Annotated in this window: 57 protein-coding genes and 1 pseudogene (1 of these 58 cut by a window edge); 30 read left to right on the top strand and 28 right to left on the bottom strand. The window is 66.4% G+C overall.

Annotation, left to right across the window (positions count from 1 at the left end):
* Positions 1 to 675, top strand: partial view of an amidase family protein gene (locus GLP40_RS23200; protein ID WP_196054761.1) — the 3' portion only. It extends 462 nt beyond the left edge of the window; the window shows 675 of its 1,137 coding nt (coding positions 463–1,137); its start codon lies beyond the left edge, outside the window; its stop codon occupies positions 673 to 675.
* Here the strand turns inward: GLP40_RS23200 and GLP40_RS23195 are convergent.
* Positions 672 to 1,565: a LysR family transcriptional regulator gene (locus GLP40_RS23195; RefSeq protein ID WP_154790111.1), complete on the bottom strand. Its 894-nt coding sequence runs from the start codon at positions 1,563 to 1,565 to the stop codon at positions 672 to 674. The two genes, GLP40_RS23200 and GLP40_RS23195, sit on opposite strands and share 4 nt — an antisense overlap.
* An 85-nt stretch (positions 1,566 to 1,650) precedes the next feature.
* Between GLP40_RS23195 and GLP40_RS23190 the strand changes: the two genes are divergently transcribed.
* Complete coding sequence (locus GLP40_RS23190; protein WP_154790110.1) at positions 1,651 to 3,093, top strand: MFS transporter; 1,443 nt, start codon at positions 1,651 to 1,653, stop codon at positions 3,091 to 3,093.
* On the top strand, positions 3,090 to 4,331 hold the full coding sequence (locus GLP40_RS23185) for an AMP-binding protein (protein ID WP_154790109.1): 1,242 nt from the start codon (positions 3,090 to 3,092) through the stop codon (positions 4,329 to 4,331). Before GLP40_RS23190 ends, GLP40_RS23185 begins: the two co-directional genes overlap by 4 nt.
* A 59-nt stretch (positions 4,332 to 4,390) precedes the next feature.
* On the opposite strand, the gene GLP40_RS23180 is transcribed toward GLP40_RS23185, so the two are convergent.
* The 8 genes and pseudogenes from GLP40_RS23180 to GLP40_RS34030 all read right to left on the bottom strand — a co-directional run.
* Positions 4,391 to 5,158: an SDR family NAD(P)-dependent oxidoreductase gene (locus GLP40_RS23180; RefSeq protein WP_154790108.1), complete on the bottom strand. Its 768-nt coding sequence runs from the start codon at positions 5,156 to 5,158 to the stop codon at positions 4,391 to 4,393.
* Positions 5,155 to 6,699, bottom strand: a complete 1,545-nt coding sequence (locus tag GLP40_RS23175; RefSeq protein ID WP_196054759.1) for an aromatic amino acid ammonia-lyase — start codon at positions 6,697 to 6,699, stop codon at positions 5,155 to 5,157. Before GLP40_RS23175 ends, GLP40_RS23180 begins: the two co-directional genes overlap by 4 nt.
* Positions 6,674 to 7,717: a class I adenylate-forming enzyme family protein gene (locus GLP40_RS23170; protein ID WP_196054758.1), complete on the bottom strand. Its 1,044-nt coding sequence runs from the start codon at positions 7,715 to 7,717 to the stop codon at positions 6,674 to 6,676. Before GLP40_RS23170 ends, GLP40_RS23175 begins: the two co-directional genes overlap by 26 nt.
* Positions 7,707 to 8,018 (bottom strand): acyl carrier protein, encoded by a 312-nt coding sequence (locus GLP40_RS23165; RefSeq protein WP_154790105.1) that lies wholly within the window; start codon positions 8,016 to 8,018, stop codon positions 7,707 to 7,709. Before GLP40_RS23165 ends, GLP40_RS23170 begins: the two co-directional genes overlap by 11 nt.
* A gap of 21 nt (positions 8,019 to 8,039) precedes the next feature.
* On the bottom strand, positions 8,040 to 8,432 hold the full coding sequence (locus tag GLP40_RS23160) for a hypothetical protein (RefSeq protein ID WP_154790104.1): 393 nt from the start codon (positions 8,430 to 8,432) through the stop codon (positions 8,040 to 8,042).
* Positions 8,433 to 8,441: 9 nt separating this feature from the next.
* Positions 8,442 to 10,157: a prenyltransferase/squalene oxidase repeat-containing protein gene (locus tag GLP40_RS23155; protein ID WP_328290554.1), complete on the bottom strand. Its 1,716-nt coding sequence runs from the start codon at positions 10,155 to 10,157 to the stop codon at positions 8,442 to 8,444.
* Between the two features lie 8 nt (positions 10,158 to 10,165).
* The gene (locus GLP40_RS23150; RefSeq protein WP_154790103.1) at positions 10,166 to 11,476 is read right to left on the bottom strand and encodes a phenylacetate--CoA ligase family protein; all 1,311 of its coding nucleotides are present in this window, start codon (positions 11,474 to 11,476) and stop codon (positions 10,166 to 10,168) included.
* Positions 11,477 to 11,841: 365 nt separating this feature from the next.
* Positions 11,842 to 12,012 (bottom strand): annotated as a pseudogene (locus tag GLP40_RS34030) (IS3 family transposase); the annotation flags it as partial.
* Between the two features lie 348 nt (positions 12,013 to 12,360).
* On the opposite strand from GLP40_RS34030, the gene GLP40_RS23145 reads away from it, so the two are divergent.
* The 3 genes from GLP40_RS23145 (at position 12,361) to GLP40_RS23135 (ending at position 14,074) form a co-directional block, all read left to right on the top strand.
* Positions 12,361 to 13,098, top strand: a complete 738-nt coding sequence (locus GLP40_RS23145; protein WP_154790102.1) for a tyrosine-type recombinase/integrase — start codon at positions 12,361 to 12,363, stop codon at positions 13,096 to 13,098.
* A gap of 28 nt (positions 13,099 to 13,126) precedes the next feature.
* Complete coding sequence (locus tag GLP40_RS23140; RefSeq protein ID WP_154790101.1) at positions 13,127 to 13,369, top strand: hypothetical protein; 243 nt, start codon at positions 13,127 to 13,129, stop codon at positions 13,367 to 13,369.
* 114 nt (positions 13,370 to 13,483) lie between these two features.
* The gene (locus GLP40_RS23135; protein WP_456094006.1) at positions 13,484 to 14,074 is read left to right on the top strand and encodes an Rv1733c family protein; all 591 of its coding nucleotides are present in this window, start codon (positions 13,484 to 13,486) and stop codon (positions 14,072 to 14,074) included.
* A 14-nt stretch (positions 14,075 to 14,088) separates the two neighbouring features.
* Here the strand turns inward: GLP40_RS23135 and GLP40_RS23130 are convergent, their stop codons facing one another.
* From GLP40_RS23130 to GLP40_RS23120, 3 genes are read right to left on the bottom strand one after another with little or no spacing between them, the layout of a single operon-like run.
* Entirely contained in the window at positions 14,089 to 15,006 is a 918-nt protein-coding gene (locus tag GLP40_RS23130) for a 2-hydroxyacid dehydrogenase (protein ID WP_154790099.1), read from the bottom strand.
* Between the two features lie 43 nt (positions 15,007 to 15,049).
* Complete coding sequence (locus GLP40_RS23125) at positions 15,050 to 15,202, bottom strand: hypothetical protein (protein WP_154790098.1); 153 nt, start codon at positions 15,200 to 15,202, stop codon at positions 15,050 to 15,052.
* 26 nt (positions 15,203 to 15,228) lie between these two features.
* Complete coding sequence (locus tag GLP40_RS23120) at positions 15,229 to 15,690, bottom strand: hypothetical protein (protein ID WP_154790097.1); 462 nt, start codon at positions 15,688 to 15,690, stop codon at positions 15,229 to 15,231.
* Between the two features lie 483 nt (positions 15,691 to 16,173).
* On the opposite strand from GLP40_RS23120, the gene ligD reads away from it, so the two are divergent.
* From ligD to GLP40_RS23100, 4 genes are all read left to right on the top strand, one after another.
* On the top strand, positions 16,174 to 17,112 hold the full coding sequence (ligD, locus tag GLP40_RS23115) for a non-homologous end-joining DNA ligase (protein WP_154790288.1): 939 nt from the start codon (positions 16,174 to 16,176) through the stop codon (positions 17,110 to 17,112).
* Positions 17,113 to 17,183: 71 nt separating this feature from the next.
* Positions 17,184 to 17,597 (top strand): pyridoxamine 5'-phosphate oxidase family protein, encoded by a 414-nt coding sequence (locus GLP40_RS23110; protein ID WP_154790096.1) that lies wholly within the window; start codon positions 17,184 to 17,186, stop codon positions 17,595 to 17,597.
* A gap of 162 nt (positions 17,598 to 17,759) precedes the next feature.
* Positions 17,760 to 19,163, top strand: coding sequence for an amino acid permease (locus GLP40_RS23105; protein ID WP_154790095.1), 1,404 nt, complete (start codon positions 17,760 to 17,762; stop codon positions 19,161 to 19,163).
* A 345-nt stretch (positions 19,164 to 19,508) separates the two neighbouring features.
* On the top strand, positions 19,509 to 19,730 hold the full coding sequence (locus tag GLP40_RS23100) for a three-helix bundle dimerization domain-containing protein (RefSeq protein WP_154790094.1): 222 nt from the start codon (positions 19,509 to 19,511) through the stop codon (positions 19,728 to 19,730).
* Here the strand turns inward: GLP40_RS23100 and GLP40_RS23095 are convergent.
* The 3 genes from GLP40_RS23095 to GLP40_RS23085 all read right to left on the bottom strand — a co-directional run bounded on the left by GLP40_RS23095 (position 19,721) and on the right by GLP40_RS23085 (position 21,988).
* Positions 19,721 to 20,071 (bottom strand): hypothetical protein, encoded by a 351-nt coding sequence (locus GLP40_RS23095; protein WP_196054757.1) that lies wholly within the window; start codon positions 20,069 to 20,071, stop codon positions 19,721 to 19,723. The two genes, GLP40_RS23100 and GLP40_RS23095, sit on opposite strands and share 10 nt — an antisense overlap.
* Before the next feature lie 362 nt (positions 20,072 to 20,433).
* On the bottom strand, positions 20,434 to 21,075 hold the full coding sequence (locus tag GLP40_RS23090; protein ID WP_154790092.1) for a LysE family translocator: 642 nt from the start codon (positions 21,073 to 21,075) through the stop codon (positions 20,434 to 20,436).
* A gap of 145 nt (positions 21,076 to 21,220) precedes the next feature.
* Positions 21,221 to 21,988: an SDR family oxidoreductase gene (locus GLP40_RS23085; RefSeq protein ID WP_154790091.1), complete on the bottom strand. Its 768-nt coding sequence runs from the start codon at positions 21,986 to 21,988 to the stop codon at positions 21,221 to 21,223.
* 59 nt (positions 21,989 to 22,047) lie between these two features.
* Between GLP40_RS23085 and GLP40_RS23080 the strand changes: the two genes are divergently transcribed.
* Together GLP40_RS23080 and GLP40_RS23075 are read left to right on the top strand one after the other, a co-directional pair.
* Positions 22,048 to 22,407, top strand: a complete 360-nt coding sequence (locus GLP40_RS23080) for a winged helix-turn-helix transcriptional regulator (RefSeq protein ID WP_230329849.1) — start codon at positions 22,048 to 22,050, stop codon at positions 22,405 to 22,407.
* 7 nt (positions 22,408 to 22,414) lie between these two features.
* Positions 22,415 to 23,119, top strand: coding sequence for a polysaccharide deacetylase family protein (locus GLP40_RS23075; RefSeq protein ID WP_154790090.1), 705 nt, complete (start codon positions 22,415 to 22,417; stop codon positions 23,117 to 23,119).
* A gap of 3 nt (positions 23,120 to 23,122) precedes the next feature.
* Here the strand turns inward: GLP40_RS23075 and GLP40_RS23070 are convergent, their stop codons facing one another.
* Complete coding sequence (locus GLP40_RS23070; RefSeq protein ID WP_328290553.1) at positions 23,123 to 25,129, bottom strand: APC family permease; 2,007 nt, start codon at positions 25,127 to 25,129, stop codon at positions 23,123 to 23,125.
* Between the two features lie 170 nt (positions 25,130 to 25,299).
* Between GLP40_RS23070 and GLP40_RS23065 the strand changes: the two genes are divergently transcribed.
* Positions 25,300 to 26,076, top strand: coding sequence for a GntR family transcriptional regulator (locus tag GLP40_RS23065; protein ID WP_154790089.1), 777 nt, complete (start codon positions 25,300 to 25,302; stop codon positions 26,074 to 26,076).
* A gap of 76 nt (positions 26,077 to 26,152) precedes the next feature.
* Here GLP40_RS23065 and GLP40_RS23060 read toward each other — a convergent pair whose 3' ends face one another.
* Together GLP40_RS23060 and GLP40_RS23055 are read right to left on the bottom strand one after the other, a co-directional pair.
* Positions 26,153 to 26,446, bottom strand: coding sequence for a hypothetical protein (locus tag GLP40_RS23060; protein ID WP_154790088.1), 294 nt, complete (start codon positions 26,444 to 26,446; stop codon positions 26,153 to 26,155).
* A gap of 133 nt (positions 26,447 to 26,579) precedes the next feature.
* Positions 26,580 to 26,771: a hypothetical protein gene (locus GLP40_RS23055; RefSeq protein ID WP_230329848.1), complete on the bottom strand. Its 192-nt coding sequence runs from the start codon at positions 26,769 to 26,771 to the stop codon at positions 26,580 to 26,582.
* Between the two features lie 430 nt (positions 26,772 to 27,201).
* Between GLP40_RS23055 and GLP40_RS23050 the strand changes: the two genes are divergently transcribed.
* A complete protein-coding gene (locus GLP40_RS23050; RefSeq protein WP_154790087.1) occupies positions 27,202 to 27,432 on the top strand; it encodes a DUF397 domain-containing protein in 231 nt (76 codons plus the stop codon).
* Positions 27,433 to 27,517: 85 nt separating this feature from the next.
* Complete coding sequence (locus GLP40_RS23045) at positions 27,518 to 28,405, top strand: helix-turn-helix domain-containing protein (protein ID WP_154790086.1); 888 nt, start codon at positions 27,518 to 27,520, stop codon at positions 28,403 to 28,405.
* A 131-nt stretch (positions 28,406 to 28,536) separates the two neighbouring features.
* On the opposite strand, the gene GLP40_RS23040 is transcribed toward GLP40_RS23045, so the two are convergent.
* Together GLP40_RS23040 and GLP40_RS34025 are read right to left on the bottom strand one after the other, a co-directional pair.
* Positions 28,537 to 28,785, bottom strand: coding sequence for a hypothetical protein (locus GLP40_RS23040; RefSeq protein ID WP_154790085.1), 249 nt, complete (start codon positions 28,783 to 28,785; stop codon positions 28,537 to 28,539).
* Between the two features lie 331 nt (positions 28,786 to 29,116).
* Positions 29,117 to 30,043: a hypothetical protein gene (locus tag GLP40_RS34025; RefSeq protein WP_230329847.1), complete on the bottom strand. Its 927-nt coding sequence runs from the start codon at positions 30,041 to 30,043 to the stop codon at positions 29,117 to 29,119.
* 136 nt (positions 30,044 to 30,179) lie between these two features.
* Here GLP40_RS34025 and GLP40_RS23025 point away from each other — a divergent pair, with 136 nt between their 5' ends.
* Together GLP40_RS23025 and GLP40_RS23020 are read left to right on the top strand one after the other, a co-directional pair.
* The gene (locus tag GLP40_RS23025) at positions 30,180 to 31,031 is read left to right on the top strand and encodes an acyl-CoA thioesterase domain-containing protein (RefSeq protein ID WP_328290552.1); all 852 of its coding nucleotides are present in this window, start codon (positions 30,180 to 30,182) and stop codon (positions 31,029 to 31,031) included.
* Positions 31,032 to 31,167: 136 nt separating this feature from the next.
* Positions 31,168 to 32,595, top strand: a complete 1,428-nt coding sequence (locus GLP40_RS23020) for a lipase family protein (protein ID WP_328290551.1) — start codon at positions 31,168 to 31,170, stop codon at positions 32,593 to 32,595.
* 173 nt (positions 32,596 to 32,768) lie between these two features.
* On the opposite strand, the gene GLP40_RS23015 is transcribed toward GLP40_RS23020, so the two are convergent.
* A complete protein-coding gene (locus GLP40_RS23015) occupies positions 32,769 to 34,319 on the bottom strand; it encodes an acyl-CoA carboxylase subunit beta (protein WP_154790083.1) in 1,551 nt (516 codons plus the stop codon).
* Between the two features lie 156 nt (positions 34,320 to 34,475).
* Here GLP40_RS23015 and GLP40_RS23010 point away from each other — a divergent pair, with 156 nt between their 5' ends.
* The 4 genes from GLP40_RS23010 to GLP40_RS22995 all read left to right on the top strand — a co-directional run bounded on the left by GLP40_RS23010 (position 34,476) and on the right by GLP40_RS22995 (position 37,679).
* Positions 34,476 to 35,876: an ABC1 kinase family protein gene (locus GLP40_RS23010; protein WP_154790082.1), complete on the top strand. Its 1,401-nt coding sequence runs from the start codon at positions 34,476 to 34,478 to the stop codon at positions 35,874 to 35,876.
* Positions 35,877 to 35,980: 104 nt separating this feature from the next.
* Entirely contained in the window at positions 35,981 to 36,172 is a 192-nt protein-coding gene (locus GLP40_RS23005) for a hypothetical protein (RefSeq protein WP_154790081.1), read from the top strand.
* Between the two features lie 127 nt (positions 36,173 to 36,299).
* Positions 36,300 to 36,650: a hypothetical protein gene (locus tag GLP40_RS23000; RefSeq protein WP_154790080.1), complete on the top strand. Its 351-nt coding sequence runs from the start codon at positions 36,300 to 36,302 to the stop codon at positions 36,648 to 36,650.
* 597 nt (positions 36,651 to 37,247) lie between these two features.
* Positions 37,248 to 37,679 carry a hypothetical protein gene (locus GLP40_RS22995; RefSeq protein ID WP_154790079.1) on the top strand — a complete coding sequence of 144 codons (432 nt, stop codon included), beginning with the start codon at positions 37,248 to 37,250 and terminating at the stop codon, positions 37,677 to 37,679.
* Positions 37,680 to 37,934: 255 nt separating this feature from the next.
* On the opposite strand, the gene GLP40_RS22990 is transcribed toward GLP40_RS22995, so the two are convergent.
* On the bottom strand, positions 37,935 to 38,234 hold the full coding sequence (locus GLP40_RS22990) for a pyridoxamine 5'-phosphate oxidase family protein (RefSeq protein ID WP_328290549.1): 300 nt from the start codon (positions 38,232 to 38,234) through the stop codon (positions 37,935 to 37,937).
* Between the two features lie 124 nt (positions 38,235 to 38,358).
* On the opposite strand from GLP40_RS22990, the gene GLP40_RS22985 reads away from it, so the two are divergent.
* Positions 38,359 to 40,308: a GMC family oxidoreductase gene (locus GLP40_RS22985; protein ID WP_154790077.1), complete on the top strand. Its 1,950-nt coding sequence runs from the start codon at positions 38,359 to 38,361 to the stop codon at positions 40,306 to 40,308.
* A gap of 22 nt (positions 40,309 to 40,330) precedes the next feature.
* Here GLP40_RS22985 and GLP40_RS22980 read toward each other — a convergent pair whose 3' ends face one another.
* Positions 40,331 to 40,939 (bottom strand): TetR family transcriptional regulator, encoded by a 609-nt coding sequence (locus GLP40_RS22980; protein WP_328290548.1) that lies wholly within the window; start codon positions 40,937 to 40,939, stop codon positions 40,331 to 40,333.
* Between the two features lie 108 nt (positions 40,940 to 41,047).
* On the opposite strand from GLP40_RS22980, the gene GLP40_RS22975 reads away from it, so the two are divergent.
* The 5 genes from GLP40_RS22975 to GLP40_RS22955 all read left to right on the top strand — a co-directional run bounded on the left by GLP40_RS22975 (position 41,048) and on the right by GLP40_RS22955 (position 45,469).
* Complete coding sequence (locus GLP40_RS22975; protein ID WP_154790076.1) at positions 41,048 to 42,271, top strand: alkane 1-monooxygenase; 1,224 nt, start codon at positions 41,048 to 41,050, stop codon at positions 42,269 to 42,271.
* Positions 42,272 to 42,273: 2 nt separating this feature from the next.
* Entirely contained in the window at positions 42,274 to 42,459 is a 186-nt protein-coding gene (locus GLP40_RS22970) for a rubredoxin (protein ID WP_154790075.1), read from the top strand.
* Positions 42,456 to 42,638 carry a rubredoxin gene (locus tag GLP40_RS22965; RefSeq protein WP_154790074.1) on the top strand — a complete coding sequence of 61 codons (183 nt, stop codon included), beginning with the start codon at positions 42,456 to 42,458 and terminating at the stop codon, positions 42,636 to 42,638. Before GLP40_RS22970 ends, GLP40_RS22965 begins: the two co-directional genes overlap by 4 nt.
* A complete protein-coding gene (locus tag GLP40_RS22960) occupies positions 42,635 to 43,870 on the top strand; it encodes an NAD(P)/FAD-dependent oxidoreductase (RefSeq protein ID WP_328290547.1) in 1,236 nt (411 codons plus the stop codon). The genes GLP40_RS22965 and GLP40_RS22960 overlap by 4 nt, the downstream gene beginning before the upstream one ends.
* 585 nt (positions 43,871 to 44,455) lie before the next feature.
* A complete protein-coding gene (locus GLP40_RS22955) occupies positions 44,456 to 45,469 on the top strand; it encodes a zinc-binding alcohol dehydrogenase family protein (RefSeq protein ID WP_154790281.1) in 1,014 nt (337 codons plus the stop codon).
* On the opposite strand, the gene GLP40_RS22950 is transcribed toward GLP40_RS22955, so the two are convergent.
* Positions 45,453 to 46,310, bottom strand: coding sequence for a cyclopropane mycolic acid synthase family methyltransferase (locus GLP40_RS22950; RefSeq protein WP_154790073.1), 858 nt, complete (start codon positions 46,308 to 46,310; stop codon positions 45,453 to 45,455). The two genes, GLP40_RS22955 and GLP40_RS22950, sit on opposite strands and share 17 nt — an antisense overlap.
* Positions 46,311 to 46,528: 218 nt before the next feature.
* On the opposite strand from GLP40_RS22950, the gene GLP40_RS22945 reads away from it, so the two are divergent.
* Positions 46,529 to 47,431: an expansin EXLX1 family cellulose-binding protein gene (locus GLP40_RS22945; protein WP_154790072.1), complete on the top strand. Its 903-nt coding sequence runs from the start codon at positions 46,529 to 46,531 to the stop codon at positions 47,429 to 47,431.
* Between the two features lie 84 nt (positions 47,432 to 47,515).
* Positions 47,516 to 48,436: an alpha/beta fold hydrolase gene (locus GLP40_RS22940; protein WP_154790071.1), complete on the top strand. Its 921-nt coding sequence runs from the start codon at positions 47,516 to 47,518 to the stop codon at positions 48,434 to 48,436.
* Positions 48,437 to 48,458: 22 nt separating this feature from the next.
* On the opposite strand, the gene GLP40_RS22935 is transcribed toward GLP40_RS22940, so the two are convergent.
* The gene (locus GLP40_RS22935; RefSeq protein WP_154790070.1) at positions 48,459 to 49,859 is read right to left on the bottom strand and encodes a WS/DGAT/MGAT family O-acyltransferase; all 1,401 of its coding nucleotides are present in this window, start codon (positions 49,857 to 49,859) and stop codon (positions 48,459 to 48,461) included.
* 394 nt (positions 49,860 to 50,253) lie between these two features.
* On the opposite strand from GLP40_RS22935, the gene GLP40_RS22930 reads away from it, so the two are divergent.
* Complete coding sequence (locus GLP40_RS22930; protein ID WP_328290546.1) at positions 50,254 to 50,778, top strand: cutinase family protein; 525 nt, start codon at positions 50,254 to 50,256, stop codon at positions 50,776 to 50,778.
* Positions 50,779 to 50,987: 209 nt separating this feature from the next.
* Here GLP40_RS22930 and GLP40_RS22925 read toward each other — a convergent pair whose 3' ends face one another.
* From GLP40_RS22925 to GLP40_RS22915, 3 genes are all read right to left on the bottom strand, one after another.
* On the bottom strand, positions 50,988 to 53,015 hold the full coding sequence (locus tag GLP40_RS22925) for an SDR family oxidoreductase (protein ID WP_154790068.1): 2,028 nt from the start codon (positions 53,013 to 53,015) through the stop codon (positions 50,988 to 50,990).
* Between the two features lie 529 nt (positions 53,016 to 53,544).
* Positions 53,545 to 53,787, bottom strand: a complete 243-nt coding sequence (locus tag GLP40_RS22920) for a hypothetical protein (RefSeq protein WP_154790067.1) — start codon at positions 53,785 to 53,787, stop codon at positions 53,545 to 53,547.
* Positions 53,788 to 54,383: 596 nt separating this feature from the next.
* The coding region (locus tag GLP40_RS22915; RefSeq protein ID WP_456094004.1) for a DNA-directed RNA polymerase subunit beta at positions 54,384 to 55,225 on the bottom strand (842 nt) is incomplete at its 5' end.

Genomic DNA, 55,225 nt, shown 5'->3' with positions numbered 1-55,225 from the left:
CTGCCGTCCGGCAACGAGCAGCCACCGCGCGAAGGAGTGATCGGTGTCGTCGCCGAGGTAGCTGGGGAGGATTGCGACGACGACGTGTTCGCCGCTTTGACAGCGGCCCAAGCCGAGGTCGCAGCGGCCGGGCTGGGTTTGAAACCGGTTGAGCTGTCGACAGTCTGGCATGTACGTGCGGACGCATGGCGTCTGTGCGCCTTCGACACGTACCGTCTCGGCAGGCGCTGGCGTGACCTCGTCGACAGCGAGTTCGACGACGCGACACGTGCCGCGTTCGACCTTCTGGATGACGTCACCGACGAGGAGTACGACTCGACGGTGACCGCGCTGCAGCGGGTCCGGTCGGTGATCGCTGACCTGTTCGCCGCGCAGGGCGTCGATGCGTGGCTGTTGCCGCTGGGCCAGCGGTTGCCAGTTGCGCTGGGCGCGATCCCGGCGGGTACCCCCACCATCCTGAATCCCAGAGACAGCCGATTCGGCGATCGGCTCGGGTTCACGTCCCTGGCCAGCGCAGCCGGTCTTCCCGCGATCTGCTTCCCGATCGGAGTTCACCCGCACCGGCACACACCGGTCCCCGTCCAACTGGTCGGCCCGCCCGGCAGCGAGGCGCACCTGATCGAACTCGCCGTGCGGATCGGCGGACCGGGCGCGCTGGATCTGTTGCCGCGCTAGCCATCTGCCGCAACCAGCATGCTGGCGACCTCCACGAAGTCACGTACCGTCGGGTGCGCGTAGTCGCGCAACCACGCGATCCCGAGTCCGACACTGGGCTGCGGGTCTTCGAATCGCCGCAGGACTACTCCCGGCACCTCCAGGATCTCGGCAACCGACTCGAGGACGAGGGTTACTCCGGTACCCAGCGCTACCGTGGCGAGCATGTACGCCTCCTCGGGTTCGACGGCCACCGGAACCGGGGGCCCCTCGGGATATACCTGGCGCAGAATTTCACTCCACAACCCGGGGCTCTTGGCTCGATCGAAATACACCAGTGGCTCGTCGATCAGGCTGTGCCGGTCGACTCGCTCGACTCCAGCCAGACGGTGCCCGGCCGGCACTGCCAAGACCACATTGTCGTGGCCGAGCATCAATACCTCGAGGTCGTCGGCGTGATCTATTGGCAGTCGGACGAAACCGACATCGATGAGGCGTCTACGCAGCCTGACCAGGTTCAAACTGGTATGCGCGACACTGGTGTTCACACGCACCGCAGGAAACTGCTCGCGATAGCTACGCACCAGTCGCGCGCCTGTTCCTCCGACCGCAGACCTCGAATATCCCAGGCGCAGGCCCGGTCCCACCCCCCGAGACAGCTCGCCGGCCAGCGCGGTGACTCGATCGGCTTGATCGAGCAATCGTTGTATCTCCGGCACGAGTGCGTCGGCGGCCGCTGTGAGCGTGACACCACGGGGGCTGCGCTCGAAAAGTTTGACGCCCAAATCGCGTTCGAGGGCTCTGATCCGCTGCGACAAGCCCGACTGCGCGATATGCAAGCCCTGAGCGGCCTGGCCGAGGCTGCCGCTTCGTGCCACCGCAAGGAAATATCGAAGGTGTCTCAGCTCCATAGCCGCCTTCCTCGGAACGAATAGTTCTGACGCCAGCGCAAATCGGGGTCTACGCCGGTCGTCACGGGATTGTTAGGTTCGTGCGGTGTACACGGCCACCGAATCTGTTCAGTCATATCGGTCGTCGAGGCACCGGAATATGGCACTCGGCGCTCTGCTGCTCGCCTCATTTCTCGGCACCGCCGACGTATTCATCATCATCGCCGCGCTCCCGTCCATCGAAAAGGCATTCGGTGCCGAATTCGCCGACACCCAGTTCGTCGCCACGGCCTACACCCTGGCCTATGCGTGTACCCTGGTGACCGGTGGACGACTCGGAGACATGCTGGGGCGCAAGCGGGTATTCCTCACCGGAGCAACCGCTTTCGCTGTCGCCGCACTCGGGTGCGCTACGGCGGGCTCGGTGGGAGTTCTCGTAGCAATTCGCGTCGTCCAGGGCATCGCGGCGGGTTTAATGCTGCCGCAAGTGCTTTCAATCATCAGAACAACGTTTCCCTTACCGACGCAGGCTCGCGCGGTGAGCCTCTACGGTGCGGCGCTGGGCGTGGCCACAGTGTGCGGACAGGCCCTCGCGGGTCTGCTGTTGAGAGCGGATCCGCTGCGACTCGGCTGGCGCACGGTGTTTCTCGTCGATTTGCTGCCCGTGGTCGTGATCGTCGCGGCCACTATGCGCCTGGTGCCAGATAGCAAGGCCGCGGTGGCTGCCCGGCTGCCTCGGCTGAGCCCGCTGTTGCTGGCGGCGGGGCTGGCGGCGGTGCTCGTGCCGCTGGCCAACGGTGCTGCGCGAGGCTGGACACGGGAGTATGTGGCGAGCGTGGTAGTCGGATCGATCGTGTTGACGGCGTTCATTTTTCGTGAATTTCGAGTAGCCGATCGCGGTTCCGCAACGCTGTTGCCGGCCACGGCCCTGCGAGACCGCACCTTCGGGCTGGGCATCTTGACGGTGTTCATCTATTACTCCGGTACCGCGGCGTTGAACATGTTGCTGTCGTATTTTCTGCAGTCAGGGCTCCATCGTGACCCGCTGACCGCGGGCCTGCAGTTCGCGCCACTGGGTATAGGTTTCATGGTCGGCTCCCTTTTGGCCGGGCGAGTAACAAATGTTCGGCGGGTACCGCTGCCGGTGATCGGCTGCTCGATCATGGCACTCACCCGGCTTTTGATGCTGTTCGCGGTGACGCACACGGGGTTCGCGCAGCTCGCGGTACTCGAAGCCGCGTTACTCATCACCGGCGTCGCACAGGGGTTCGTGGTCGCACCGATGATCGCGGCAACCCTGGGGCGGGCTGGTGTCGACGAGGCCGGCGCTGCTTCGGGCACCGTCATGACCATCTCCAATATCGCGGTGGCGTTCGGCGTCGCAGGACTGGGCGGGGTCTTTCTCGCCACGACTACACGCTGGGGCAGCGTCATCGGTTTCTCCACGGTGTTGCTGGTCATGGCAGCACTGGCCGTGGCCGCCGCTGTCTCGAGCTTCACGGTGACCCGCCCCGGTACCGCTGCCGCACAACAGAAAGGATCCCAATGACGTCTCTGGCTGGCCCTTCCACCGAGTTCGGCGACAGCGCGAGTGAGTCCGCGGCTGCTGTCGGCCGACTGCTGCACCGGCTTGCACGCCTGCCTGCGGTGGCCGATCGCTATCTGCCCCTGCTCGACGTGGAATCGATCGACACGACGGCGCTGCCGTTGCTGTCCAAGAGCGATCTCGAATCGGTGTTTCCCGCGCTCCTGCAACAGCATCGCGAATCCGACGCTGGCGCCTACCTCTATGCCAGCGGGGGAACGACCTCGGCACCCAAACTGAGTTTGATTCCCACAGACATGTTCGTGCCCGATATCCTCCCGCACTGGCGTCCCCTCGACCGAAGAGACGTCATCGCCAACATCTACAGTCCGGGCAGGCTGTGGTCCTCGCACAATTTCTTCAACGCGGTCGCGGCCGCCTCCGGGGCAGTGTGCCTGGCCTTCGGCGCCCTCGACGATGACGAAGTGCCGCGCTGGTTGGACTTCTTCGAACACCGCGGAGTCACCGCTCTCGACGGCACCGCCAGCCAGATTGCGCGGCTGCTGGAAGCCAGTGTGCGCGCCGGTCACCGCCCACCTCGGTTTCTGCGCAAATTGCTGTGGACCGGCGAACCCTACGACGAGCACACCGATCGGCTGGTCTGTGAGCTGCTTCCCGACGCCGGCCGCTACGGCGTGTACGGGTCGACCGAAACCTGGGTGATCGGCCACAACGGTCCCGCCTGCGACGCCACCGTCTTTCACACGCTGCCATATCAACGAATCGAGCTGGTCGATGGGGAAATCGTGGTCACCAACACGCATCCGCAGACGATCAACCCCCTGCTGCGGTATCGGATCGGCGACCTCGGCGAGTTCGTCGAATGCCGCTGCGGCGCAGCCACGCCAGGACTGCGGGTGCTCGGACGGGCCGACACCCAGATCAAGTTCCGCTCGATCCTGTTGACAGTCGAGGAGCTTCTGGGCACCGCGGCCACGGTCGCTGGCGTGCGGCGATCGCAGGCCGTGCTGCTCGACCATGGCGCCGCGCACGAACGGCTCGTGCTCAAAGTCGTCGCCGACGACGGCGTACCCGACGATTTCGCCGAGAACCTCCGCACGCGGATCCTCGGTGAGATCTACCGTTTGAACAGCGCGATCGCGCCCGACCTCTCTGCGTTCACAGTCGAAGTCGTGGCGCAGTTGGAGCTCAACCCCCGCACTCTCAAAACGCCGTCGCTGGTGACGCGCGCAACGATCTAGCGTGCGGCCGGTGGGCTCCCGTCCCAGGGGATGGGAGCCCACGGCGTCGAACGCGTGGGTCATCGCCCGTAGAGCGCGCCGCCGTTGACCTGCACGATCTGTCCGCTCAGGTGCGCGGCCGCGGGCGAGCTCAACCAATGGATGGTTTCGGCGATATCGTCGGGAGTGCCGGCGCGGCCGGTCACGGTCTGAGCGACGAGGGCCTTCTCGCGTGTGTCGCTGAGTCTTCCGTGAAAGAACTCGGTACCCGACACGTATCCGGGGGCCACTACATTGACGGTGGTGCCCCGGCGGCCGAGGCGGGCGGCCAGGTCGAAAGCGTACGGGTGCAGGGCAGCCTTGGCTGCCGCATAGGAGCCGGTGCCCGACCCGCGGTAGGCGGCGATCGAGCTGAGGAACACGAGGCGCGCGTGATCAGACAGCAACGGCCCCACCGCCTCCGACAGCAGCACCGCGGATAGTACATTGCTGGCGTAGTTGCCGTTCCAGCGCCGCGCTACAGCGTGCAGAGACGAGTCGCTGGGCGCGGAGTCGGCGAATTCGACGTTTCCGCCGGCGGCGTGGACCACCACGTCGATGGCTCCGAAACGCCGCTTCACCTCGCCGACGACGCGCTCCACCTCGTCGGGATCGCTCAGATCACCTTGTACGACAGCTGGTTTCGTGGCCTGGTCGTGCGCGTCTGCGATCTCGGTCGCAGCAGCGGTCAACGGCTCGAGCCGGCGGCCGATCAGAACTGTTCGATCACCGTCTCGCGCGAATCGTTCGGCGCTCGCGCGGCCGATTCCGGTGCCGCCACCGGTGACGAGGACGACTCGTGAGCTCATGCGGTACTCCTTGGTGTCGTGAGGTGATCGACCGGCGCTGCGCCGATCGTGGGGAGAAATCTCGCGCGGACCAGCTCGGCCACGCGCACGATGTCGGCGTGCATCGGGCGGTCGGCCACGATCGGCGGAACTGCGTCAGCCAGCCCGTCCCACCAGGTGTCGCGCCGAGCCCGGTCCGAAAGATGCTGGTACTGAACGATTCCTACGTGGAGGGAACCGACGATCCACCACGCTCTCGCAAGGCTGTCGGTGACTGCGTTGGCGCTGTTGAGAGCCAGCGGAACGCAGTCCTGGTTGCCCAGATTGGTCGGGAGCGCGGTCAGCGACGCCGGGTAGCCGTGCTGACGGATCGCCGCGAGGTGAGAGCTGGCGGCGATCTGGACACCGGCAAGCCCGCTGCTGCGTCCTGGGGTGGGCGTCAGCAGCGGCGGCAGGCCGCCGTTGCGGGCGGGATCGACCAGCAGCGCCAGCTGCCGCTCGGCCAGGAACGCCACCTGATGGACACAACCGGCGTACTGTTCGCTGGCCAATCCCACAGCGGCAGCGTGGAAATTGCCACCGTGCAGGACGGTGTCGTCGACGATCACAGGATTGTCGGTGGTGCCGTCGGCTTCGGCGAGCAGGATCTCGCCTTGCAGACGGAGCTGATCGAGTACTGCCCCGAGGATCTGCGGGGCACATCGCAGCGAATACGGTTCCTGCAGTGGCCTGTTCTGGGAGCCGGGCGTGGTCGGATCGATGTTCGAGCGGATGACCGCTGCGATCCGCTGCTGCCCGCGCTGATTGCGTACCCGCGACAGCGCATCCCGATAGGGCTCGACGTTGCTGCCCAGCAACGTCACCAGCCGGCCGGTCGCGGTGGCCATCGCGACGACCAAGCAGGCGAGCTCGACGTGATTGTGCAGTGTCGCCGCGAGGGCGGCGCTGGTCCCGTTGACGAACGCCAGCGCCGACCGCGCATCCCAGCGCACCGCTGTCACCGACGTACGGGCCAGCGCGTCGTCGGCGTCGAGGGCATGAAGGCATCCTTGGTCGTGCCACCAGAGCTTGCCGCGTCCGGCCAGGGCCGCCGCAGCATGCGCGAGTGGCACGAGATCACCACTGGCCGAGAGACTTCCGTCGCGCGGTACCACCGGTGTGATGCCGTGGTTCCACTGTGCGACGAGGGTTTCCCAGACAGGGACCGAGACTGCGGAATAGCCTTTGGCCATGCTCGACAGCCGCAACCAGATCATCGTGCGCACCACCTCGGGAGTGAGCGGATCACCTTGACCCACTGTCAGATGATCGATGAGCCCAGATCCGCTGCGGTGTGTATCAGTGTGCGCATCGAAGTCGACCAGCGGCCCGAACCCCCGTGTCAGTCCGTACACGGGCGTGCGGGCGGCAACCCGGTCGAGTACACGTCGACTGTGAACCAGCCGGGTGAGGGTGTCGGGGTCGACGGGAAAGCGGACCTGCCGGCCGGTCCGGGCCAGCCATCGGGCGATGGGGTCGAGCGCGGATGTGCTGGGGTCAGAGTCGAACACGCTGCCGTGCACGGCTGGTCGTCTCCTGTCTGTGGGTTTCGGGCCGATTCCGCTCGTACAGTTGATCCGCCAGCACTTTTCCGGTCGCCGAACGCCGCAGTGTCTCGACGCGGTGAATTCTCCGAGGAAGTGGGCTCGACCCGAGCACCTGCTGGAAGCTCGACCAGATCTCCCGCGTCCCCGGTCCTGAGGGCGGCGAGCTGTAGTAGAGGTCGTAGTGCTCTCCCCGCAGCTCGTCGGTGGCAGCGACACAAGCGAATTCGCTGTCAGAATGCAAACGGTGCAGGCTGGCCTCGATCTGGTCGAGGTTGCAGCGAACTCCGTTCACCTTGATCAGTCTCGATACCCGGCCGAGATGGCGAAACCGTCGATGCGGAAGGGGTTCGACCAGGTCGTCGAGGTGTAGTGCCTGCGGGTAGTGCGGCGTCGTTTCGTGCCGGGCCAGCCGGGGGCTGCGTACATGCAATGGTTGAGGCCCATCGTTGCGGTCGGTTATCAACTGCACATCGGGCAACAGCGTCCATGGCTGGTTGTCTTCGGCGGCTATCGTTCGGGTGGCGATCGCGCCGGTCTCGGTCGAGCCGAAGATCTCGACCGGATGAAAGCGCGGCGAGGCCAGTCGTTCGGCCGTCGTGCGGGCCGCCGCAGTCACCGGACCGGTCCCGTGGAGGGCGGTCACCGACGGCAACCCCGCCAGCATCGCTGCCATGCTGCGCACGATCGGCCAACTCGATGGCAGGCATACCAGCAGGGTGGGAGTGCCGGTCCTGATATTCGGGACCGCTGCGGGGTGGCGCCATCCGTGATGGACCGGGACGTCAATCAATTCGGGCAGCACCGTGCCGTAGAGGTGCCCGTAGAGGTGGCCGGTCGGCGCGAAGTTGACGATTTGGCCGACCGCTCCGAGTTCGGCGGCGACGAGCGCGACTTCCGCGCGGATCTGGACGACGGTCCGCCACCAGCGGGCCGGTGATCCGGTCGATCCGGAGGTTGCAAAGGCGATCTCCTCACCGCGTGTGTCAGCTGTCATGGGCCGTAACCCCGTTGATCGCGGCCAGATCCTGCAGCTGCCACTGCACGAAACGCACGATGCGTTCGGGGGTTGCGAACTCGTAGCGCACGTCATGGCCGACGTAGTCCACCTCGATACCGAACTCCTCCTCGATGCGGGTGATGCACTCGACTGCTCGCAGGCTGTCGTAGAGGTCACCGAGCTTGTCGCGCAGCTCGTCGGAGTCGGCGACCGTATCGAGGTCGGGTCCCAGCACGGCCCGCAACGCGCCCCGGACGCGCTGGGTGAGCTGTTCGGGTGTAGGAATTTGGGTGGTCATGGCTTCCTCGGAATCTGGGTGTCAGGGCGTGTCGGCGCGCGTGAGCGCACCATCACGGGCGATGTAGACCTGAGCTGGTGCCGTGGTCCGAAATTCGATGTAGACGAAGGGGACCGGACCGTGGGTGTGCAATTGCGTCGTCAACTGCCGGGCCAATTCGGCGCGGAAGTGGTCGTCGCGGTCTGGTCCGATGCGGCACAGCGCCAGTGCGTAGTGCGGTCGGTGGTCACCGGCGACCAGCGCGTCCAACGCGATACCGCCGCTGAAGGTGGAGTGCGGTTCGAGCTGGTGGAAGGTGACGATCACGTTGCGCGGCGACGTTTCTCGGTCGGCAAGCCATCGGGTCAGTGCCACGGCGATCGATTTCTTGTGTGCCAGCGGCAGGACGGTCGTGAACAGGTCGATGGTCGGCATCGTGTTCGGCTACGACAGGGTCAGCGCAGGCAGTCGCGCCGTGCGGTCGGATAGACGTTTGCGCAGCAGGGAGCCCAGGCAATGGGCTAGCGCGCCACCGGAATTCGCCGCGAGCGGACTCCACCGGAATCCGGACGCGGCGCTGATCCGATCGACGAACCGATGCACATGTTCTGTGTCGAGGGCGATCCCCAACCGGTCGGCGGTCACGACCGCCTCATACGTCGACAACAGGTCGGGGACACGATTGCCGTCGTTGGCCCAGCCGCCGCCTCGAACCCGGTGCGTTTGCAGCAACCGCTCTGCATCGCCGGCTCGCGAGTCGCCCAAGGCCAGAAAGATCCGCGACGCTTGAAGGCCCGCACGCGCGCTCGCCTGACTTCCCGGGGCCGATCCGTATTCGCCTGCCGAAGTGCGGCATTCGCCCACGAAACCAGCCAAGGCCGCGATGTCGATGACCGATCCGATCGGCTCGCTCAGCGAGACTGCGATCTCGACAGCGGCCGCGGTCGACACCAGATCCGATCCCCGGCCTTCCCAATAGCCGAATCCGCCGTCGGGATTCTGGATCGATGTCAGCCAGGCACCGATGCGTCGACGAGCCCGCTCGTCGCGCTCGAACGCACCGGCGCTCAGCGCCCACAGCGTCGAGCGGACCTCCGCGCCGCGGCCCGGCATGTACATGACCCCGCCCTCGTTCGGGAGCAGGCACCGGGGAATCCATGCGCGCAGCCGATCGGCCTCCGCGCTGTCGGGTGCCGCCAGAATCGCTGCCGCGGACGTCAGTACGTCGGCAGCCGATCCTGTCTCCCGGTAGGTGAAGCCTCCGGAAGGCACCGCCATCGTGGCGATCAGGGCGGCGATCGCATCGCTGGCCGGTGAGTGCTCACCTGACGCCCGCAATGCGCCTACTGCACAGAATGAGGCCCAGACATCCTCGACGTCGTATCCATCCCATCGAACGTAGGCACCGGTACTGCCTCGATGGCGTGCGATCCACGTCCCGACCGGCTCGGCTGGCGCGGCATCGAGCCAGGCCAGGGCAGCTGTCGCGCGGAAGGTTGCCCACATGCATGCCTCGGTCGCCGATTCCGCGAACCGGAATCCACCATCGGGCAGCTGTTGATGTTGAATCCAGTCGATCAAATCGTCTGTGCGCCAAGGCAATGCGATCGCGCTGTGCTGACCGGCCAATGTGTGAAACGTCGTCGTAGCGTAGTGGCAGGCCCGAACATCCGCGATGCCACGCACCGCGTGCTCAGGAGTCCAGCTCACACCGCCGGCGGGACTCTGTAATCGGCGCAGCCAGTCGATCAGCCGATCCCGGTCGGGAACGTCGACACCACAGATTTCGATCGCGGTGCGGGTAGAGAAATGCGTCGCCCACACATCGGGTGCCTGACCCGGCGTCATCGCATACGCTTCACCCGACCAGGTCAGCGACAGCCACTCGGCGGTCCGTTCGATGTCGGGGACCAGATGGCCCAGATCTCGCAGTGCCTGCGTGCAATAGAACGTGGCCCATGCATCCGAGGTCATTCCTCGGCTCCAGGCGTAGCCGCCGTCGGTATTGCGTTTGCTGAGCAGGAAATCCACGGTGTCGGCGCGATTCGGAATTTCGTCGAGCCTGCCTAGCCACGACAGTGTCCGGATCGCGGCGTAGGTGCACCACAGGTCGCCTTCGTCGGTGCCCAGGCCGGTGATCGTCCCCGAAAGCAGGGCCACTGAATTGCTCACAGGCCCTCCACCACTCGGATATTGGATCGCTTCCAACTCTTCTGTGATCCACCGCTTTTTGTGGTGATCGGCAGGGTGTTGACAAACAGCGCTTCGCTCCAGGCGATTCCGAGTGCGTGCTTGCTGCGTCGGTGCAGTTCAGTTAGTTGTTCCGCGTCGTCATGACTGTCTGCCGACCGGCGACGTTCCAGCAGAATTCTCGCCTTGCTTCCGTCGGCGGCGACTTCGATCAGATAACCGGTCGCAGCGGTCGCGCCGTAGACGATGTTCTCCACTGACCGGATATCCAGCGCGTGACCGGCGACCGCGATCGCATCGGACTTCCTACCGTGGACGGTCACCGTCGGAGCGAGATTGCCGCAGAGACAACCGCGATCGACGCTCACCTCATCTCCCGTGTCCAATCGCAGCAGCGGTCTCGCGAACAGATTCAGGGGAGTCACGACCAACGTTCCTGAGCTCACACTGTCGAGAGCTGAAACTCCAGCTTCGGTAGCCAGCTCGAAGTAGTTGGTTGCGGTCATCAGATGCTGCTGTCCCTGACCGCACGCAACCGCCAGGGTGCCTGTCTCGGTACTGCCGTAGCTGGCGTCGAAGACTGCAGCCTCCCACCAGCTACCGAGACGCTCACGCAGCGCGGGCGTGCTTACCTCGCCCAGCAACATGATGGCCCTGATCTGTTCCGAGACCGATTGCAGGACACCACGGTTCTGCAGCAGCCTGCTCAATTGCAGCACCACGCCGGGTGCCGCGAACAGGACGGTCGGGCGGAACGCATCCCAAAGGCCGAGCAGCCGGTCCCAATCGGAAATTCCCGTAGTGAACGGGTAATTGCGCGTGTGGGGAATACCCCTATATTCACACACGCCGGCAATCAGATCCGCAACCGGCACGACATCCGAAGGCAGCAGTATCGCAACACGGTCATCGTCGCGCAGGACTTCGCGCCAGGCCTCGGCCACGGCAACGGTGTTCCAGATTATGTCGTCGGCAGTGCGCGGGGTCGGCGTGACACGGCCTGTGGTCCCAGTTGTTTCATAATATTTGGCGACGTTGGCCGGGTCGGCGACGATGAAGTCCCAGGGCGTCTCCTTGATATCCTCTTTCGCGGTCAGCGGTTGCTCGCCGAACGTGACGAATTCGTATTCGGGCAGGTGGCGGTATGCTTTTGCTTCTCGTGCCCGATCCCAGACCACACCCAATCGCCGATCGTAGTATTCCGAGGAATACTCTCGTCCCAGATGGGCTTTCACGGAATCTCTCGCGTCCAGAAGAGTCGCGAGAAGATTGGCATTGCTGATCAGCAAGATTCCCCCCAACAGATCAGATGAACTGCGTCCCTGGTCTCGGCAACAGTTCACATCGAATCAATAGAACCAGTACTGAATATCCTTGTCCGCGCATAGATGTGCCTCAAGAATTCGGATCACCATGAGGGTAAAGGCTCGCGAATCGGCCACGAAGGTGTGCGAAGAGGTTGCAGAACAACAGGTTTCATGCTTGCCACGTGCGAACAAGTCACTTCCTCTCGACCGTCTTCAGCAGGCGTTCGGAGGTCTTCGGTGCGGCAACAGAATTGATGACACCGCAGGGTAGCTGATCGAACTTGACAGCCGAGGAATGATGCCTCGGGACTGCCCCGAGTTCGGTTGACTCGCGGGGTGTGGTGTTTTCAGGCCGCGAGTGCGGGCTGATTGATTGTCTCAAATTCGATCGGCGTCAGTCGGCCGAGTCGACGTTGCCGTCGACGGCGGTGGTAGGTCCGTTCGATCCAGATGACGATCGCCAGGCGCAGCTCCTCACGGGTCGCCCAGTGCCGGCGGTCGAGGACGTCGGCTCGCAGGTGGGCGAGTCCGGTATCCCAGCGAGGACTACTTCGCGTGGGAGAGGACGCAAATCGATCCGTAGGCGCAGAGAGGGGTTTTCATGCCCAGGGAGAGGATGGTGCCGGGCGAACTACCGGCGAAAGGCAATTGGAGCCTGTGAAGGGTGCCGATGGTGTCTGGCGTTTGTACCGCGTCAAGCATCGAACCTTCAGCGGCGCGTACACGCGCACCAGCGCCACTAGGCGTACACGGAAGGAGTGTGCCTGGCCGAATGGGACCGGAAGTTCGAGGTCAATCGGTACAAAGGTTCGGTTCGTAAGAGGCGTACTCAGATTGCGTCGAGGCGGTTCACCACCGAGGACAAGATGATCGACGTCTTCGACTGGTTCATGGAGGTCACTCGGAAGCGTGTGACGAGAGGGGAGATCAAGCAGCAGACCCTCGCGATCTACGAGCGGATGATCTACGTCTCCGAGGGGCCGAAGTCGAGAGACGACGCGGTGAAGCTGCTGGGACACCTCACTCTCGGCGAGGTCGGGGATCCGGGGTTCCTCGCCGACTATCTGGACGACATCGCGGAGTTGGTGCCTGGCATTGCGCACCAGCACTATTCGATCCTCACCGCGATCTTCAAACGCTTGGTCCTGGTAGGTCCGTTCAAGTACAGCCCGATGCTGCCGGTGAGGAACCCCAGCGCTCGTGGAGGCAAACAGAAGGCGCTGCGGCTGGCTGACCATGAAGCGTTGTACGACCTGTTCGTCTCTCGTGCCCAGGGTACGAAGTATCGGATCATCCTGTTCTTGATCCTGCTGGGAACCGGTCTACGGATCGGTGAAGCTCTCGCGCTGCGATGGATGGACGTGGATCTGCGGGGCGGCGACGAGTGTGCGGTCATACACGTGTGCGGGACGGTGGTGAAGGGCAAGGACGGTGCGTTCCGGCAGGACAAGCGCAAGAACAACGCTCGCTTCTACTACCTGACTTTGCCGATGTGGCCGACGGTCGAACTGCGCGAGTGGCGTCGGCAGGCCGGCGATGTGGACGACAGCGCACATGTGCTGGTCAGCAAGCGAGACTGCCTGGTGTCCCCGCGGAGCGGCTGATCAGTTGTTGCAGAAGGTGGTTCGGGGTATGCCTCTGGAATGGGTGCAGTTCGGCAACTTCCGAGACACTGCCGCGACGTACGTGACGGGCAAGACCAACGAGCCGTTGCGCGCCAGTGCTCAACTCGGGCATGCGGAGGCATCGACGATCGCCACGGTGCACTACATCGACCTGGAGGGCTACGTCCGCCCCGCGGTGGACAACACGGTGGCCATGGAGTCGTTGCGGCCGCGAAAAGTGGAGGAAAAGTGGAATCTGGAGGCCGCTTAATGTACTCGCAACCCTGTGACCTTGACTTTCACCAGGTTCGAGGCGTATCAGAGTGGGTACAGCTACCGGTGTAATCGGTACGACGACGCGTGGAGAGAGGCGGTCCAGGTGTCGATGCGTCCTTCGTTGCCGACTCGGCTCTGGCGAATGCGGCCGTGGAATCCGAGTCGGCTGATGCGTGTCTCGGATCGGGCCGAGGTGGTGTTGCGGGCGGTGGCCGTGGTGGTGGTGGCCGCCGCGGTGCCTGTGGCGGGGGCCGTCGGGACCGTGAGTTATACGGGGGCGCAGGCTCGGATCGAGGTGCAGGACGCGGGGAAGACCAAGGTCACGGCCACCGAGACGGCGGATGCCGTGCGACTGCCGGATTCGGATCATTACGCGGGTCAGACGCGGTATCAGGCCGCGGTGCAGTGGGACAGCGACGGCAAGCTCGCGACCGCCACGGTGGACGTGCCGGGACCGCAGGTCGCGGGAGCCACGGTGACGCTGTGGATCAAGAACGGGCAGCCGACCTTGGCCCCCGCGCGGCCAGGTGCCGCGGCCGCGGAGGGGATCGGGACCGGGCTCGCCGTGCTGGTCGAAACCTGGTGTGCGGCCGCCGCGACGGTGTGGTTCGCGGGCACGGTGTTGGATGCCAGACGGTATGCGCGCTGGGAGCGCGAATGGCGCGGCATCAACCGGCCCATCGGCAAAGATACCCTGTAACTCCCTGCGGAAGCTCAGTATTCGCCGTTTACCAGGTTCCGGGGTGACTCGCCCGCGAGGTAGCGCGCGATTTCCGCGGTGGCGATGGACCAGCCGCGCCGTAGGTTTCCGCTGCTGCTGCCACCGACGTGCGGGGTGAGCAGCAGGCCGGGCGCATCCCACAGCGGGTGGTCGGTGGGTAGCGGCTCCGGGTCGGTGACGTCGAGAATGGCGCGCAGGCGGCCGGATCGCAGTTCGGCCAGCAGGGCGTCGGTGCGCACGACCGGACCGCGGGCGGCATTGACCAGGATGGCACGGTCGGGCATACGGGACAGGAAATCGGCGTCGACCATGCCGATGGTGGCCGCGGTGACGGGGACCATGAGCACGACGGCATCGAAATGCGGGAGCAGGTCCGGGATTTCCTCGACGCCGTGCACGCCCTCACGAGCGTGCGTACCGACCAGTTCGACTGTCGTGTCGAAAGGCAGCAGCATGCGCTGCAACTCGGTGCCGAGATCACCCGCCCCGATGATCAGGATTCGCTTGCCGTGCAAGGTATCCGTACGATGCTGTGTCCATCGGTGCTCGCGCTGGGCGAAGGCGAATTCGGTGAATTCCCGGTAGACCGTGAGCAATCCGGTGATCGTCCACTCTGCCGTGCTCGCACCGTGCGCGCCGCGCCCGGTGGAGATCATGACATGATCGGGCAGAGCGCCCACCCAGGTCTCCGCCCCCGCGGTGAGCAACTGCACCAGTCGCAGCGTGGGCAACGACCGCGCCAGTTCCACGATCTCGGGCCGATTCGCCAGGAAGGTGGGCACGAACACCTCCGCCTGGTCCGCCCCGTCGGGCAGCGGCTCGCCGAGGGCGTAGCGCAACGGCCGCGCGCCCTCGAGCCGTGAGACCGCCGCGAAACCGTGATCGTCGGGAACCAGCACCGTCACCGTCATGACAGCGACGCTAGCCGACCGCGCAGACGCCGGTCGGCCCCGGTCAATAGCGGGGATGGGCGAGGTAGCGGGCGGGCGTGCCCAGCAGCCAGCGGATCACGGCGACGGCCAACGCGATGATTCCGAGGGAGGTGAGCACCGGGGTGGCGAGGAGCCAGCCCGCGTCGAGCAGTGCGAGGCCGAACACGGCGAGCATCGAATTGTCCTCTGAGGACCGGAGTCCTATTTGGCGACGGATTGTGTTTCGGTGGGCGTCCCCGGATGGCTGCGGAAGCGGTTGACCAACCAGTTCGGTTTGGAGAACGCATGTTTCGGCGAAGTCCCGGCCATGGAATCCGCGGGTTTGCGGGGCTGCTTTACGCTAGCAGGCGCCGTCGCCGGTTTCGCGAGTTCCCTGCGAGCCGCGGCCATCTCGCGCCGCGACCGGCGCAGTTCCCGCCGCGCCACCAGCCCGCGCCGCGAGGAGGCCCAGACTCCGGCCAGGGTCAGAATCAATCCCGCTGTGCTGATGGCGCCGATCAGGATCCCGTAGGCGAACAGTAGCCCGGCGGATCCGTGATACGTGTGGTCGAAAACGGTGAAGCCGTTGGGAAGTGCGTGGGTGTCACCGCTGTTGGCCTGAATCCCGGCCACGCCCACGGTCACAGCGCCCAGGAGAGCGATGAGTCCGATGATTGTGAACATAAGGGGGCAATGCCCGTTCACCTGCTGGCCAAACCCCGGACCGGTAGGTTGGCCGGCGAGTTCCGCTGTTTGTCCGCCGGACCGGTGGCCATGTCCGCGATGCCGATCATTCGGCGGCGAACGGGAGCGTCCCATGTCGACCTTCACCTACGACCTACCCCACTTCGCCACCGAGGCGGACCTCGCCGAGCGCGCTGCGCGGCATGGACTCCACCAGCGGGGTGAGCATCGATCGGGCGGTCGTGACCATCCCGGTTGCCTCATCGCTCACCTACGGCGAGGTTGTCGACGCCATCCGCAAGCACGGCGTCTCGGCGAGGTAGGGGCGACGGCGCGCGGACCGTAACGAACCGGTTGTCCTCGGCGTGCCGCTACGACACGTTGGCAACTGAATAGCAAACTCTCGGGCATGTCCCCTTCGCCCGGTTGTCGGCGCGGGTAGCGGCACGGGTGGCCGCGTCCGTCCGCCGTGCTCCCGCGCCCATGCTGGCGACCGCGGGACCGCCGCCGAATGGGCCCGGGTGGGCGGTCGAGATGAAGTGGGACGGGGTCCGCGTCATCGCCGTCTGCGAAGGCGGGGAATGTAGGGTGTTCAGCCGCAACGGCAACGACGTGAGCGCGGCGTATCCGGAGATCGTCGCGGGTCTGAAAGCCTTGTCCGGCAATAAATCCCTGACCTTGGACGGGGAGATCGTGGCGCAGGATCGCGAGGGCGCGCCGTCATTCGGGCGGTTGCAGCGGCGGATGCACGTCGCGCGGCCGGGGGAGCGGCTGGTGGCCGAGGTGCCGGTGCGATTCTTCGTCTTCGATGTGCTGCGGGTGGACGGGCTCGATGTCACAAGGGAAACGTATCTGCAGCGCCGGGCGCGGCTGATGAAGTTGGAACCGCCAGAGCCGCTGTCGGTACCGCCGCACTGGCTCGGCGTGGATGCGGCACAGTTGCTCGAGGTGGCGCGGGAGCATCGGATCGAGGGAATCGTGTCCAAGCGCACCGACTCGGTGTACCTGCCGGGGCGGCGGTCGCCGGCCTGGATCAAGACGCCGCTGCGGCAGAACACCGAAGTGGTGGTGGTCGGGTGGACGCCCGGCGCGGGCGGGTTCGAGACGACGTTCGGATCCTTGGTCATGGGCGCACACGATGAAACCGGTCGGCTGGTTTACATCGGGAATGTCGGCACCGGGTTCACGCTGGCCGCCCGCCGCGTGCTGCGGCAAGCGCTCGACGAGATCACCGTCGCCGCAAGCCCTTTCGATCAGCCGCCGCCGGAAGCCGCCGCGGGCGGCTGGCGCTGGGTCGAACCCGTCCTGGTCGCGGACGTGGAGTATCGCGAATTCTCCGGGGAGCGGCTGCGCATGCCCAGCTGGAAGGGGTTGCGCACCGACAAGCCGCCGGCACTGGTGGTCGTGCCGCCTGTGCGCTGATGATGGGAACGAACCATGAGATGCGACAAGGCAATTGGCGTAAACGTCCGCTTTCGACCACAATCAGAAGGATGGGCGGCGTTGGGGCACGAAAGCTGCGCGAGCTCTCGGCTGCTGAATCACTGCAACGGCTGGCCGGCGCGCAATACGGGCGAATTGTCTACGCGCGCCGCGGACTTCCGATCATCCGGCCGGTCAATCACATCGTCGAAGAGGGCATCGTGGTGGTGCGGGCACATTTGGGCGCCAGCCTGCTGCGGGGCGACGGCCAGATGGTGGCCTACGAGGCCGACTCCTTCGACGAGCACACCCGGCAGGGTTGGAGCGTGATCGTCACCGGAGTCGCGCGGGTGGTCATCGAGCCGGAGCAGGTGCAGCGTTACGAGACGCTGCTGGATCCCTGGATCAATCTGCCGATGGATCATGTCGTCTGCATCGAGGCCGGGGTAGTCACCGGTCTGGAGCTGATCGACGAGAACGGTTAGGTCACGCCACGCGCGGCGGTGGCTGTGACCCCGAATACCACTCCGGTAGCGTGACACGCCGTTGGGCCGAGCGCGGCAATCCGCCGACGAGCTCGGCGCGGCCCGGCGTCTTCCGATCCCACACGGCGGGTTCCGGCCGCACGTACGTGAGAGGAACCGCATTTGACTGCATCGGAGAGGCAGCTACCGGACACCGGTACCGCACCCACGGACGACGAGGGGTATTCCCGCGGCCTGTCGCCGCGCACCATCCAGATGATCGCCATCGGCGGCGCGATCGGCACCGGCCTGTTCTACGGTGCGGGCGGCGCGATCGAGAAGGCGGGCCCGGCACTCATCCTCTGCTATCTGGCCGCCGGCCTGGCCATCTTCGTCATCATGCGGGCGCTGGGCGAACTGCTCACCTACCGTCCGGTCACCGGCAGCTTCGCCGAATACGCCAATGAGTTCCTGGGCCGCTTCGCGGGCTTCGCCACCGGCTGGACCTACTGGGCGGTCTGGGTGGCCACCTGCATGGCCGAGATCACCGTGGCCGGCAAGTACGTGCAGTACTGGTTCAACATCCCGCAGTGGGTGACCGCGCTCGTGGTGCTGGGCATCATGTTCATCGCCAACCTGGTGTCGGTCCGGTTGTTCGGCGAGGGCGAATTCTGGTTCTCCACCATCAAGGTGACCGCCATCGTGGCCATGATCGTGATCGGCCTCGGCGTGCTGGTCTTCCACTTCGGCCACGCCGCCAACCCCACCGTCACCAACCTCTGGGACGACGGCGGCGTGTTCCCCAACGGGTTCGGGCAGGCGCTGCTGGCCCTGCAAATCGTCGTATTCGCCTATGTCGGTGTGGAATTGGTGGGCGTGACCGCCGGTGAGGCCCGCGACCCCAAGCGCACCCTGCGCAAGGCCATCAACAGCCTGCCGCTGCGCATCGGCCTGTTCTATGTCGGCGCGCTCGTGGTCATCATGTCGGTGTCGAGTTGGCGCACCTTCCACTCGGGCCGCAGCCCGTTCGTGGAGATCTTCGAGCAGATCGGTATTCCGGGCGCGGCGGGCATCATCAATTTCGTGCTGCTGACCGCGGCGCTGTCGTCCTGCAACTCCGGCATCTACTCCACCGGCCGCATGCTGCGCAGCCTGTCGCAGCGCGAGGAGGCCCCGGCCGCACTGGGCTCGCTGAGCGGCCGATCGGTCCCCGCGGCCGGCATCGCGGTATCCGCGGGGGTCATGGTGATCGGCGTGGCCGTGAACTACGTCTCGCCGGACAAGGCGTTCGGGTACGTCACCTCCGTGTCGACCATGGGCATCATCTTCGTGTGGGGTGTGATCCTGGTCTGCCACCTGCTCTACCGCCTCCGCGTCAAGCAGGGTGTGCTGCCGCGCAGCGACTACCGCCTGCCGGGTGCGCCGTTCACCACGGTGTTCGCGCTCGCCTTCCTGGTGCTGGTCGTGGTGCTGCTGTTCTTCACCGAGGACGGCCGCAGCGCGCTCGTGGTCGGTGCGGTGTGGGGTGCGCTGGTGTGCGCCGGTTACCCCCTGCTGTCCCGCAAGTTCTCGGAAAGCGCTGTATAACAGCTGTTCTCGGTGGGCGTGCGGCGCCCTCGAGATCGTCGGGGAGAAATTCGGCTGCGTACGACCCCTCCACGGTGCCGCGACACCCGTCGAGACCAGCTCGTCCGGACGCCGCCCGCCCGTTGCCCGCCGCCCCCGGTGAACGCCCCGAGCGAACACGCCGGGCACCGGCGGCCGGGCGGGCGGCGATGGCCCTGCCGGTGGTGCTGCCCGCGAGTCGGTGTCCGTGGCACCCTTCGACCACCACGATCGGACCGCTGACGCGGCGTGTGCGGGGCCGGGTCCCGGTGAACCGGAGCCGAAGTACCCTGCCACCGCGACCATGAACCGAGGAGCATTCGGTACATGCGCGATGACGAGGACACCCAGATCCAGTTCGCACTCGAACGATTGATCCGCCGCCATCCCGAAGTACCCCCGAGCCGGGTCGCGGGCGTTGTCGCCCAAGCGCGCGAAGTCTTCGTCGATGCGAAAGTTCGCAACTTCGTCCCACTGCTGATAGAACGCCGGGCGGCCCTTGAACTGGCCGCGATGTCCGGCGTGCAGTCCGTCCCGGCTCATCCCTGAGTCGTGGCGATGCTCAGGTACACGACCATGATCGTGAACAGGAACCACGCCGCCCCCTGCCAGATCGGCCACGCGCGCTCGGCCCGCCAGGCCCGGAAAGAGATGACCAGCGCTCCGATCCCGCCGAACAGCAGGATCCCGCCCGGCACCAGCCCGACCACGACCCGCGAGGTGGCGTCACACAGGCTCGATCCGGCGTTCAGGCACGCGGGCCGAGCCGCGGCCCAGATCAGCGCGATGACCGCCGCGACCGCGGTCCCGCCGAGCACGGCCAGGACATAGCTGGTCGCATGCCGCAGCATCGACGGATCGTTCCACCGTTTCTCCACGTCGTTCACCATGTCCACACCTCCTGCCCGCATCTCGACGAACCTGCGATACCACCATGGTCGTCCTGCCCGACACCCGCCGCCACGCCGAGCCTCGCGCCTGCCGGGGTGCGATGTCGTCGCTCCACCGGAATTCCACCGGCCATCGGAACTATGCGTGTGTCGCATCGACGGTCGCGCCCGGCGCAGAGGGGTGAGCGCGGCGGCGTGCTCGCAGTCGACGCGTCTCGAGGACTGCGAGGCCGCCGGCGCACGCGAATCCACCGGCCAGGGGCTGGCTGCGCCGGCATCGACGAGCCTGAGATCGAGGCCGGCGTGCGGTTCGCCCGCCGCCACCTCGAGCCGCACACACCCGTGGCCGATACGGCCGTTGCTCAGCGGGTGTCGGCGGCCAGCCCGAGGCCCAGGCCCACCAGCACGGCGGCGAGGGTGCGTTCGATGCGACGGCGGATTCCGGTGCGGCGCAGCCAGGTTCCGGCACGGTCGGCGGCCAGGACGACGCCCACGCACCAGGTGGTATCGATGACCAGTTGGATGACGGCAAGGGCCAGCACCGTGGGCAGGACCGGACCGCGCTCGGGTAGGAACTGGGGGAGGATCGTCAGGCCGAAGATCGCGGCCTTCGGGTTCGCGGCAATGGAGATCAGCGCCGCCCGGAACGCCGAGGCCGGAGTGCGGCCACCGGGCAGGGCCGAGGTCAGCGCCGCCCCGAAGACGTCATCGCCGCGCGACCCGCGCCATGCCTGGATGCCGAGCCACACCAGCACGACCGCCCCGAGCAGATGAATGCCCACATTCAGCACCCGGTTGGCCACCAGCAGCGCCGACAAGCCGGCGCCGCCCGCCAGCGTCCAGCCGAAGATACCGATCTCATTGCCCGCCACCGCCGCCAGACCGGCGGCGCGGCCGTCTCGGACCGACCGTTGCAGGAACAGCGCGGTCGCTGGGCCCGGCAGCACCGCCAGAATCAGACAGGCGAGAGTGAAAGCGGGGAGCACCTCGATCCAATGCGGCATCCGTCGATGCTGACACCGCCGACCCGATCCGGCCAAGCGGATTGCGGCGGACGGGTCGACTTCGCACCCCTGCCGGCGCGTCACGCGGCCGCACGCCCTCGCCCGGCAGTCCCCGACCGGTCCTCGCCGTCGGCGGCGCGGATCGTCAGGCCGGTGCGCCGACCGCCTCGGACAGGTAGTCGTGTCCGCCCACGTAGATCGTGTGTCCCGGTGCGGTCACCGAGGTGGTGGCGTCGGCGACGGCGGTGGCGAATTCCTCGACGGTCGGCAGACCGCCCTGGTCGCGACGGGCGGTGACCGCACCGGGATCCCGGCGTTCGAGTAGGCGAACGATGATGGTGCCGTCGATCATGTCGCCGGAGACCACGGTGAAACCGACACCGCGGCGGGCGAATTCGTCGATCATGCCGCGCAGGGCGTCCTCACCCGCGCGCTTGCTGGCGGCGATGGGCTCGTAGCCGGGCGGCACCTCGCGGGTGGGGGAGAAGTGCGCCTGGTGGCTGGTGACGAACACGATGCGACCGCTCTCCGATAGGTGCGGCAGCGCGAGGCGGGTCAGGCGAGTCTGGGCGTCGCGGTTGAGGAGCATCGCGTAGCCGGGCGCGGCGTCGCGTTCCAGGCCGCCGGAGGCATTGAGGACGAGCACGTCCAGCCGGCCGAACTCGGTGACCACCGCGTCGATGAGGGCGCATGCGCTGTCCGGGTCGGCGATATCCGCGCCCGCCACCGAGGCGCTGCCACCCGCGGCGACGATCTCGGCGGCCAGGGTCTCCGCGCGTTTGCGCTTCTCCCGATAGTTGATCACCACATGGTCGCCGCGTGCCGCCAGCACCCGCGCGGTTTCCGCGCCGATGCCGCGGGAGGCTCCGGTGATCAGGACGATTCGCCGCCGGGTCTCCGCCGTCGCTGCCATGCGCGACCTCCATCCACTGTGCTGCTTCTCATTCAGAACTACTAGATTGGTACTTCGAAATGAGAAGCGCAAGTCAGCCACCGCCCGCCAACAGCCGCGCCGACGACTCGGCCATACCCCTGCTCGCCGCCATGGACCTGCTCGGCCAGCGCTGGATGCTGCGGGTGATCTGGGAGCTCGAACCCGGTCCGCTCGGCTTTCTGGAACTGCGCCGCCGCATGGGCAATTGCTCGTCGAGCATGCTGTCGGTGCGCCTGCAGCGACTGGTGGAATCCGGTGTGGTGGAGAAGAAGCCGGACAAGTCCTATGAATTGACCGTTGCCGGAGGCGAATTGGGCTACGCGCTGCAGCCGGTATGGCGATGGTCGGAGCGCTGGGCAGGTAGCCTCGACGGCGCCGGGGGATACGACGAGACGTAGGGATCGGATGAAACGCAGACTGCTCATCTGCGGCGCGCTCACGCTGGTGGTGCTGGCCCTGATCTCCGTCGGGCTGTACACCCTCATGAACTCGCGCACCTACCAGGTGGCGGGCCGCATCGTGTCGCGTGTCGACACCACGGACAGGGTCGTCGCCCTGACCCTCGACGACGGTCCCGGCGAGCGCACCCCGGAGATTCTGAAAACCCTTGCCGACGCGGGTATTCCGGCCACTTTCTATCTGATCGGCAGCGAACTGGCCGCCCATCCCGACCAGGGCCGGGCCATCGCCGCCTCCGGCAACGAGATCGGCAATCACACCTACCACCACGAGCGCATGGTCTTCGTGACCCCGGGCTTCGTGCGCGACGAAGTCGAGCGCACCGACGCCGAGATCGCGAAAACCGGCTACCAGGGCCCGATCACCTTCCGCCCGCCCAATGGCAAGAAACTCTTCGCCTTGCCCCGGTACCTGTCCCGCCACGATCGCACCACGGTCACCTGGGACGTCGAACCCGATTCCGGCAAGGCGCCCACCACCGACCAGATTGTTACGGAGACTATTTCGACGGTGCGCCCGGGCTCGATCATCCTGCTGCACACCATGTATGCGAGCGGCGCGCCGTCCCTGGCCGCTATTCCCCGCATCGCCCGGGCACTGAAGGAGCAGGGCTACCGCTTCGTCACGGTGTCCGAGCTGCTCGCGCGCTAGCGGTCAGGCCGCGTCGCCGGGTCCGGTGATGCCGCGCCGGATCTCACCGGGCGTGTGCTCCTCCCGCAGCGTGGCCCGCGCGTGCGAGGACCGCAGCTGCCACGGCACGCTGGTCACCATCACGCCCGGCTCGAACAGCAGCCGTGCCTTCAGCCGCAGCGAACTCTGGTTGTGCAGCAGGTTCTCCCACCAGCGCCCGACCACGTACTCGGGAATGAACACGCTCACCACATCGCGGGGCCGCGACTTGCGTTGGCGCTTGATCTCTTGCAGCACCGGCCGGGTGATCTCGCGATACGGCGACTCGATGACTTTCAGCGGAATTCCGACCTGGTTGGAGTCCCAGTCCTGGGCGAGGTGGCGGGTGTCGGCGTCGTCCACGTTCACCGTCACCGCGGTCAGGGTGTCGGGCCTGGTGGCGCGCGCGAACTGCACTGCGCGCTGGGTCGCCTTGTGCCAGCCCGACACCAGCACCAGCGCGTGCACCCGCCCCGGCAGGGTCTCCAGATCGTCCGGGTCGATGGCCAGTTCCGCTCGCACCGACGAGTAGTGCCGGTGGATCAGCCACATGACCGCCACCAGCACCGGCATGGCGATGACCACCAGGTACGCGCCATGGGTGAACTTGGTGATCATGACCACCACCAGCACCACGCCCGTGAAGCAGGCGCCGAAGGCATTGATGAAGCGCGCCCGGTGGATTCGCAGGCGCTCGGCCCGGCTCTCGACCGTGCGCAGTTCCTTGTTCCAGTGCTTGACCATGCCCGTCTGGCACAGCGTGAATGAGGTGAACACGCCCATGATGTAGAGCTGGATGAGCCGCGTGGTGGACCCGTCGAAGGCGTAGATGAGCCCGCCCGCCACCAGCGCCAGCAGGAGGATGCCATTGGAGAAGGCCAGCCGGTCGCCGCGGGTGTGCAGCTGCCGCGGCATATAACGGTGCTGCGCGAGGATCGAATTCAGCAGGGGGAAGCCGTTGTAGGCGGTATTGGCGGCGAGGATCAGGATCAGCGCCGTGGTCACCATCAGGTAGTAGAAGGCGATGCTGTGTCCGCCGAACACCGCCGCCGAGATCTGCGCGATGACGGTCTTCTGGGCGTCGGTGTGGCAGTCGCCTTCGAATCCGATGAGATCGCAGGTGTTCTCGACCACCCGGGTCTTGGTGATCATGGCCAACGCCGTCACCCCGGAGAACATGGCGATGGCGATGATGCCCATGGCGGTCATGGTGCGGGCGGCATTGAGCGCCTTGGGTTTGCGGAACGCGGGCACCCCATTGGATATTGCCTCGGCTCCGGTGAGTGCCGTGCAACCGGAGGAGAATGCTCGCAGCAGCAGGAACGCCACGGCCGCGGTCGAGAGCCCGACCTGCTCGGCGTGGATCTGATAGTGCGCGCTCTCGGCCACCGGCGTGTGTCCCAGCAGGGTCTGGCCCAGTCCCACCACGATGAGCACGAACACCCCGAGGACGAATCCATAGGTGGGAATCGCGAATGCGCGCCCGGATTCGCGCACGCCGCGCAGATTCATGGCGGTCAGGAAAACGATGAATGCGAGATTGATGGCCACCCGATACGGATTGAGATCGGGAATGGCGGAAATGATGTTGTCCACTCCGGCCGCCACCGAGACTGCGACGGTCATGACGTAGTCGACCAGCAGGGCCGCGGCCACCACCAGGCCGGGCATGGCCCCCAGATTCTCGGCCACCACCTCGTAGGAACCGCCCCCCGACGGATACGCCTGCACCACCTGCCGATACGACAGCGCCACCACCGCCAGCAGCACCACCACGCCGCCGGCCACCACCGGCGTCAGATGCAGGTACGCCAGCCCGCCCAGGGTCAGGATGAGCAGGATCTCCTGCGTGGCGTAGGCGACCGACGACAGTGGGTCACTGGCGAAAATGGGCAGTGCGAGCCGTTTCGGCAGTAATGTCTCGCCGAGCCGATCGCTGCGAAACGGACGCCCGAGCACCAGTCGTTTGGCTACGTCGATCGGGGAAACCACGCTGGGGAGCCTAGGGCGCGAAGCCGGATGAATCGGACCTTCATGCTGTATGGATTTCGTAAATATACCGAACCGTTCGCTTCTTCCTGCTACCTGCGAGACTTGTGCGGTTGATCCAACAACCACCTAGACTGTCTGGGACGTAAACAAGGTTGTGGAGAGGTGACACGATGGGAGACCGGACGGTCGTCGCCGACGTTGCCGACGAGTTGGCGCGTCGCGTGGCATCCGGGGAGTACCAGCCCGGTGGTCTGATGCCGTCCGTCCGCCAGGTCGCCGACGAATTCGACCTGAATCGTGCGACGGCGCAATTGATTCTGGGCAGGCTGGAATCCTATGGATTCGTCGACGCGCACCGCGGCAAGGGATTCGTCATCCGGGACGTGCGCGCCGAGGGCGGGGTCGACGTGTACCGGCGGCTGTTCCGGCTGTCCATGCCTGAACCGGAAATCGCCGCAGAGATGTTCGGCAATATCGTCGACGAGGAACGCGGCATCGCGCTCGAGGCGCTGCTCGCCTACACCGGCAGTGAGCGCGCCCTCGATCCGGCGGTCCTCAAGGCCGAGATCGATGAACTGGAAACCCTTGCCCGCGGCGCGGACCCGGATCCCTGCCGGATGCTGAGCATCGAGCTCGGGCTGCTGCGCCGGCTGCTCACCTCGCTCGGGCACTCCGTGCAGCGCGCGGTGCTCAACTCCATCGGCGACATGGTCCTCGAGGTGCCGGAGGCGGTCGAGTCATACTTCGCGGTGTCGCCGGATTTGCACGTGCTGGTGTGGCGGGCGCTGGTCGCGGTGTGGGAATCCGACGGCGGTCCGAGTCAGGCGCAGCTGGCGTTGTTCGAGGATCTGTTCGGCATGTATCACCGAAAGGTGGTGGCGCGCTTCGAGGAACTGGCCGGCGCTGCGGGGGCCGAGACGGCCGACGAGGTGGCCGCGACGGCCTGAAGAGGCTGGAAAGAACCGATCACGCCCTAAAATCCGACAGGTCGGTTTCGTCTCAGACAACCCCTGTTGGCAGGAATCATTGCCCGATCACGGCATTCATGATGGTGCCCGCGCTCGTCGCCACGATCCCGCCGATGAGCGCGCCCGCCACCTGTTTGGGCGCCTGCACCGCGCCCCCGCTCCACTTCTCCCAGGCGAAGCGGCCGCCCGCATAGGTGATGGCGAGCACTCCGGAGAGCAGGACGAACCAGGTGAAATACCGGACCAGCCGCAGGAGCTTGTCGGCCACCGGCGGGGTCTCCGGCGTGGGGTTGAAGATCTGCGCGTGCTGAAGCTGGGGCAGCAGCTCATGGGCGGCAGTAAGAAACATCTCGGCGTTCTTCCATGTGATGGCATGTATCCATCTCCGGGGTACCCGTCGGACGTGGTGCCGCGCAAGGGAAGTCGCGCATCTGACGGTCATGGCGCGGACGCGCGAAGGCCATTCCGCGCGCCCGGAACGCTCAGTCCACGTCGTTGTCCGCGGACAGATAGGCTATGGCCGCCAAGTACTGTCGGCAGGCGAAGTGTTGGTCGTGCGCGCGCAGGATGGCGCGCGCCTGCCGATAAGTGAGGGTGCCCGGCTCGATCGAGCAATCGCGGGGGATATCGTTCCGAGCCGTGACAGCGGTGGAATGGGCAAGCATCTGTGTCATGGGATGCCTCTGGCCGATTAGTAGGATGGTTCACCGAGTTTAGGGTCTCGGATCGTGCAGATGCAAGCACATCTGCACGCTCGCATGGGCGTCATCCGCCGCTCGCGCAGGGTATCTCACGCGCCAATGTCCGTTGTAGCGGCCGAAATCCGGCGTCACGTGACTTTTCGGGCACGGAGTTCTCGGAGCAACCGGACGAACGGAACTGGCTAGCCGGAATTGTCCGCGTTCCTTCGCAACTTCGCCTGGGCTTTCGCTCGACCAAGATCAAACCTGTTGTGTTGCAAAGGATGTGCCAAGGCCGAGGCATCGATCCCGGGCTATCTGCGTGCTATCGTCGAGCTTGCGGTTGCAACTGTAAGTACACCTGATCGAACATTTGCAAGTACTGGGACCACCGTCTGCGGGCGGTACTGGCAAGGAGTCTGAAATGACGGACATCTCGGCAATCTCGATCGATCGCTCGAACCTGTTGTGGCGCAAGAGCACTTTCAGCAATCCCAGTGGTAACTGCGTGGAGATGGCGCCTCTTGCCGACGGGCAGGTGGCCGTGCGTAACTCCCGCGACCCCGAGGGCTCGCTGATCGTCTACACGCGACCGGAGATCGATGCGTTCCTGCGCGGCGCGAAGAGTGGAGAATTCGACGACCTCGCGCGCTGAGCGGTAGCATTAGCAATCGGCGCGGTGGTTCGCGACAGACGGTTGTGAGTCCACTGCCGGCAAATCGAGCATCGGAGTGGACCCCATGATCGCAGAACCCGTTGCCCACGGTCGGGCGGATTCCGCTGTCGCCGAACGTGGCCCGACTGCACTGCGTATCGCGGTCGGCAGCCAACTGCGAAAGCTGAGGGAGCTCAAGGGCATTACGCGGGAAGCCGCGGGTGATCACATCCGCGGATCCCATGCCAAGATCAGTCGCCTGGAGCTCGGGCGAACCGGATTCAAGGAGCGTGACATCCGGGATCTGTTGGCGCTGTACGGCGTTGACGATCCCGGCGAGCGCGAGCAATTCCTCGAGCTGGTTCGCAAGGCGAATCAGCCGGGATGGTGGCACCGCTACAGCGATCTGCTGCCACCCTGGTTCGAAACCTATCTCGGACTCGAGCACGCGGCGAAATCTATTCGCACCTATGAGGGGCAGCTCGTCCCGGGTCTGTTGCAGACCCCCGACTATGCCCGCTCGGTCGTTGCCCTGGGGCACGACGCGGATGGAGAACGCCGCGTCTCGCTGCGCCGTCGCCGTCAGGAGCTACTGACCCGCGAGGGGGCGCCGAGCTTCTGGGCCGTCCTGGACGAGGCGGTACTACACCGTCCCGTGGGCGGTCCCGGCGTACTGCGCGGCCAGATCGAGCACCTCATTGATATGTCCAGATTGCCCAATGTGACCATCCAGGTGCTGCCCTACGCGGCGGGTGGCCATGCGGCTGCGGGAAGTTCGTTCACCATGCTCCGGTTCGCCGAGCCCGAACTCCCCGACATCGTCTATCTGGAGCAGCTGACCAGCGCCCTGTATCTGGATCGGCGCCAAGATCTGGAGCTCTACCGACAGGTCATGGATCAGCTGAGCGTGCAGGCGGAGCCGCCGGAACGCTCCCGCGATGATCTGGCGAGGATTGCGGCGGAGCTCGACTGAGCTCCGTGCCGGTTCGCGGCGTCGGCCCGGTTCGCAGCGCCGGACCGGACATACGGATAAGGGCCCCTCACGGGGCCCCTATCAGGTGCCGCCAACCTGACGAGTCGGCCTGCGGCACGGCCGGATTCGGACTACTGCCTGATGAAGCTGGAGGCGATACGCCAGAACGCCTCCGGTTGCATGGTGTGCAGATCCCAGTCGTTCACCATGGCATGTGCCGTGGTGACGATCCGCTCGATGTCGAAATCATACCGAGTGGCCGCTCCAGTGGATTCGACCTGGCGGATTACGAAATCGGTTGCCGTCTCACGTGAATAGGTTTGCTCCGGCTGACTTCTGTCGGCAAACCCGAGTCGGCTGAGGTTGATTGGCTGGTTCATTCGAACGCCCCTGATGCCAGGCCGACGGCTAACCGTGGGCGAAGAATCGCCGGTGATTCACCGCTCGGCTCTCTGGTTGTCCCCTTATTGGTGCCTTGCACGAAGAGTCTATGACCGTGCATTGCGCAGATGCAAGCACATCTGCAACATCGAATTCGCAGCGCCAGACCGATTTTCGGGATGCTATGAGTTTGCGATACAAGGGTTGGTGAAGGGTTGCGGTCGAACCGAGCGGAACTTTCCCAGTACTTCCGATCGAAAGTTCTGGCGGGAATGGAATGCTCCGCTTATCCAGGAATTAGCGGAAGATCAAACTCGGCCGTGGCGGGCATCAAACTCGGTCCTGATAGGCGGAGTCCTGCCGCATCGCGGCCTTGACTCGGCGATGTTCGATGATCATGAGGCCGATTCCGAAGCGCAGACAGAGCGCCCCGGCCAGCCCGCACAGCGCGCTCCAGGTGAGTGCGTCGTAGCCCGCAGTTGTCAAAGCCACTGCGAATACGACGATTCCGGCGGCGGCCAGAATCGGTCCGGGGAGATTGCGGCTGTCGTCGGGGGGATTGTGGATGTCGTCGTAGACGGGCGGAGTGACAGACATCGATACTGTCCTTTCTCCGGAGGTAATGCGGAGGCGATAACAACCGGATACCCCGGCCGGCACGAGTGAATCACACGGTTGTAGATCCGTGTTCACAGCGGCCGTCGCTGATGCCCAGATCGTCCAGCAGGCCGAGAAACGCGCACGCGTAGGGCGAGGCCGCCGTTTCGGCCCGCACGAGCCGCCCCAATCGACCTGTTCGCGCAATTCCCGGGCGATGTGCAGCAGACGGGTGAAATCCAGACGGTGTGGATCGGCGACGATGAGTTCATCCACCAGGAAGTCGGCGACGGTCGCCACCGGCGCGGCGGCCGACCCGATGGGCAGCGGCTCGGCCCGCGCCAGCAGTTCGTCGGTGACCGGGCGGTAGTTGGGCCGGAATACCAGATCGACGCGAATATCGCGGTCGTACAGCGTGGTCCGCTCGGTGTCGGCGGTCTGCCGAGATGGCCGCAGTCCCGCGGCAGCGAGCAGGCTCAGCCCGCGCGCCACATCCGTGGGCCGCAGCAGCACGTCCACCTCCGAATGCGGGCCGGCGACGGGACCGCCGCGGGCGTACACGGCGCAGTCGCCGGTGAGGGCGCAGGGAATGTCGTTGTCCTGCAGGATGCGGACGGTGCGGGTGAGGGTGCCGAGCAGCCGGTCGATGGTGCGGACCATACGCGTGGCGTACCCGTGATATCGCGGCCTGATCCGGGACCGCCGCGCGCCGGATCGGGCCCATCCAGCGGGCCCTGGATTGGTGCGGGTTTCCCGGGTGTGTTAGGTCTGGGAAGAAGTGGATTGATCAACCTGAGTGGACGGAGCCGGTGCCGTGGTGGATGTGCCCGCGTATTTCGACGAGGTGGACGGCGGGTTCTTCCCGACGTCGTTCGCGGCCAGCCAATGGTCCTCGGCGCAGGTGGTGGGCCCGGCCCTGACCGGTCTGCTGGCGCGTGAGCTCGAGCGCGGGCACGCCGGCGACGGGTTCGTACCGGTGCGGCTGACCGTGGACCTGTTCAGCGCGGCCCGCTTCGAGCACATCACCACCCCGACCGTGCGGGTGCGCGACGGCAGGCGGATCCGGGTCGCGGATGTCAGCGTGGTGCAGGGCGGCACGGTGGCCGCGCGGGCCACCGCGGTGCTGCTGCAGCCCGCCGAACAGCCGCCGGGGGAGCTGTGGCGCCGGGAGCGGGAGCCGCAGCCGCCGTCGCTGGAGATCGCGCCGCCCTCGGCGCTGCCGCGGACGCCGCTGTTCAACAGTGGGGAGGACTCGCCGGTCTGGAACTCGGTGCCCACCGACCACGAGAACAGCCACCGGAAACGCACCTGGCAGAACCCGATTCGGGTGGTGACCGGCGAGGAGCTGACCCCGTTCGTGCGGGTTGCCGTCGTGGCCGAGGCCACCAGCATGATGACCAACTGGGGTGATAAGGGCATCGGGTTCATCAATACCGATATGACGATGGGCCTGTCCCGGCAGCCCGAGGGCACCGAGATCGGAGTGGAGGCCGACAGCCACTTCAGCGAGCGCGGCCTGGCGGTGGGCGTCGCCACCCTGTTCGACCGGGCCGGTTCCTTCGGCAGCTGCATGGTGACCTCGGTGTCCAATGCCGGACGCCAGATCAGCAATGCACAGCTGGACATGGTGATGCGCCGGAAGATGTGAAACACCGATCTCCGGCTACGACCCGGTCTCGATGTGGCGACGAACCAACAAGTCCGGGGGTGGCGGATCAGAGTGCCCCAGTAGGCTCAGGCGCGCGAGAGATGAGGGGCTGCCCGGACCGTCGACAATTCTGATCGTGAGGGGTGTCGTGCTGCGTCGCGTGCGAAATATCGCCGGTGTCTTGATGATCGGTTGGTGCGCGATCGTCGGTCATGGTGCCGCACCGGCATTCGCGCAGCCACTCGACACCGGAACGGCGCCGATTCCGCCCGGCCCGCCAGGTATCTCGCTGCCTTCGTTGCCGGATATCCAGCGCTGGATCGACGAGGTGATTCCCGCGCCTGTCCTGACACCGGCCCAGGCGGACTCGCCATTGGTCGACGCCGCCGCGCTGACACCGGGTTTGGCGGCACTGCGGGCCGCGGCCATGCCCGCCGCCATCGGTGACTCCTTCGTCGACGACTGGCCCGATGGGCTCGACGCCGTCGATCCGGGCGGCATCGTCTCGGTCCGCGACGTAACCGCCACGGCCGCACCCACCCTGATCGTGCCGGTGCGGCAGGTGCTGCAGCTGAAGTACCGCACCAACGACTCGCACGACGACCCGTCCTACGGCATCGCCAGTCTGATACTGCCCGTGGGCTACTGGACCGGGGCGGGGGAGCGGCCGGTGGTGGTCAACAACCTCCCCATCGACGCCCTGGGCCGCGACTGCAACCCCAGTTACACACTGGCGCACGGGTTCTCCCGGGCCTCCAACTTCACCGGGTACATCCTGCCGACCACTCAACTGGCGCTGCTGCGCGGCTACGCGGTCCTGATCACCGATCACGAAGGCCCGCGCATGGCCTACGCCGAGCCCATCGTGGCCGGGCACGCCGTCCTCGATGCCGTTCGCGCGGTGCGCAATCAGCTGCCGGATGAGCTGGGCGACAGCAAGTTCGGCATGATCGGCTATTCCGGCGGAGCCATCGCCACCAACGGTGCGGTGAAGCTCATGTCGGAGTACGCGCCCGAGCTATCCGACGTGGTGGTCGGTGCGGCCCTGGGCGGCGTGCCCGCCGATTTCAGCCTGCTCGCCCACTCCATGAACGCCAATCTGGCCTCGGGGGTGTTCCTGGGCGCGGTCTTCGGCATCGGCCGTGAGCGGCCCGAAATCCTCGCTCGCATGAACCATCTGGCGCAGTGGGCGGCGGTGTCGGTGCTCAACAGCCAGTGCAGCGAGGTCTTCTCGATACCCGGTGTGCTGCAACTGCCCATCGACATCGCGGCCAATATCCCGGATCCCCTGAACAGTGATCTGGCCCATGAGATCTACGGCATCACGCGCATGGACGGCAAGAAATCGCCTGTGCCGTTGTTCATCTACAACGGTGAACAGGAGTTCTGGGTGCCGGCCGTCGGCGCGAAGAACCTCTACGAGGAGCAATGCTCCCTGGGGGTGCCCGCGGTCTACCGCAGCGTCTTCGGCGAGCACTTCATCGCCGCCGCGACCGGCTTTCCGGAATCCCTGACCTGGCTCGACCAGAGATTGCAGGGCATACCCGCTCCCAACGAATGCTGAACGAGGGCAACCCATTCCTCACACCGGCCGATCACCCTGTCCTCACCGACACTGATGCCGCCGGGACCGCGGAGAAAGGTTGAGTGGCGGAAAGGGCTTCGTACGGGAAGCCCTTTCGGGTCTCGTGAAAGAGGTTCAGCGGAATCCCTGAGTGCCCCGAGAGTCGAAGTTGCTCACATGGGGAACAGGTTGTGCTTGCGCGGGTTGGGCTTGCGCACGGCGTTCTTGTCGCGCAGCAGGCGCAGCGCCTTGCGAATCTCCAGACGGGTGGCCGAGGGCTCGATGACCGCGTCGATGTAGCCCCGCTCGGCCGCCACCCACGGGTTGTCGATGAGCGCGTTGTAGAAGTCCACCATCTGCTTGCGCACGGTCTCGCGCTGCTCCGGCGGGGTGGCGGCGAGGGTCTTCTTCCCGGTGACCGTCACCATGCCGTCCGCGCCGATGACCGCGATGCGGGCGGTCGGCCAGGCCAGGTTGATGTCCGCGCCGAGCTGCTTGCAGCCCATGACCGCGTAGCCGCCGCCGTACGCCTTGCGGGTCACGATGGTGATGATCGGGACCGTGGCCTCGATGAGCGCGCGGAACATGCGGCCGCCGCGCTTGATGACGCCCAGGCGCTCCTCCTCGACACCGGGCAGCACGCCCGGGGTGTCGACGACATAGACGAGCGGGATGTTGAAGGCGTCGCACAGTCGGATGAAGTACGCGCCCTTGTCCGAGCACGCCGCGTCCAGCGCGCCTCCCAGCACCATGGGCTGATTGGCGATCACGCCGACCGGGCGGCCGTCCACGCGGGCGAAGCCGGTGATGAGGTTCTGCGCGGCGCCCTCGCCGATCTCGAGGAACGCGCCGTCGTCGAACAGGCGCAGCAGCACCTCGTGCATGTCGTAGCCCTGGCGATCCGAGTCCGGGATGATCCGGTCCAGTTCGCGATCGGAGTCGGTGAGCTCGGGTTCGAGGCCCGGGTTGACGATCGGAGGCTGTTCGAGGCAGCTGGTCGGCATGTAGCTCAGATACTCGCGCGCCCACTGCAGGGCCGCGGCCTCGGAGTCGGCCACGTGGTGCAGCAGGCCGTTGCGGGCCTGCACCGCCGCGCCGCCCAGCTCCTCGGCGCTGATGTCCTCACCGGTGATGCCCTTGATGACCTCGGGACCGGTGACGAACATGTACGACTTGTCGGTCGCGACGAGCACATCCATATTGACCGGGCCGTATACCGATCCGGCCGCGCACTTGCCGAACATGACCGCGACCATCGGCACGTAGCCCGACAGGTCCTCCTGCAGCCGGCACATGGTGGCGTACCAGGCCAGCGAGGTGACGCCCTCCTGGATGCGAGCGCCGCCGGAGTCGTTGATGACCACCACCGGGCAGGCGTTGTTGTACGCGAACTCCATGGCGATGCGGACCCGGCGGCCGAAGCTCTCGCCGACCGACCCGCCGTGCACGGTCGGGTCGTGGGAAATGACCACGACCGGGCGGCCGTCGATGGTGCCGCGGCCGGTGACCACACCGTCTCCGTAGTAGGCATTGGGCGAGCCGGGCTGGCGCATGAGCGCGCCCATCTCGACGAAGCTGCCCGGGTCCAGCAGCATGGTGACCCGTTCTCGGGCGCTGGCGATGCCCTTGGCAAGTCGCTTCTGGATGCCCTTCTCGCCGGTGGGTTCTTCGGCGATCTCCAGGAGCTTGCGCAGTTCCGCCAGCTTCTCCGCTGTACCCGTCATTACGTAGGTCTTGCCTTTCCACCATCATCGGCCGAGCCCGATCCCGGCCCGCGGCGAGCCGGATCGCGACTCGACCGCCCACGGTACCTCGCGCGTCCCCCTTCTAACCACTGAACGCCCGGGTAACCTGCGCGGCCCCGTACCGTGAAGGTCGCCATGGTCAGCGATACACTGCCGCCTGTGAGTTCACCCATGACTGTGCGGGCGGGGACGCCCGAGGTGATCCGGCCCGACCTCGACACCTTCGGGTTCTCGGAGTGGTGGCGGACCGCCATGGTCGGCGTGGTGCTGGGCGGCTCGGTCATGAGCAGCGTGGTACGCGGCGGCCTGCGTCCCTCCAAGCGCAAGCGCGCCGCGGCCGAGGGCGTGGTGAACGGCTTCGAGACGCTGGGCCCGATGTTCGTGAAGCTGGGCCAGCTCATCGCGTCCTCCCCCGGCGCGTTTCCGCGCGAGCTGGCCGACGCCTGTCTGCGCTGCCTCGACGATGTGCCGCCCTTCCCGTCGGCGGATGCCCGCGCCATCATCGAGGCCGATCTCGGCAAGCCGATCTCGGAGCTGTTCCTGGAGTTCGACGACGAGCCGCTGTCGGCGGCCTCCATCGCGCAGGTGCACGCGTGCGTGCTGGCCGACGGCCGCCCCGCGGTGGTGAAGGTGCAGCGGCCCGAGATCGCCCGGCGCATGATCGTGGATCTGCGCGCGGCCATGCGGCTGGCGCGCGCGCTGGAGAAGCGGTCGGAGAACGCCCGCGTCGCCAATGCCCAGGCGGTGGTGCGGGATCTGTACGAGGCGACGGTCGCCGAATTGAACTTCTTCATCGAGGCCGACAATCAGACCCGCGCCCGCGAGCATCTGTCCGCCTTCGGCGACAACACCAATGTGGCCGTGCCCGAGGTGTATTGGGACTACTGCGCGCCGCGTGTGCTGTGCATGGAGCGCATGCGGGGCATGCCGCTGGACCGCTTCGACGACATTCGCGAGGCCCATCCGGAGCCGGAGCTGCTGATCCGCCGTCTGGTGAAGGCGTGGATGGAATCGGTTGCGGTGCACGGGCTTTTCCACGGCGACGTACACGCCGGCAACCTGTGGCTGCTCGACGACGGCCGGGTCGCCATGCTCGATTTCGGCATTGTGGGCCGCATGGAATCGGAGTGGCGTGACTTCGTGCGCGCGCTGTTCTATGCCAGCTCGATCGACAACGACTTCCGTCCCGTCGCCCGCGCCTTGCGCAAGCTGGATCTGGTCGACGACGACAGCGACGACGCCACCATCGGACGGCAGCTCGCCGTGGCCCTGGGCCCGGTGCTCTCCGGCAGCCTCGACAAGCTCGACCTCGGCGTGGTCTCGGCCCGGCTGCTGGAATTCGGCAAGCGGCGTGGTGCTTCCGGGCCGCAGCAGCTGGTCCTGATGGGCAAGCAGCTCGGCTATTTCGAGCGCTACGCGGTGGCCCTGGCCCCCGGCTGGAAGCTCGGCCGGGACCTGTACCTGTTCCGCAATATCTTCCCGGCCGAGGTGGCTGCCAAGGCCGCCGACGAGGGCGTCACCCTCCCTGCCGACTGACAGCCCACCCGAGTAGCTGCCGTCGGCGGCCTGTCGAGGGCGACCGCCATCGTTCTTCTCACCGCCGCGAACTCCGGCTCCGGCACTGGAAAAGGAGAAGAACGATGACGAACAAGGACGTCCTCGCCGAGATGGTCGCCGGTCGCCTGGACGAGGCCCGCAACCGGACCGAGCAGAGTGCGCGGTCGGCCTCGGTGGCCCGGGCGCGCGCCGGGAATCGCGACCGGGCCGGGCAGGGGTCGAGGAGTTCCGCGCTGAGGCGCGAGCACAGGCGACGCGGATGGTCGCGGACCTGACCACGAAGGCGTGAGCGCCTCGCTGTGAAAGCCTGAGAGAAGAGCCAGGAAACGCTCAGGCTACGACCAGATTCGCCCGGCACCGTGGATGACGGCAACAGTGTCGGGCGAGCGTGTGAGGTGCGGAATGGTCGAAATCGAGGTCACCGGAACCACAGTGACGGTGCGGGTCATCGGCGCTCACCGTCTGCTCGCGCTGCGCGATCACGTGAGCTTCGACCTGTCCCAGATCATCGCTCTCGCGCCGGCGCCGGTGGATCTGCGCCCGCCGTGGGTGCGGGCGCCGGGAACCTTTTTCCCGGGTGTGATCGCCGCGGGCATCTTCCGGGGGAAGGGTCGTAAGGAATTCTGGGATACGCGGTTCGACGGTCGGAGCGTGCTGATCGATCTGGCGGGATCGGATATCACCCGGCTGGTGGTGGATGTCGCCGATCCGCAGGTCGTGCTGCGGCAGCTGTCGTCCGCGCTCGCGGCCTGAGTCGGCGCTGACGGCCAGAATCCAGGGGTAGAGGCGGCTCGTGCCGGAAACCCTTCTCGCTTGGGCTGCGGCACGAGCCGTGTAGTGGGAATGGGTGGGAGCGGGAATTGTCAGGGGGTCGGGCATAGGAATCCGCCGGAGGGCGGCGGGACCGGAATGATCCTTTCCGGTGCGGGAGCTCCGGGGACGACTCCGGCGGGGGCGTTGGGAGCGGCGGCTCCGGGAGCCCCGGGTGGCGTTCCGATGTCACCGGAACCCCATGCCGCGGAGGGGTTCATCGTGAATACCGCGGCACAAACGAATGCACCGACGAGCAGGCCGATGGCTTTCTTTCGTGTCATGGAGTACGACGGTACAACCAGCTCGAGGCAATTTGTGGGAGGTCATGTCGCCCGGGAATGTCGCGGACCTCATGTGTTGAACACCGCGAATTCTGCTGTGGCGCAATAAGACCAATCGGTCGAAAAGTATCATTTTCGGATATGACCGTGTTGGGCTGTGTCAGCGCACGTTTCGATGACGAAACGGCGTGTCTGCGGAGGATTTGCCCGACTCTGTTGTTCACTGCCCGGAACCATATGATCGGGAGGTGGTTCAATGACCGCGGGGCCGGGTTCGAGAATCGTTGCGGCGGCAGCGCTCATGCTGGCTGTTTCCGCCGTGGTGACGGTCAATGCGCCGCTGGGCGCCGGCGCCGGAACGTGCGGCGCGGGCCTCGGGGACTTTCGCGGTGAGTTCGCCGCGGTGGAGGATGCCTCGAATACGTTGAGTTTCGACGGCGCGGGCGGCATCGCGTTCCGCAGCGCCCGGTTCGGCCGCGGCGAGGGGATCTACGCGGTCATTCCGTCCGGCGGGTTCTACGCCACCTTGCGTATGACCGACAGCGGCGAGGACAGCGCGCGGCCGGATAATGCGACGGCGATGGTGAAGAGCACGAGCTTCCAGTGCCCGGCGCCCGGAACCATCGTCGGGACTTTCATCTCATTGGACCAGAGCAGCAGGAAATTCAACTATGCCCGGACGCAATGAAAACCGTGTGTCCCACGGCGGAATGCGCGAAACGCGGAATCCGCCGACGCCTCCGACAGGAGTGTGGTGCGGTAACTGATCGGTTACGGCAGCCCGCGAGATCTTTTGCGTCAGCAGTCATTTCGAAGCTGACGCCTTGATGTTCTGCGGCAGTGTCGAAGTCCGGCGTGCTCATTATTGCCAGACAGAGCGGACCGGACGGGACGCGAACCCGGCGACGTACTCTACTGCGAAACAGTCGCTCTGCCATTGGAGTCAGCGGCCCCGACCGCGAGGGTCTTCAGGACCGAGAGATCCTTGTCGTTGTCGTTCACATCCGTAGCACGAACAACTATCGCGCGAAGTCGCTTTCCTGATACGCGGTTCTGTTTCCAGATTGCGCGCCAGTGCCTCGGTGTACTGGTCGAAGTAGAACCCGGTCGCATCGTCGCGCAGGAAGAACGTGCCGATCGGTGTGACATGCGGCGAACCGTCCCTATCCACCGAGGCGATGGCACAGTGCCCGGCGCGGGACACGGTGTCGCGGATGCGATCCCAGTTCTGTTCGAGTGTCACGAATGGTCCTGACCGGTTCGTGCGGATGGGGTGATTCGAGCCTGATCGTATTCCTGCAACGCAAGTGAGGGCAGTGTGCCGCAATTGCCGGGACAGCGGCGGGGGTGTGGCGCATGATGGCGACATGGCTTCAGACGCGGCGCGGCGTGCCGTACTCGGAATGGTTTGTGACAGCTTTGCGCCGGGGGACGGGGGTGATCTGCCGGCGGCCTCCGAACTCGGAGTGATCGACACCGTGACCGAGCTGCTCGGGCGCAATCCGCGGGAGACGGAGCGGCGGCAGTTCGAACTGCTCATGCGCGTGTGGGATTCGCGACTGTTCGGGTTGCTCAATGGCGCGGGGTGGCGGAAGTTCTCGCGACTGAGCGCCGAGGAGCGGGAGCGGTGGCTGCTCGGGATGGCCAATTCGCGGATGGAGAAGAAGCGGGCACTGTTCCAGGCATTGAAGGGGGCGGCGGTCACCTCCTACTACCTGACGCCGGGCCCCACCGGGAACAGTCCGGTGTGGCAACGGATCGGGATTCCGCCCGCCTTCGGGCCGGTCGAAGGTGCGAAACGCGGGCTGAGCCCGCAACGACCGGATGCCGACACGACCGTCGTGTGCGATGTGGTCGTCATCGGGTCCGGCGCGGGCGGCGGCACGGCCGCGGCGGTGCTGGCGCAGGCCGGACTCGACGTGGTGGTGCTGGAACGCGGTGAGTACTACGACGACCCGGATTTCGGTCTCGGGGAGAAGGACGGCTTCCTGAAGCTGTACGCCCCTGGCCCGGCCGCCACGGCCGAAGGACAGCTCGGGCTGGTCGCGGGCGCGGCGCTGGGTGGCGGCACGGTGGTCAACTGGACCACCTCCTTCCCTACCCCGGACGATATCCGCGAGGAATGGGCCGGACTGGGGGCGCGGCAGTTCGCCGAGCAGGAGTACACCGACGCCCTCGACGCCGTGATGTCGCGCCTCGGTGTGAACCTCGACCATTCGCCCGTCTCGCACCGCGACGAGATTCTCGAGCGCGGTCTGCGCAAGCTGGACTGGCACGTCGAGCCGCTGCCCCGCAACGTCACCCACTGCGATGCCGGAATCGAATGCGGGCGTTGTGGTTTCGGCTGCCGGATCGGAGCGAAGCAGTCGGTCGTCAAGACCTGGCTGGCGGACGCGGCGGAGGCGGGCGCTCGACTGTTCGTCGGCACCGATGTCCGGCGCATCGTGGTCAGCAATGGCAGCGCCACCGGTGTGGAAGCCGTGACGGCGGAGGGGCATTCGGTGTGGGTGCGCGCCCGCGCGGTGGTGGTCGCCGCCGGAGCCATTCAGACCCCCGCCCTGCTGCGGCGCTCCGGCCTGGCCAACCGCGCGATCGGCGACTTCCTCCGGTTGCATCCGGCCACAGCGGTTTTCGGCGTTTTCGACGAGGACATCCGCCCCTGGGAGGGCGGCCTGCAGACGCGCTACTCCAAGCAGGACCGCGACCTCGACGGGAACGGCTACGGCGTCCTCTACGAGACCGGGCCCATGACCCCGGGAATGTCGGTGGGCTTCCAGGCCTGGACCGGCGCGGCCGCCCACCGCGACCGCATGCTGAAACTGGCCAACACCGTCGCCGTCGGCGTCATCACCCGTGACCGCGACCATGGGTCGGTCGAGACCGATCGCAAGGGTGAAGCGGTGGTGCGCTACCGCGTCTCCGCCCGCGACGCCGTCCACATGCACACCGGAATCGTCAATGCCGCACGCATTCTGGAGGCGGCCGGCGCCGAGCGCATCTTCTCCGGGCACCAGGCCGGAGTCGGCTACGAGCCCGGCGTGAGCGGCTCGCACGCGGAGTTCGCCGCCCAGGCCGCCGCGGCCGGGTACGCGCCGGGCCGGTGCTCGATGGGTGCGCTGCACATCATGGGGTCGGCCCGCATGGGCGGTTCACCCAGGGATTCGGCCACCAATCCCGACGGCGTCACCTGGGATGTCCCGAATATCGTGGTGGCCGACGGCTCCTGCTTCCCGACCGCCTCCGGCGTGAACCCCATGGTCAGCATCGAGGCCATCGCCCACATGAACGCCACCCGGCTCGTGGCCCGGCTGTCCTAGCCCGATCCCGCGGCGCGGCAGGCTATTTCAATGCCGCGCCGAAAGCGCCGACGATCACCCGATGGATCTGGCCGACGGCCCGGTCGATCGGGCCCGTCGGCTGGAACAGATGGCTCAGGGCGAGCCGGACCAGGACCTCGGTCATCGAGGTCAGTTCGTCGTCGTCCATGCCGTTGAGCCCGTACTGGGTTCGGATGGCGGCCGACACCGCGGTGATCGCGCGGCCGAGCACCGGTTCGGTCTCGGTCATCAGCACCGGGAGCAGGGTGGTGTCGGTCGCCGACCGCCCGGCCAGGACGGCTTTGAGCAAGGTGTTGTCCGCGCCCGTCCGCAGCGTGAACTCGACCGCCTGCGTCATTCCCGCTGCCACGTCCGACGGATACGCGGCCAGGCTTTCGGCGATGCCGACCAGGAATTCGTCGACTTCCTGCCGAATCACCACTTCGGCCAGCTCGTGTTTGTTGGCGAACTCCTTGTAGAGCACCGGCCGGCTCACGCCCACCTCTTTGGCCAGCCGCGACATGTTCACCGCGCCCCAGCCCTCGGTGATGACGATGCGTCGCCCGGCCTCGACGATCCGACCGCGCAGCAGTTGCCGCATCTCTGTCTGGAAACTCGGCGCTTCAACCACGTCCCGATGGTACATGAGCTCAACTTTCGTCCCGTCGTTGACAGACTGGATCACAGTGTATCTAATGGATACAGTTCTTCGGAAAGTGTAAATGCTAGGAGTACGGCAATGACGACGTCTCAGTTCCGGGAGTCCGAGGCTTCGGCCCGCCCTCAGTGGCGTGATCGCAAGCGGTATCTGTGGTTGTTCGGTCTCGTGCCCCCGACCGCTCTGTTCGTGGCGACGGTGCTGGTCTGGGCCTTCAACCAGCTCGGCTGGTCGGTCGTCGCCCCGGTGTGGTGGTGGATCGGCCCGTTGCTGGTGTACGGGCTGCTGCCGGTCCTGGACCGCTTCTTCGGCCCGGACGGCCAGAACCCCCCCGACGAAGTGATGGAGTACCTGGAGAACGACAAGTATTACCGGTACTGCGTCTACACCTACATCCCCTTCCAGCTGCTGAGCTTGACCTTCGCCTGCTACCTGTGGACCGCGAGTGACCTGTCGTGGCTGGGCATCGACGGCGGCCTGGGGGTGGTCTCCAAGATCGGCCTGGCGTTGAGCATGGGTGTGATGGGCGGCGTCGGCATCAATACCGCGCACGAACTCGGCCACAAGAAGGACGAACTGGAGCGCTGGCTGTCGAAGATCACCCTCGCTCAGACCTTCTACGGCCACTTCTACATCGAGCACAACCGCGGCCACCACGTGCGCGTGGCCACGCCGGAGGATCCTGCCAGCGCCCGCTTCGCCGAGACCTTCTGGGCCTTCCTCCCGCGCAGTGTGTGGGGCAGCCTGCGCTCGTCATGGGAGTTGGAGGCCAAGCGGCTCGAACGACTGGGCAAGAGCCCGTGGACGATTCGCAATGATGTGATCAATGCCTGGCTGATGTCGGTGGTGCTGTGGGGCGTACTGGCCGCGGTGTTCGGCCCGGCGGTGCTGCCCTGGTTGGTGATCCAGGCGGTCTACGGTTTCACTCTGCTGGAGACGGTCAACTACCTCGAGCACTACGGACTCTTGCGTCAGAAGGCCGCCAGCGGCCGCTATGAGCGCTGTACTCCCGAGCACAGCTGGAACTCCGACCACATCGTCACGAACATCTTCCTGTATCACCTGCAGCGGCACAGCGATCACCACGCGAACCCGACCCGCCGGTACCAGACGCTGCGCAGTATGGACGGCGCACCGAACCTGCCCAGCGGCTACGCCAGCATGATCTCGCTGGCTTACTTCCCGCCACTGTGGCGTCGGGTGATGGATCACCGTGTGCTCGAGCACTATTCGGGCGATATCACCAAGGTGAACATCCAGCCTCGCAAGCGCGAGCGCGTGCTGGCGAAGTACGGGGTGGCGTGATCATGTCCTCCTACCGTTGCCCGGTCTGCGATTACGTCTACGACGAGGCGAAAGGCGCGCCGCGGGAAGGCTTCCCGGCCGGCACCCTCTGGTCCGCCGTCCCCGACGATTGGTGCTGCCCCGACTGCGGGGTGCGCGAGAAGATCGACTTCGAACCCGCTTCCACCTCGACAGGACACCACTCATGAGCGACTACAAACTCTTTCGCTGCCTGCAGTGCGGCTTCGAATACGACGAGGCCCTGGGCTGGCCCGAGGACGGCATCGCCCCCGGCACCCGGTGGGACGACATCCCCGATGACTGGTCCTGCCCGGATTGCGGCGCCGCCAAGAGTGATTTCGAGATGGTCGAGGTCAGCCGCGCGTGAGCGGGCGCATTGTCATCGTGGGCGCGGGCGTCGCGGGAGCGACCGCCGCCCGCACCCTGCGCACGGAGGGCTACACCGGCGAGATCGTCCTGCTCGGCGCGGAACCCTCGCTGCCGTACCGGCGGCCGATGGTGTCGAAGGAACTGCTGGCCGGCACCGCCGAGGATCGGCGAACCCTGTTGCAGCCCGCCGACTTCTGGCACACCCACCAGATCGATCTGCGCATCGGCACCGAGGTCGAGTCCATCGCCCCCGCGTCCGGTCTGGTCCGGCTCACGGACGGCACCGCGATCGGCTATGACACGCTGCTGCTCGCCACCGGCGCGCGCCCGCGGGCGCTGCCCGGAACGGCAGACGCGGGCGCGTCGGCCATCCATACGGTGCGTGGCCGGGCGGATGCCGAGGCGCTGCGGGAGGCGATCCAGCGCGGCGGGTCGTTGCTGATCGTCGGCGCCGGGCTGATCGGCTGTGAGGTCGCCGCCACCGCGCGGGGGCTCGGCGCGGAGGTGACGGTGCTCGACGCGGGCGCCGCACCGCTGGAGCGGGTCGCACCGGCGCTCGTGGGCGACTACATCCGGAAGCTGCACGCGGACAATGGCGTTGCGATCCGAACCGATGTTCAGCTGACCCATCTGGCCCACGACGGCATGGAGGTCGTCGCCGTGGCCGCCGATGACCGCACCTGGCTCGCGGCCTCTGTGCTGGTCGCGATCGGATCTGTCCCGGACACTAGCCTCGCCGAGGCCGCGGGCCTGGCCGTGGGCGATGGGATCCGGGTGGATGAGCACTACCGGACGTCGGCGCCCGGGGTGTACGCGGCCGGTGACGCGGTGAGCCGATTCGATCCGGCATCGGGGGAGTACCGGCGTGAGGAGCACTGGAACAGCGCGCAGGCGCAGGGCGCGGCCGCCGCGCGATCGATGCTCGGCCTGCCCGCCGCGGCCGCCGAGGTTCCGTGGGGATGGTCACTGCAGTACGGTCGAAATGTGCAGTTCGCGGGCAGGATTCACGCCGATGACGAGCTTGTCGTGCGCGGCCGGGTCGCGGATGGTGACGCGACCGTGCTCGCGCTGCGTGCGGGTCGCCCGACCGGGGTGGTGACCATTGCCCGCCCTGCCGAGTTCCGGGCCGCGAAGGACCTGATCGCCCGCGGCGGGCGGGTCGATCCCGCTGCCTGCCTCGACGAGTCCCGGCCGCTGACCGAGGCGCTCGCACTGTCCGGACAGTCGTGAAGGCATACGCCCGCAGTTGAGCTAACAATCCGCAATATCTGAAATGCCGCTGGACCAACCGAATGGTTCGGCGGCATTTCGCATTTGCCGATCACTTTGCTGAAATCCGCTGGTAAAGAACGTTATTCGCGCGCCGCGCGAATCATTCGCCCGCTCTCGTACTTCTGTCAAGGCTCCGAATATTTCCGTGAAGACCGACACGCCAGTCCGAAATCTGTATTACTGTCTCGGTCGGTTCGAGCCGGTCAGCGGGGGCCGGTCGACATCGACCAACCGGTGGGGCCGCGGGATCGCCAATCTCTCGGCGGCGGGGGAGCAGTTCCTCGACTTCCGGCCCAGCGGGACCCGGGGCCCCTTCCCGCGTGACGGCAGCATGGTGCCGAACCGCAGGTCAAGGTCGCGGCCACGGTCGGTGACGCGCTCGCCGAGTTGGACGCGCTGACCGCGCAACTGGATCCGGCCAGACTGCAGAACCTGGCCGCCACGGTGGCCGCCGGATTCGAGGGCCGCGACGCCGAGCGTGCCGACCTCGCGTGCTTCAGGGCGGGATGGCGCATCCAGGAGGAGACTGTCGGAATGGCGACTATGAGGGCGTGGCGAGTGGAGCAACCGGGGCCGGTCGACGGGCGCGTTGTCGCGCTCGGGGAGTCGGCGGTCCCGCAGGCCGGGGTGGGGGAGCTGCTGGTGCGGGTGCTGGCCTGTGGGGTGTGCCGGACCGATCTGCACGTGGTGGAGGGCGATCTGGCCGTACACCGAGCGGGGGTCGTTCCCGGGCATGAGGTTGTCGGCGAGGTGGTGGGCGTCGGGGAGGGCGCGGGTGCGGAGTTCGGGGTGGGGGATCGGGTCGGGATCGCATGGCTGCGGCACACATGTGGCGAGTGCAGGTTCTGTCGGCGGGGGGACGAGAATCTGTGTCCGGAGTCGCGGTACACCGGATGGGACGCTGACGGCGGCTATGCCGAATTCACCACCGTGCCAGAGGATTACGCGCTGCCATTGCCGCCGGGATACAAGGACGAAGAGCTCGCTCCACTGCTGTGCGCGGGCATCATCGGGTATCGCGCGTTGAAGCGCGCCGACGTCCCGCCGGGTGGGCGATTGGGCATCTACGGGTTCGGCGGAAGCGCGCATCTTGCGGCGCAGGTGGCCCTGGCCCAGGGCGCGGAAGTGCATGTGATGACACGCGATGAGAAGGCGCGCGAGCTGGCGATGGAACTGGGGGCGGCGTCGGCGCAGGGGGCCGCGGATGCCCCGCCGGTGCCGCTGGATTCGGCGATTCTCTTCGCGCCCGTGGGTGATCTGGTGCCGCCCGCGATGGAGGCGTTGGATCGAGGCGGGGTGTTGTCCATCGCCGGAATTCATCTCAGCGATATTCCGCGGCTGAACTATCAGCGACATCTGTTCCAGGAGCGGGAAATTCGATCGGTGACCGCCAATACCCGGCAGGACGCCCGCGAATTCCTGGCCTTCGCGGGCCGGCATCGCCTCGAGGTGACCGTCCACCCGTACCCGCTGGATGAGGCCGAGCGGGCCCTGCGGGATCTGTCGCACGGGCGGTTCGCGGGCGCGGCGGTGCTGGTGCCTACTTCACGAGGGTGAACTGCATGACGTCGAGGTGTCCGGCCCGGAAGTAGTGGGCGCAGCCGGTGAGGTACTTCAGGTAGCGCTGGTACACCTGCTCGGAGGTCACCCGGGCCGCCTCGGCGTGGTGGGATTCCAGCGCCGCCGCCCACAGATCGAGGGTCTTGGCATAGTGCGGGCGCAGCGACTGGATACGGGCGGTGCGGAAGCCGACCGCCTCGGCCTCGCGGGGGACCGTATCGGGTTGGGGGAGTTGGCCGCCGGGGAAGATCTCGCGTTTCACGAAGATGTGGAACAGCGCGTCTTCGCGCGTGACCGGGATCTCGGCTTCACGGAGCTCGGCCAGGGTGCGGCCGATGATGGTGTGCAGCAGCATGCGGCCGTGCGCGGGCAGCATGCGGTGGCAGCGGGTGAAGAACTCGTGGTAGCGCTTCTTGCGGAAGTGCTCGAACGCCCCGATGCTGACGATCCGGTCGGCGATGCCCTCGTATTCCTCCCAACCCTGTAGGCGCACTTCGGCTTCGGAGATGCCGAGCTCCCGCAGCATGGCCTGGACATGATCGAATTGGTTGCGGCTCAAGGTGAGTCCGATCACCCGCACCCCATAGGTGAGCACCGCTCGGATCATGGTCGAACCCCAGCCGCACCCGATATCGAGCAGTGTCATACCGGGTTCCAGGCCCAGCTTTCCCAGCGCCAGATCGATCTTGGCCAGTTGCGCCTCCTCGAGACTCATACCCGCGCGCTCGAAATAGGCGCAGCTGTAAGTCATGGTGGGGTCGAGGAACAGCGCATAGAACTCGTCGGACAGGTCGTAGTGGGATTGCACCTGCTGGTAGAAGGGCGCGAGCTGAGCCATGGCGAACTCTCCTGAGGCGTGCGGACACAAGGATGGGGGACATCCGGACATACGAAGCGCCGTGGCCTGGGGTTCTAACTCGATGACACACCGGCAACACGCCGCGTTTTTCACCCTGAGTTTCCGATTCGAGCCCGATGTAACGGCGGTGGCTGCTTTCCTGGTGGGGAGTGCAGCATCGCTTCAGCAAACACGATACGGAGGGTTGGGGGCCGGCCATGCACCGCACCGGACACGAAGAGGTCCATCCTGGCAGTCCATGGTTGTGGACGATTCTCGCGGGAGCGGTGGTGGTAGCACTGGCCACGTGGTGGATCAGACCGCAGTCTCTCAGCTGTGGTACAGCCTCACCGGCCGCAACCGTCATCACCCTTCCCGCGGCTACCGCACCGAGTTCGGTTACTCCGCAGCAGATTCAAACTCAGGAGTGGCAACCGGCCCCGGAACAGGGCGAGGCCCGGTTTTACGCCTTCAGTCAGAACGCGGCGTGCTCGCTGCCCGATCTGCCGTTGGACGGGTACTACGTCGGGGTTCCGACCGGTCAGTACGACGGTTCCGCCCCGTGCGGCTCCTACGTCGATATCGACGGCCCGCTCGGCAGCGTCCGCGCCCAGATCGTCGACCGCTGCCCCGGCTGCGATCCCGGCCAATACAATTTGAGCCGTTCGGCTTTCGAGGCCATCGCCAACACCGCCGACGGCGTGGCGGCCATCCGCGTCAGCCATGTGCGCGATCCCGATCCGGCGCCGGAGCTGTTCTACCGCGTACAGCAAAGCTCCTCGCCAAGCTGGATCGGAATCCTGTTCTCGGGCACCGGAAATCCCATCGCGCAGGTCTTCCTGCGCCCCGATGCGAGCGGTGACTACCGGCCGCTGCGGCGTGGCGACGACAACTACTGGAGTATCTCCGGTCTGGGTTCAGGCCCCTTCGCCGCCGAGGTGACCGATATCTATGGTCATGCCGCGTTCGTCTCGGGCATCACGATCGAGCCGGGACAGGTGCGTCGCACCGGAATTCACCTCTACGAGATCCCCGCCGACCCGCCCGTCACCCCGCCTCCGCCCGCGGCTCAGGCGGCCATGACCACTGTCGCCGCCGCCCCGTCGGCGTGCAAGCCGTAACCCGCCGGCGCGGTCCCGGTGTGGCATCATCGAGTGGAACGTGTTCCATTTCGACCGCTGAGACGGTATGCCGGGAGGCCTTCGATGACGAATCCCAGCGTGGACCCGACCACCACCGCCGAGCGCCGCCGCGGCCGTAGGCTCTCGCCGCGCATCTCCCGGTTGACGGAGGTACCGCAGGGCTCGATGGTGGACCTGCCCGGCCGGGGTACGACCTACGTGGTGGACCTGCCGGGTCCGGCCGCGGATTCGCCGACCGTCCTGCTGCTGCACGGCATGGCCACCACGGCCATGCTCAACTGGTTCCCGAGCCTGCGCGAGCTCAATGAGCGCTACCGGGTGGTCCTGTTCGACCAGCGCTGGCATGGCCACGGAATCCGTTCTGAGCGTTTCGATCTCGACGATCTGGCCGATGACGTCGTCGCCGTCGCCGACGCGGTGGGCGTCGAGCGCCCCATTCTCGCGGGCTACTCCATGGGCGGCGTGGTGGCCCAGCTGACCGCGCACCGGCACCCGGACCGCGTGGGCGGGCTGGTCCTGGCGGCGACCACCTACCGCTTCCAGGAGAAGTGGCGTGAGCGCGCCTTCCACCGCGGCTGGTCGGCTACCGCGGCGCTGTTCTCGGAGTGGTCCTTCCGCCGTGCCGAGCTGCGCCGCGACAGGCTGCCCGCCCTGCCGGAGTCCTCATGGCCGGTGGGCCGCATGGATCGCTGGGCCATGACGGAATTGCGCGCTACCAGCGGTTGGGCGCTCGCGCAGGCGCTCGCGGTGCTGGGGCGTTTCGATGCGTCGGAATGGCTGCCGACTCTGAAGGTGCCGACGGCGGTGGTCATCACCACGCGGGATCGGGCGCTGCCCGTCTTCCGTCAGCTGGAGATGGCGAAAGCGATTCCGGGAGCGGAGATCTTCCTCGCCAAGGCCGGTCACGCGGCCTGCGCACTCGAGGCGGACGTCTTTGTCCCGGTGTTCCTCGAGGCCGTTCAATCAGTGGTGGATCGGATATAGGCGCAGCCGATTCGGCCTGCGCTCAGGCCTTTTCGCGCGCGGCCTTGAGCAGCGCGGTGATCACCTCGGGGACCGCGTCGGCGATCTTGTCCACATCCGGCACCAGTTCTTTGCAGGCGATGAATCCGAAGTCCATGTGCCCGTTGTTGGAGATCACTGTCGCGGTGAGTCCCGCACCGTGGAAGACCGGCCCGAACGGATACATCGACGCCACCCGCACGCCCAGGAAGTACATGGGGAAGTCGGGCCCGGGGACATTCGACACCACCAGGTTGTGCACCACCGGGTGACGCTCGGCCAGCTTGAACGAGGAGTACGCCCGCGCGGCCAGCTGGAAGGTGTTGGGCGGCGCGTACTTCGCCCAGTCCTGGAGGAAGTCGGCGCCGATCAGATGGTGCTCCTCCTTGGCCGCGCGATTGTCCTCGGCGATGGCCAGCACCCGCGCCACCGGATCCTCGATCTCGGTGTAGAGCCGCGCGAAGATGGTCGACACCTTGTTGGTGCCTTCCTCGTGCCGTGAGGTCTCGTGCGTGGACACGGGAACCGAGGCCATGAGCGAGGTTTCGGGAAGTTCATCGTGCAGTTCGAGGTAGCTGCGCAGCGCGCCGCCGACCACTGCCAGCACCACGTCGTTGACCTTCACGCCGAAGGCGGTCTTTATCTCCTTGATATCCGACAGCTCGGTCTGGACGAAGGAGATGGCGCGATGCGGGGTGATTGCTCGATTGAACGGCGTGCGCGGCGCGGTGAAAGGCAGTGGCATGCCGCGGGATCCGTTGCCGCGCCGACGCTGGACCAGATCGCCGAGAATGCCGACGGTCTTCGGCACCATGCCGACCATCCCGAGCCTGCCCGGGAACCTCAGCAGCGCCTCTCCGGTCAGCTGCAAGTCGTTGGGTTCCGGTTCGGCCGGGGCCGTTTCGGCGGGCGGGGTGTAGGACACGCCCGGCTGCACATCGCACAGGTGCATCATCATGTTCGTGCCGGTGATGCCGTCGACGATGGCGTGGTGGTACTTCGAGATCACCGCCACCCTGCCGTGCGGCAGGCCCTCGACCACCCACATCTCCCACAGCGGGCGCCCGCGGTCGAGGGGACGTCCGGCGATGTCGGCGGCCAGGTCCGCCAGTTCCCGGTCGCCGGCTCCGCCGGGTAGTGCCAGCCGACGTACGTGGTAGTCCAGGTCGAAGTTCGAATCCCGCACCCAGACAGGGTGATCGAGGTTGAGCGGCACCGTGTGCAAGCGCCGGGTCATGGCCGGGATGAGATGCAGCCGCCGCCCGAGTTCGGCCTTGAAGGCCTCGTGCTCGTAGCTCACCCCCTCGGCGGCGGGATCGAGTATCAGCATTGCGCAGACGTGCAGGAGTTGGGTGTCCGTTTCGAGATAGAGGAAGCTCGCATCGAGCCCGGTAAGTCGTTCCATACCAACACACTATGAGAACTAGTTCCATTTTGCGTGCGGTTCGCGGTGTGGTCCGGATTCCATCCGTGGCCGATCTGTAGCCCCGAAGTTGCACGTAGATAACAAGTTTCATAATGAAACGATTGAGTACCAATCGAGCGACTCTGGAGTGGAATTCGTTGCCGCCCGCGCGAAGCGTTCCTACCTTGGGTCACATGGCCCGGTGATCGGTCTCTAGTCAATGACAAGAGTCACGGGGTTTCTCACAACGACGTGAGAGGTGAGGACAATGGGCGACCGGAAGGTACTGCCGCCTGGAAAATGGCGTACTGCTTGGGGTCTCGCGATCATGCTGACGATCGCGACAATGTTCGTTCCGCCGTCGGGGGCGCACGCGGACGAAGGATGCGCCGTCGTGGACGTCGTAGTGGCAAGGGGTACAGGCGAACCCGGGTGGCTCGGTGAGGAGGTCGGCGATCCGCTCTACGGCATGCTGCAGGATCGGCTGCCCGTTTCGACCAGTTCATATCGTGTGAACTACCCCGCGGACTACCGTTTCGCCGTGGGCGCGGGCAGCGCGGATCTGGTGGGGCACTTGGCCGCTCAGGCGGCAGCCTGTCCGGACCAGGAGTTCGTCCTGGTCGGCTATTCGCAGGGCGCGGCGGTGGTGCACGCGGCCCTGGGCACCGGCGTGGTGTCGTGGTACCCGGGCCGGGTCCAGCTGCCGGGTGACCTCGGCACGCGCGTCGCGGCGGTGCTGCTCTTCGGCGACCCCGTGCGCGGCCTGGACTGGAATGTTCCCGGCGCGTACCTGTCCCGCACCGGAGACTGGTGCACCGGAGGCGATCCCATCTGTGGTTCGGGCATGGATGCCGATGCCCACGTCGCCTACGGGAGCGATCTGGTGGAGGCGGCGAACTTCGCCGCTGACCACATCTGAACCCGGGGAGGGGAAAGGGCCCGGCTCCCGGGCGGTCTCGGCGTACCCGCTCGCCAGACCCCGGATCGGGTCCGGGTATCCGCGGTTCGAGGGGCGTCAGGTGTCACGGCACTCGGGGCCTCATCCACCAGCGAGCCGCGGGTACCGAATACAGGTTCGGCCCGGTGCGCTGTCCCGCACCGGGCCGAACTCTGTTGCCGGACGGGCTGTTACCAGTGCAGGCCCGGAATGCGGTTGGTGAACCGGGCCGCGGGGGCGGGCAGTCCCATGAGCGGCTGCACGATCGGGGCCAGCGCCAGCAGCGGGCTGCGCGATTCGGCTTTCTCCGTACCGGTTTCGGCGGTCACCACGGCGACCGGAGCGGAGTTGCGCGCGGCCTTCGACTCGCCGAACATTCGGAAGCCCTGGTGCAGAATGGCCCGCTTCACCGACGGCATGACCGTGTCGACGAGCTGGGCGAAGGTGCCGATCGGGGTGTCGATGCGGTTGGGCCGGTGCTCGAGCGCGCGTACCACGATGTCCGCGGCCTGGTCCGGGCTGTGCACCGGGATGGACTTGTACAGATCGGTCGGCGCGATCATGGCGGTGCGTACCAGCGGCATGCGCACCGAGGTGAAGGTGATACCGGCATCGGCGTTCTCGACGGCGGCGATCTCGCTGAAGTTGTCCAACGCCGACTTGCTGGCCACGTACGCGGCGAAGCGCGGCACCTTGGTCTGCACCGCGATCGAGGAGATGTTCACGAAGTGCCCGAAGCGCCGCTCCCGCATGGACGGCAGCAGCGCCAGGATGAGCCGCACCGCGCCGAAGTAGTTGACCGCCATGGTCCGCTCGAAATCGTGCATGCGGTCGGTGGAGTTGAGTACCGATCGACGGATCGAGCGGCCCGCGTTGTTCACCACGTAGTCGACGTGCCCGTGGTCGGCCAGCACCTGCTTGACCAGCAGCTCCACCGATTTCTCATCGGTGATGTCGCAGATGTAGGGCTGTGCCGCACCGCTTTCCGCGCGCACCTGCGCGGCCGCGGCGTTCAGGTCCTCCTCGGTGCGGGCCACCATGAGCACGGTAGCGCCGCGCTTGGCCACCGCGTGTGCGGTCGCCAGGCCGATGCCCGTGGACGCGCCGGTGATCAGCACGATGCGACCCTCGAGGCGGCCGCCCTCGATGCGGCGGGCCCGATCGGGGTCGAGGTTGGCGCGCCAGTACTTCCATAGCGTCGCGGCGTAGTCCTCGAAGGCAGGTACCTCGATACCGGCGCCGCGCAGCTGCGCCCGGGTGGATTCGGAGACGAAGGTCGACTCGAAGGAGGTGTGCGGGGCCACCTCGGCGGGAATGCCGAAGCGCTCCAGCAGGAAATCCCGCACCGCGGGCACACCCGGCAGCCCGCCCAGGGCATTGAGCGCGGTATGCGAGCCGGGCACGGTGCCGATAGCAGTCGGCGCGCCGGCCGCACGGGCCAGCGCGTTGTAGACCTCGGTGAACGGCTGCGGCTCCGGGTTGGTCAGGTGGAAGGTGCGGCCGATGAGCCCGGGCTTGCCGATCAGCTCGACCATGGCGTCGACCACGTAGTCGACCGGCACGATATTGGTGGCGCCCAGGTCCGGGATCGGGATGGGCAGCTCCGAGGGGAGCGCGGCCAGTCCCGCGATGGCGGGGAAAAAGTAGTACGGCCCGTCGATCTTGTCCATCTCGCCGGTGCGCGAGTCGCCGACCACGATGGCCGGGCGGTACACCCGCCAGCGCAGGCCGGCGGCCTCGCGCACCATCTTCTCGGCCTCGAACTTGGTGCGGTGGTAGGGCGAGTGCAGGCCCTGCCCGAGATCGAAGTCGTCCTCGAAGAATTTGCCCTTGTGATCGCCTGCGACCGCGACCGAGGAGACGTGGTGCAGGACCGCGTCGAACTCCCGGGCCAGTTCGATCACCGACCGGGTGCCCTGCACATTGGCGGCATAGGTGACCTCGGCGTCGGCGGTCATGTCGTAGACCGCGCCGAGGTGGATGATGTGATCGGCCCGAGGGGGCTCGTCCTGCAGCCCCAGCCCCGGCTGGGCCAGGTCTCCGACCAGTGGGAACACGCGGTCGCCCGCCCCCCAGCCGTCGGCCAGCTCACGGAGCTTGGCCAGCGACGCCTCACGCGTCAGTACGTGGACCACGGCCTCCGGGTCGCGCTCCAGCAACTGGGCGACGACGCGCCGGCCCAAGAATCCAGTTCCGCCCGTGACGATGTAGGAAACCATCGTCCCCTCCTTAAATACGAACCTGTTGGTATCCAACGGATTTCGTCCGACATGCGTCGGTGGATGCGGACGGTGATTGATTGGCCCCCTAGCAGAATGTCGGGCCGAGGTAGGAACACCGTCGTGCCTAACTAGTCGGTAACTTTACGGATCCTCACTTGGGCGTTCAACCGGAACCGCCGCTTCGGCGCTGTGTGAATGGTCACCTCGGAGCAATTCGAGTTGATATGTGTAACAAAGGGTTTGGTGTAACTTCTGGGGGCACTCGGCGATTCACCGGCAACTGGTCGAATGACCTGAGCGGGCGCTCACTTGTTTGATCGCCACGTGTTGGCCCGGCCATTTGACGTGTGCGCGGATATCGCAGTCGAGTTCACGGCCGAATTCGTCTCTCGCGCAGAGGAATTACATTATGGCAATCCGGGTGAGCCGGCCACGATCGTCGGGTCCGCCGACCAACCCGGCGCGCAGCCGAGCGGGTGGGGGAGTTGATCCGTGACGCGGAGATCCCATCCCGGGTCTGGGAACGTCACTCGTTCACGCACCGAATGTCACCGTCCGGGGTCTGACTCACCACAGTGAACGGCGGACATTGCCGCACATTGCCCCACTCGCCCGCGATGCACGAGTCGTACTCGTGCGGATCCGAGGTGGGAACCCGGGCCCCGGTGTGGCACCCCTCCGCCTGCGGCGCCGCCGCCGCGAAGCCCGCGCCCACGGCCATGGTGGGGGCGCCCAACGCGATACCGGTGACAACAATTCCGATTGCCACTCGACGCCGATCCATCGACCCTCCTGGTCTGTTCGATCGCCGGGGATCATCCGGAACCGCACGCGTGCGCGCTCCCCGGCATGTGATGGGGATTGCGAGCAACCACCGCTCGCCACGGAACCGAGACCAGTATGACGATCGGTCTACCTAGGAGGGAATCCGACAAGCGTCACACTTCGCCTGACCGGGCACGCTTCCCCGCCTGCGCATGAACTGAGTCACATCCTGTCCGGCCCCTCGCTCGGGCGGGCGCGGGCTATCGATGAATTCGGTCGGCACCGGGGCCTGGTGATCGATTTTGTCAGGCCCGGCGCCGCCGTGCGGGTCGACCCCAGTCCGCTGACACGAGCCGTCCGTCGCCGACCATGCCGGGGCGGGAAAGGCTCCGAGCGCCCAGTGTCGCGGCCGTTCGACTGACGCGGGGGTCCTGGGGAAATGGAGCCGCGACGCGGGTTGCGCCGCTGGAGGCGGCGTTTCCCTGGGAGCTCGACCGCGTGGTTGCACAGGCTGCCAATCGTCTCGAACGCCCGCAACGCTGAAACGGCACGGGGTGTGCCGCGTCACGGGATGCCGGACGCGGCACAGGGCCGGACTGCTCAGCTGGTCAGATCGGTGATGGTGGGGGATTCGTTGTGGGTGAGGGCGATTCCGAGAGTGGTGGCGGCGCGGTCGTAGTCGTCATCGGGGTGCTGGAGTTCGACGGCATTGCCCGCGGCGAGGACTTCGACATTGAGGCAGAGGGATTGAAGTTCCTTGAGGAGGACCTTGAAGGATTCGGGGACGCCGGGTTCGGGAATGTTGTCTCCCTTGACGATCGCCTCGTACACCTTCACGCGGCCGACCACGTCGTCCGACTTGATGGTGAGGAGTTCCTGGAGGGTGTAGGCCGCGCCGTAGGCCTGCATGGCCCAGCATTCCATTTCGCCGAAACGCTGACCGCCGAACTGCGCCTTACCACCCAGCGGCTGCTGCGTGATCATCGAGTACGGACCGGTCGAACGCGCGTGGATCTTGTCGTCGACCAGGTGGTGCAGCTTCAGGATGTACATGTAGCCCACGGCGATCGGATAGGGGAACGGCTCGCCGGAGCGGCCGTCGAACAGCGTTGCCTTGCCGTCTTCGCCGACCATGACCTCACCGTCGCGATTGGGGAGGGTGGACCCGAGGAGCCCGGCCAGTTCCTCCTCGCGGGCGCCGTCGAACACCGGGGTGGCGAGGTTCGTATCCGGCTGTGCGGACAGGAGTTCGGCGGGCAGGCGTTGCGCCCAGTCGGGGCGGCCGCCGTCGGTGAGCCGAATGTCCCAGCCCGTCTTGGCGATCCACCCGAGGTGGGTTTCCAGCACCTGGCCGATGTTCATACGACGCGGCACACCGTGGGTGTTGAGGATGATGTCGACCGGAGTGCCGTCGGGCAGGAACGGCATGTCCTCCTGCGGGA

The organism is Nocardia aurantiaca (assembly GCF_009708175.1).
Taxonomy (GTDB): domain Bacteria; phylum Actinomycetota; class Actinomycetes; order Mycobacteriales; family Mycobacteriaceae; genus Nocardia; species Nocardia aurantiaca.
Note: the sequence above shows the minus strand (reverse complement) of the source record. Positions and strands in the feature narration are given on the sequence as shown.

Coding starts and splice junctions, on each gene's coding strand:
- GLP40_RS23195 (WP_154790111.1), bottom strand. CDS start 1,565: ATGGAGCTGAGACACCTTCGATATTTCCTTGCGGTGGCACGAAGCGGC.
- GLP40_RS23185 (WP_154790109.1), top strand. CDS start 3,090: ATGACGTCTCTGGCTGGCCCTTCCACCGAGTTCGGCGACAGCGCGAGT.
- GLP40_RS23180 (WP_154790108.1), bottom strand. CDS start 5,158: ATGAGCTCACGAGTCGTCCTCGTCACCGGTGGCGGCACCGGAATCGGC.
- GLP40_RS23170 (WP_196054758.1), bottom strand. CDS start 7,717: ATGACAGCTGACACACGCGGTGAGGAGATCGCCTTTGCAACCTCCGGA.
- GLP40_RS23165 (WP_154790105.1), bottom strand. CDS start 8,018: ATGACCACCCAAATTCCTACACCCGAACAGCTCACCCAGCGCGTCCGG.
- GLP40_RS23160 (WP_154790104.1), bottom strand. CDS start 8,432: ATGCCGACCATCGACCTGTTCACGACCGTCCTGCCGCTGGCACACAAG.
- GLP40_RS23145 (WP_154790102.1), top strand. CDS start 12,361: ATGATCGACGTCTTCGACTGGTTCATGGAGGTCACTCGGAAGCGTGTG.
- GLP40_RS23140 (WP_154790101.1), top strand. CDS start 13,127: ATGCCTCTGGAATGGGTGCAGTTCGGCAACTTCCGAGACACTGCCGCG.
- GLP40_RS23135 (WP_456094006.1), top strand. CDS start 13,484: ATGCGTCCTTCGTTGCCGACTCGGCTCTGGCGAATGCGGCCGTGGAAT.
- GLP40_RS23130 (WP_154790099.1), bottom strand. CDS start 15,006: ATGACGGTGACGGTGCTGGTTCCCGACGATCACGGTTTCGCGGCGGTC.
- GLP40_RS23125 (WP_154790098.1), bottom strand. CDS start 15,202: ATGCTCGCCGTGTTCGGCCTCGCACTGCTCGACGCGGGCTGGCTCCTC.
- GLP40_RS23120 (WP_154790097.1), bottom strand. CDS start 15,690: ATGTTCACAATCATCGGACTCATCGCTCTCCTGGGCGCTGTGACCGTG.
- ligD (WP_154790288.1), top strand. CDS start 16,174: ATGCTGGCGACCGCGGGACCGCCGCCGAATGGGCCCGGGTGGGCGGTC.
- GLP40_RS23110 (WP_154790096.1), top strand. CDS start 17,184: ATGGGCGGCGTTGGGGCACGAAAGCTGCGCGAGCTCTCGGCTGCTGAA.
- GLP40_RS23100 (WP_154790094.1), top strand. CDS start 19,509: ATGCGCGATGACGAGGACACCCAGATCCAGTTCGCACTCGAACGATTG.
- GLP40_RS23095 (WP_196054757.1), bottom strand. CDS start 20,071: ATGGTGAACGACGTGGAGAAACGGTGGAACGATCCGTCGATGCTGCGG.
- GLP40_RS23090 (WP_154790092.1), bottom strand. CDS start 21,075: ATGCCGCATTGGATCGAGGTGCTCCCCGCTTTCACTCTCGCCTGTCTG.
- GLP40_RS23085 (WP_154790091.1), bottom strand. CDS start 21,988: ATGGCAGCGACGGCGGAGACCCGGCGGCGAATCGTCCTGATCACCGGA.
- GLP40_RS23080 (WP_230329849.1), top strand. CDS start 22,048: ATGAGAAGCGCAAGTCAGCCACCGCCCGCCAACAGCCGCGCCGACGAC.
- GLP40_RS23075 (WP_154790090.1), top strand. CDS start 22,415: ATGAAACGCAGACTGCTCATCTGCGGCGCGCTCACGCTGGTGGTGCTG.
- GLP40_RS23065 (WP_154790089.1), top strand. CDS start 25,300: ATGGGAGACCGGACGGTCGTCGCCGACGTTGCCGACGAGTTGGCGCGT.
- GLP40_RS23060 (WP_154790088.1), bottom strand. CDS start 26,446: ATGTTTCTTACTGCCGCCCATGAGCTGCTGCCCCAGCTTCAGCACGCG.
- GLP40_RS23055 (WP_230329848.1), bottom strand. CDS start 26,771: ATGACACAGATGCTTGCCCATTCCACCGCTGTCACGGCTCGGAACGAT.
- GLP40_RS23050 (WP_154790087.1), top strand. CDS start 27,202: ATGACGGACATCTCGGCAATCTCGATCGATCGCTCGAACCTGTTGTGG.
- GLP40_RS23045 (WP_154790086.1), top strand. CDS start 27,518: ATGATCGCAGAACCCGTTGCCCACGGTCGGGCGGATTCCGCTGTCGCC.
- GLP40_RS23040 (WP_154790085.1), bottom strand. CDS start 28,785: ATGAACCAGCCAATCAACCTCAGCCGACTCGGGTTTGCCGACAGAAGT.
- GLP40_RS34025 (WP_230329847.1), bottom strand. CDS start 30,043: ATGGTCCGCACCATCGACCGGCTGCTCGGCACCCTCACCCGCACCGTC.
- GLP40_RS23015 (WP_154790083.1), bottom strand. CDS start 34,319: ATGACGGGTACAGCGGAGAAGCTGGCGGAACTGCGCAAGCTCCTGGAG.
- GLP40_RS23010 (WP_154790082.1), top strand. CDS start 34,476: ATGGTCAGCGATACACTGCCGCCTGTGAGTTCACCCATGACTGTGCGG.
- GLP40_RS23005 (WP_154790081.1), top strand. CDS start 35,981: ATGACGAACAAGGACGTCCTCGCCGAGATGGTCGCCGGTCGCCTGGAC.
- GLP40_RS23000 (WP_154790080.1), top strand. CDS start 36,300: ATGGTCGAAATCGAGGTCACCGGAACCACAGTGACGGTGCGGGTCATC.
- GLP40_RS22995 (WP_154790079.1), top strand. CDS start 37,248: ATGACCGCGGGGCCGGGTTCGAGAATCGTTGCGGCGGCAGCGCTCATG.
- GLP40_RS22985 (WP_154790077.1), top strand. CDS start 38,359: ATGGCTTCAGACGCGGCGCGGCGTGCCGTACTCGGAATGGTTTGTGAC.
- GLP40_RS22975 (WP_154790076.1), top strand. CDS start 41,048: ATGACGACGTCTCAGTTCCGGGAGTCCGAGGCTTCGGCCCGCCCTCAG.
- GLP40_RS22970 (WP_154790075.1), top strand. CDS start 42,274: ATGTCCTCCTACCGTTGCCCGGTCTGCGATTACGTCTACGACGAGGCG.
- GLP40_RS22965 (WP_154790074.1), top strand. CDS start 42,456: ATGAGCGACTACAAACTCTTTCGCTGCCTGCAGTGCGGCTTCGAATAC.
- GLP40_RS22955 (WP_154790281.1), top strand. CDS start 44,456: ATGAGGGCGTGGCGAGTGGAGCAACCGGGGCCGGTCGACGGGCGCGTT.
- GLP40_RS22950 (WP_154790073.1), bottom strand. CDS start 46,310: ATGGCTCAGCTCGCGCCCTTCTACCAGCAGGTGCAATCCCACTACGAC.
- GLP40_RS22945 (WP_154790072.1), top strand. CDS start 46,529: ATGCACCGCACCGGACACGAAGAGGTCCATCCTGGCAGTCCATGGTTG.
- GLP40_RS22940 (WP_154790071.1), top strand. CDS start 47,516: ATGACGAATCCCAGCGTGGACCCGACCACCACCGCCGAGCGCCGCCGC.
- GLP40_RS22935 (WP_154790070.1), bottom strand. CDS start 49,859: ATGGAACGACTTACCGGGCTCGATGCGAGCTTCCTCTATCTCGAAACG.
- GLP40_RS22925 (WP_154790068.1), bottom strand. CDS start 53,015: ATGGTTTCCTACATCGTCACGGGCGGAACTGGATTCTTGGGCCGGCGC.